The 57,671-nt window shown below is 44.9% G+C and carries 51 protein-coding genes and 4 pseudogenes (1 of these 55 running past the window's edge); 17 read left to right on the top strand and 38 right to left on the bottom strand.

The annotated features are described in order from the left end of the window. The 6 genes in view from AK966_RS10645 to AK966_RS10620 are tightly spaced (at most 19 nt apart) and all read right to left on the bottom strand, a layout consistent with a single transcriptional unit that may run on beyond the window. Nucleotides 1–479 carry the 5' portion of an AI-2E family transporter gene (locus AK966_RS10645; RefSeq protein WP_099079636.1) on the bottom strand. The gene continues 670 nt to the left of window position 1, outside the view, so the window shows 479 of its 1,149 coding nt (coding positions 1–479); its start codon is at nt 477–479; the stop codon falls past the left edge of the window. Continuing rightward, nucleotides 472–1,158 (bottom strand): potassium channel family protein, encoded by a 687-nt coding sequence (locus AK966_RS10640; RefSeq protein ID WP_119464110.1) that lies wholly within the window; start codon nt 1,156–1,158, stop codon nt 472–474. The genes AK966_RS10645 and AK966_RS10640 overlap by 8 nt, the downstream gene beginning before the upstream one ends. 19 nt (nt 1,159–1,177) lie before the next feature. Continuing rightward, nucleotides 1,178–2,065: an HlyD family secretion protein gene (locus AK966_RS10635; protein WP_119464109.1), complete on the bottom strand. Its 888-nt coding sequence runs from the start codon at nt 2,063–2,065 to the stop codon at nt 1,178–1,180. A 12-nt stretch (nt 2,066–2,077) separates the two neighbouring features. Beyond that, nucleotides 2,078–2,281, bottom strand: coding sequence for a DUF1656 domain-containing protein (locus tag AK966_RS10630; RefSeq protein ID WP_119464108.1), 204 nt, complete (start codon nt 2,279–2,281; stop codon nt 2,078–2,080). Further along, nucleotides 2,281–3,930, bottom strand: a complete 1,650-nt coding sequence (locus AK966_RS10625; protein ID WP_119464107.1) for a TolC family protein — start codon at nt 3,928–3,930, stop codon at nt 2,281–2,283. Before AK966_RS10625 ends, AK966_RS10630 begins: the two co-directional genes overlap by 1 nt. A gap of 13 nt (nt 3,931–3,943) precedes the next feature. Continuing rightward, on the bottom strand, nt 3,944–6,109 hold the full coding sequence (locus AK966_RS10620) for an FUSC family protein (protein ID WP_119464106.1): 2,166 nt from the start codon (nt 6,107–6,109) through the stop codon (nt 3,944–3,946). Between the two features lie 563 nt (nt 6,110–6,672). On the opposite strand from AK966_RS10620, the gene AK966_RS10615 reads away from it, so the two are divergent. Further along, nucleotides 6,673–7,131: a GNAT family N-acetyltransferase gene (locus AK966_RS10615; RefSeq protein ID WP_099079642.1), complete on the top strand. Its 459-nt coding sequence runs from the start codon at nt 6,673–6,675 to the stop codon at nt 7,129–7,131. Nucleotides 7,132–7,272: 141 nt separating this feature from the next. On the opposite strand, the gene AK966_RS10610 is transcribed toward AK966_RS10615, so the two are convergent. From AK966_RS10610 to AK966_RS10585, 7 genes and pseudogenes are all read right to left on the bottom strand, one after another. Then, complete coding sequence (locus AK966_RS10610; RefSeq protein ID WP_119464197.1) at nt 7,273–7,701, bottom strand: VF530 family DNA-binding protein; 429 nt, start codon at nt 7,699–7,701, stop codon at nt 7,273–7,275. Between the two features lie 177 nt (nt 7,702–7,878). Then, nucleotides 7,879–9,483 carry an ABC-F family ATPase gene (locus AK966_RS10605; RefSeq protein ID WP_119464105.1) on the bottom strand — a complete coding sequence of 535 codons (1,605 nt, stop codon included), beginning with the start codon at nt 9,481–9,483 and terminating at the stop codon, nt 7,879–7,881. 419 nt (nt 9,484–9,902) lie between these two features. Beyond that, nucleotides 9,903–10,961 carry a hypothetical protein gene (locus tag AK966_RS10600; RefSeq protein ID WP_119464104.1) on the bottom strand — a complete coding sequence of 353 codons (1,059 nt, stop codon included), beginning with the start codon at nt 10,959–10,961 and terminating at the stop codon, nt 9,903–9,905. 673 nt (nt 10,962–11,634) lie between these two features. Then, on the bottom strand, nt 11,635–11,985 hold the full coding sequence (locus AK966_RS10595; protein ID WP_099079645.1) for a rhodanese-like domain-containing protein: 351 nt from the start codon (nt 11,983–11,985) through the stop codon (nt 11,635–11,637). Between the two features lie 68 nt (nt 11,986–12,053). Continuing rightward, entirely contained in the window at nt 12,054–12,215 is a 162-nt protein-coding gene (locus AK966_RS19920) for a hypothetical protein (RefSeq protein WP_172438127.1), read from the bottom strand. A 133-nt stretch (nt 12,216–12,348) separates the two neighbouring features. Then, nucleotides 12,349–12,576: pseudogene (locus AK966_RS10590) on the bottom strand (PTS fructose transporter subunit IIB); the annotation flags it as partial. 338 nt (nt 12,577–12,914) lie between these two features. Continuing rightward, the gene (locus AK966_RS10585) at nt 12,915–13,394 is read right to left on the bottom strand and encodes a peptide-methionine (S)-S-oxide reductase (RefSeq protein ID WP_099079646.1); all 480 of its coding nucleotides are present in this window, start codon (nt 13,392–13,394) and stop codon (nt 12,915–12,917) included. A 193-nt stretch (nt 13,395–13,587) separates the two neighbouring features. Between AK966_RS10585 and AK966_RS10580 the strand changes: the two genes are divergently transcribed. From AK966_RS10580 to sodC, 3 genes and pseudogenes are all read left to right on the top strand, one after another. Beyond that, entirely contained in the window at nt 13,588–13,968 is a 381-nt protein-coding gene (locus tag AK966_RS10580; protein WP_119464103.1) for a VOC family protein, read from the top strand. Continuing rightward, nucleotides 13,964–14,151 (top strand): annotated as a pseudogene (locus AK966_RS20320) (DeoR family transcriptional regulator); the annotation flags it as partial. The gene AK966_RS10580 and the pseudogene AK966_RS20320, both read left to right, overlap by 5 nt. Nucleotides 14,152–14,309: 158 nt before the next feature. Beyond that, on the top strand, nt 14,310–14,822 hold the full coding sequence (sodC, locus tag AK966_RS10570) for a superoxide dismutase family protein (protein WP_099079648.1): 513 nt from the start codon (nt 14,310–14,312) through the stop codon (nt 14,820–14,822). Nucleotides 14,823–14,912: 90 nt separating this feature from the next. Here the strand turns inward: sodC and AK966_RS10565 are convergent, their stop codons facing one another. Both AK966_RS10565 and AK966_RS10560 read right to left on the bottom strand, forming a co-directional pair. After that, nucleotides 14,913–15,566 carry a nicotinamidase gene (locus AK966_RS10565; protein WP_099079649.1) on the bottom strand — a complete coding sequence of 218 codons (654 nt, stop codon included), beginning with the start codon at nt 15,564–15,566 and terminating at the stop codon, nt 14,913–14,915. A gap of 31 nt (nt 15,567–15,597) precedes the next feature. Continuing rightward, nucleotides 15,598–16,323 carry an NUDIX domain-containing protein gene (locus AK966_RS10560; protein WP_099079650.1) on the bottom strand — a complete coding sequence of 242 codons (726 nt, stop codon included), beginning with the start codon at nt 16,321–16,323 and terminating at the stop codon, nt 15,598–15,600. Nucleotides 16,324–16,713: 390 nt separating this feature from the next. Between AK966_RS10560 and pncB the strand changes: the two genes are divergently transcribed. From pncB to AK966_RS10540, 4 genes are all read left to right on the top strand, one after another. Then, nucleotides 16,714–18,024, top strand: a complete 1,311-nt coding sequence (gene pncB / locus AK966_RS10555) for a nicotinate phosphoribosyltransferase (protein ID WP_099079651.1) — start codon at nt 16,714–16,716, stop codon at nt 18,022–18,024. Between the two features lie 123 nt (nt 18,025–18,147). After that, complete coding sequence (locus tag AK966_RS10550; protein WP_099079652.1) at nt 18,148–18,507, top strand: acyl-CoA synthetase; 360 nt, start codon at nt 18,148–18,150, stop codon at nt 18,505–18,507. Nucleotides 18,508–18,511: 4 nt separating this feature from the next. Next, nucleotides 18,512–18,859, top strand: coding sequence for a GlpM family protein (locus AK966_RS10545; RefSeq protein ID WP_099079682.1), 348 nt, complete (start codon nt 18,512–18,514; stop codon nt 18,857–18,859). 223 nt (nt 18,860–19,082) lie between these two features. Beyond that, nucleotides 19,083–19,601 carry a glycine zipper 2TM domain-containing protein gene (locus AK966_RS10540; protein WP_119464102.1) on the top strand — a complete coding sequence of 173 codons (519 nt, stop codon included), beginning with the start codon at nt 19,083–19,085 and terminating at the stop codon, nt 19,599–19,601. Nucleotides 19,602–19,669: 68 nt separating this feature from the next. On the opposite strand, the gene AK966_RS10535 is transcribed toward AK966_RS10540, so the two are convergent. Beyond that, nucleotides 19,670–20,761: a transporter substrate-binding domain-containing protein gene (locus AK966_RS10535; RefSeq protein ID WP_119464196.1), complete on the bottom strand. Its 1,092-nt coding sequence runs from the start codon at nt 20,759–20,761 to the stop codon at nt 19,670–19,672. A 192-nt stretch (nt 20,762–20,953) separates the two neighbouring features. Next, nucleotides 20,954–21,862, bottom strand: a complete 909-nt coding sequence (locus AK966_RS10530; protein WP_119464101.1) for a DMT family transporter — start codon at nt 21,860–21,862, stop codon at nt 20,954–20,956. Between the two features lie 94 nt (nt 21,863–21,956). Here AK966_RS10530 and AK966_RS10525 point away from each other — a divergent pair, with 94 nt between their 5' ends. Together AK966_RS10525 and AK966_RS10520 are read left to right on the top strand one after the other, a co-directional pair. After that, on the top strand, nt 21,957–22,841 hold the full coding sequence (locus tag AK966_RS10525) for a LysR family transcriptional regulator (protein WP_119464100.1): 885 nt from the start codon (nt 21,957–21,959) through the stop codon (nt 22,839–22,841). A 69-nt stretch (nt 22,842–22,910) separates the two neighbouring features. Beyond that, nucleotides 22,911–23,297 carry a universal stress protein gene (locus AK966_RS10520; RefSeq protein ID WP_099079656.1) on the top strand — a complete coding sequence of 129 codons (387 nt, stop codon included), beginning with the start codon at nt 22,911–22,913 and terminating at the stop codon, nt 23,295–23,297. Nucleotides 23,298–23,359: 62 nt separating this feature from the next. On the opposite strand, the gene AK966_RS10515 is transcribed toward AK966_RS10520, so the two are convergent. From AK966_RS10515 to AK966_RS10495, 5 genes are all read right to left on the bottom strand, one after another. Continuing rightward, nucleotides 23,360–24,178, bottom strand: coding sequence for a 5'-methylthioadenosine/S-adenosylhomocysteine nucleosidase (locus tag AK966_RS10515; RefSeq protein ID WP_119464099.1), 819 nt, complete (start codon nt 24,176–24,178; stop codon nt 23,360–23,362). 182 nt (nt 24,179–24,360) lie between these two features. After that, a complete protein-coding gene (locus AK966_RS10510) occupies nt 24,361–24,870 on the bottom strand; it encodes a copper resistance protein NlpE (RefSeq protein WP_119464098.1) in 510 nt (169 codons plus the stop codon). A gap of 211 nt (nt 24,871–25,081) precedes the next feature. Further along, nucleotides 25,082–26,323, bottom strand: coding sequence for a glycine betaine/L-proline ABC transporter ATP-binding protein (locus AK966_RS10505; RefSeq protein ID WP_099079659.1), 1,242 nt, complete (start codon nt 26,321–26,323; stop codon nt 25,082–25,084). Continuing rightward, complete coding sequence (locus AK966_RS10500; RefSeq protein WP_099079660.1) at nt 26,316–27,215, bottom strand: proline/glycine betaine ABC transporter permease; 900 nt, start codon at nt 27,213–27,215, stop codon at nt 26,316–26,318. Before AK966_RS10500 ends, AK966_RS10505 begins: the two co-directional genes overlap by 8 nt. Before the next feature lie 88 nt (nt 27,216–27,303). After that, the gene (locus AK966_RS10495; protein WP_099079661.1) at nt 27,304–28,293 is read right to left on the bottom strand and encodes an ABC transporter substrate-binding protein; all 990 of its coding nucleotides are present in this window, start codon (nt 28,291–28,293) and stop codon (nt 27,304–27,306) included. 422 nt (nt 28,294–28,715) lie between these two features. Here AK966_RS10495 and AK966_RS10490 point away from each other — a divergent pair, with 422 nt between their 5' ends. Beyond that, entirely contained in the window at nt 28,716–28,910 is a 195-nt protein-coding gene (locus tag AK966_RS10490; protein ID WP_099079662.1) for a hypothetical protein, read from the top strand. Nucleotides 28,911–28,993: 83 nt separating this feature from the next. On the opposite strand, the gene fusA is transcribed toward AK966_RS10490, so the two are convergent. Next, nucleotides 28,994–31,018: an elongation factor G gene (gene fusA / locus AK966_RS10485; RefSeq protein WP_099079663.1), complete on the bottom strand. Its 2,025-nt coding sequence runs from the start codon at nt 31,016–31,018 to the stop codon at nt 28,994–28,996. Nucleotides 31,019–31,568: 550 nt separating this feature from the next. Between fusA and soxR the strand changes: the two genes are divergently transcribed. Continuing rightward, nucleotides 31,569–31,997, top strand: coding sequence for a redox-sensitive transcriptional activator SoxR (gene soxR, locus AK966_RS10480; protein WP_099079664.1), 429 nt, complete (start codon nt 31,569–31,571; stop codon nt 31,995–31,997). 5 nt (nt 31,998–32,002) lie between these two features. On the opposite strand, the gene AK966_RS10475 is transcribed toward soxR, so the two are convergent. The 4 genes from AK966_RS10475 to AK966_RS10460 form a co-directional block, all read right to left on the bottom strand. Continuing rightward, nucleotides 32,003–32,398 carry a DUF2391 family protein gene (locus AK966_RS10475; RefSeq protein WP_099079665.1) on the bottom strand — a complete coding sequence of 132 codons (396 nt, stop codon included), beginning with the start codon at nt 32,396–32,398 and terminating at the stop codon, nt 32,003–32,005. Nucleotides 32,399–32,407: 9 nt separating this feature from the next. Continuing rightward, on the bottom strand, nt 32,408–33,259 hold the full coding sequence (locus AK966_RS10470) for a tetratricopeptide repeat protein (protein ID WP_099079666.1): 852 nt from the start codon (nt 33,257–33,259) through the stop codon (nt 32,408–32,410). A 256-nt stretch (nt 33,260–33,515) separates the two neighbouring features. Further along, nucleotides 33,516–34,103, bottom strand: a complete 588-nt coding sequence (locus AK966_RS10465) for a bifunctional 2-polyprenyl-6-hydroxyphenol methylase/3-demethylubiquinol 3-O-methyltransferase UbiG (protein ID WP_119464097.1) — start codon at nt 34,101–34,103, stop codon at nt 33,516–33,518. Nucleotides 34,104–34,216: 113 nt separating this feature from the next. After that, on the bottom strand, nt 34,217–35,734 hold the full coding sequence (locus tag AK966_RS10460; RefSeq protein WP_119464096.1) for a phospholipase D family protein: 1,518 nt from the start codon (nt 35,732–35,734) through the stop codon (nt 34,217–34,219). A gap of 608 nt (nt 35,735–36,342) precedes the next feature. Between AK966_RS10460 and AK966_RS10455 the strand changes: the two genes are divergently transcribed. The 3 genes from AK966_RS10455 to AK966_RS10445 all read left to right on the top strand — a co-directional run bounded on the left by AK966_RS10455 (nt 36,343) and on the right by AK966_RS10445 (nt 41,234). Further along, entirely contained in the window at nt 36,343–37,500 is a 1,158-nt protein-coding gene (locus AK966_RS10455; protein ID WP_099079669.1) for an efflux RND transporter periplasmic adaptor subunit, read from the top strand. Between the two features lie 13 nt (nt 37,501–37,513). Then, nucleotides 37,514–40,672, top strand: a complete 3,159-nt coding sequence (locus AK966_RS10450; protein ID WP_099079670.1) for an efflux RND transporter permease subunit — start codon at nt 37,514–37,516, stop codon at nt 40,670–40,672. Between the two features lie 295 nt (nt 40,673–40,967). Continuing rightward, the gene (locus tag AK966_RS10445; protein ID WP_099079671.1) at nt 40,968–41,234 is read left to right on the top strand and encodes a hypothetical protein; all 267 of its coding nucleotides are present in this window, start codon (nt 40,968–40,970) and stop codon (nt 41,232–41,234) included. Nucleotides 41,235–41,681: 447 nt separating this feature from the next. On the opposite strand, the gene AK966_RS10440 is transcribed toward AK966_RS10445, so the two are convergent. From AK966_RS10440 to AK966_RS10425, 4 genes are all read right to left on the bottom strand, one after another. Then, nucleotides 41,682–44,783, bottom strand: a complete 3,102-nt coding sequence (locus tag AK966_RS10440; RefSeq protein WP_099079672.1) for an efflux RND transporter permease subunit — start codon at nt 44,781–44,783, stop codon at nt 41,682–41,684. Beyond that, complete coding sequence (locus AK966_RS10435) at nt 44,780–46,108, bottom strand: efflux RND transporter periplasmic adaptor subunit (protein WP_119464095.1); 1,329 nt, start codon at nt 46,106–46,108, stop codon at nt 44,780–44,782. Before AK966_RS10435 ends, AK966_RS10440 begins: the two co-directional genes overlap by 4 nt. Further along, nucleotides 46,095–46,751: a TetR/AcrR family transcriptional regulator gene (locus AK966_RS10430; RefSeq protein ID WP_099079674.1), complete on the bottom strand. Its 657-nt coding sequence runs from the start codon at nt 46,749–46,751 to the stop codon at nt 46,095–46,097. The genes AK966_RS10435 and AK966_RS10430 overlap by 14 nt, the downstream gene beginning before the upstream one ends. Nucleotides 46,752–47,071: 320 nt before the next feature. Further along, the gene (locus AK966_RS10425; protein ID WP_182852653.1) at nt 47,072–48,655 is read right to left on the bottom strand and encodes a BCCT family transporter; all 1,584 of its coding nucleotides are present in this window, start codon (nt 48,653–48,655) and stop codon (nt 47,072–47,074) included. A gap of 177 nt (nt 48,656–48,832) precedes the next feature. Between AK966_RS10425 and AK966_RS10420 the strand changes: the two are divergent. Next, nucleotides 48,833–49,626 (top strand): annotated as a pseudogene (locus AK966_RS10420) (glycoside hydrolase family 2 protein); the annotation flags it as partial. On the opposite strand, the gene AK966_RS10415 reads toward AK966_RS10420, so the two are convergent. From AK966_RS10415 to ppsA, 6 genes and pseudogenes are all read right to left on the bottom strand, one after another. Continuing rightward, nucleotides 49,556–49,813: a hypothetical protein gene (locus AK966_RS10415; protein WP_099079675.1), complete on the bottom strand. Its 258-nt coding sequence runs from the start codon at nt 49,811–49,813 to the stop codon at nt 49,556–49,558. The pseudogene AK966_RS10420 and the gene AK966_RS10415 overlap by 71 nt on opposite strands. Before the next feature lie 136 nt (nt 49,814–49,949). Beyond that, a complete protein-coding gene (gene gltS / locus AK966_RS10410) occupies nt 49,950–51,176 on the bottom strand; it encodes a sodium/glutamate symporter (RefSeq protein ID WP_099079676.1) in 1,227 nt (408 codons plus the stop codon). A gap of 279 nt (nt 51,177–51,455) precedes the next feature. Further along, entirely contained in the window at nt 51,456–51,608 is a 153-nt protein-coding gene (locus AK966_RS20440) for a hypothetical protein (protein ID WP_409119919.1), read from the bottom strand. 9 nt (nt 51,609–51,617) lie between these two features. Continuing rightward, nucleotides 51,618–51,974 (bottom strand): annotated as a pseudogene (locus AK966_RS10400) (LuxR family transcriptional regulator); the annotation flags it as partial. A 202-nt stretch (nt 51,975–52,176) separates the two neighbouring features. Continuing rightward, complete coding sequence (locus AK966_RS10395; protein ID WP_099079677.1) at nt 52,177–52,956, bottom strand: hypothetical protein; 780 nt, start codon at nt 52,954–52,956, stop codon at nt 52,177–52,179. A gap of 182 nt (nt 52,957–53,138) precedes the next feature. Continuing rightward, complete coding sequence (ppsA, locus tag AK966_RS10390) at nt 53,139–55,508, bottom strand: phosphoenolpyruvate synthase (RefSeq protein ID WP_119464093.1); 2,370 nt, start codon at nt 55,506–55,508, stop codon at nt 53,139–53,141. A 180-nt stretch (nt 55,509–55,688) separates the two neighbouring features. Here ppsA and AK966_RS10385 point away from each other — a divergent pair, with 180 nt between their 5' ends. Then, on the top strand, nt 55,689–56,522 hold the full coding sequence (locus AK966_RS10385) for a pyruvate, water dikinase regulatory protein (protein ID WP_099079679.1): 834 nt from the start codon (nt 55,689–55,691) through the stop codon (nt 56,520–56,522). Nucleotides 56,523–56,610: 88 nt separating this feature from the next. On the opposite strand, the gene AK966_RS10380 is transcribed toward AK966_RS10385, so the two are convergent. Then, entirely contained in the window at nt 56,611–57,528 is a 918-nt protein-coding gene (locus tag AK966_RS10380) for a DnaJ C-terminal domain-containing protein (protein ID WP_099079680.1), read from the bottom strand. Nucleotides 57,529–57,671 lie beyond the last annotated feature (143 nt).

Below are 57,671 nucleotides of genomic sequence, written 5' to 3'. Positions count from 1 at the left end.
AGTGACGTTAAACCTGATTTGATCTGCGGCATAAACGTTTGGATGGCTTTTTCTAGGTTGGTGGCGAACAAGCTCCATACGTCATAAAGCTTGTCACCGATTAGCGGCCATTCCGCCACGGAAGGTTTCGGTCCCGGAATGTTAATTTCGCCATTTTGCAGCACGTCGAGTGTGTGAGTGGCGCCATCGACAATAGAACCCGACACCATCACCAAAGGAGTAACTAAAAGGGCGATACCGAGCAGCGCAATCGTGGTGGCAGCCAGTCCTCGCTTTCCGCCGTAGACACGTTCAAGTTTTTGGGTAATGGGCATCAATGCGACTGCGATGATAGCCCCCCAAATGACGGGTAAGATGAAGGGTTTAATAATGTCATAGGTAAACATCAGTAAGATCAATATCAAACCAATGCGTATTGCGGATTCCACCATGTTACTGATGAAAACCTTACTTTCATTTTTTTCCGATTGTTTATCCATTTTTGCTTACCTGCTGTTCGATGTTGGAACTGACGAGACTTGAAACAACAATCGCCATATAAAATACGCCTACAATCGCCTCTAGATAGACGATGACTTGCGCTAGAGGTGTAGTAGGACTGATATCGCCATAACCAAGCGTGGTTAGAGTGACGAAACTAAAATATGCTGCATTGGAGAAGTTCTGCCCCCAGGAGATGGCTTCCATTCCTGTAAAAGAGTTAGGGGAGAACTCAAGTAAAATGAGGTAGGCAATTGCCCACATCAAGCCAAGAAGCAAAAATAGAGCAACAGAACCAATCACTTTGTTGGTGTTGATATGTCCAGTGAAGAGAATCTGCCTTGCGATGGACTTGAATGTGCCAAAGAAGAACGCAAAAGTGAGAGCGAGCATTATTACATCCATCTCTTTTATGCCTAAAAGCGCTTGTATGATGATGACAACTACCCAAGTGCCGAGCAAACTATAAAGAAAACGCGACCAGTTTTTATCGAAGCGCAAACTGGCCATACAGACAATGAAGGTTAAAATGGTAAATCCTTGAAGTAGATATTCCATCGTTCCTTCGCCGACAACTTGGACAAATGCACCGCCAATTAACAGCGCTATGAGCGCTAAGGTCAGGTAGAAGAAGTTGTTTTCTTCGTTGATATTTTTGAGTTTTTTGCCAATAGCCATGGTTATTCCTGTTCAATCCTTATTCTTGCTCTTGTGATGACTCTTTCATCACCATGATGGACGCAGAAAGCCCGAATCGAAGATCAATGTCTTCAGGAAGTTCTCGAAGTGAAATTCGCACGGGAATACGTTGTGCCAAACGAATCCATTGGAATACCGGATTCACGTTTGGCAAAAGGTTGTATCCGACGGTGCCATCTTTGGGGGCGATCCCCCACCCAATAGAATCCACCGTGGCATCAATCGGGGTATCTGGATGTGACATTAGAGTGACGCGCGCGTCGTTACCAGGCTGAATTTGAGCGAGTTGATTCTCGCGAAAGAAACCAAATACCCAGAAGCTATTTTTATCTACAAGGGCGACGAGCGGTTGGTTTGCGACTGCTTGAGTGCCGTCACGAATGTCGAGATTGGAAATGAAACCATCTACGGATGCGTAGACCTTGGTGTAGTTTAGATTGAGACGCGCAGCCTTCAGTTTCTCCTTGGCCAATTCAATTTGTAATAACGATTCTTGATAAGCAATTTCACGGCGAATCAGATCTTTATGAGAAACCGCACCATGATCTTTGGCTCGAATGTCCTTCAAACGGTCGTACTCAATCTTTTTCCCGCGAGAGCTAACAATAGATTTTTCTAACGACACATTGGCTTGGGATAGGGCGACTTCATAGGTCGTTGGATCGATTTCGAACAGCAAATCCCCCTTTTGTACAGATTGGTTATCTTGTACCGCAACCTGAACGATAGGGCCAGAGACACGTGGCGCGACCTTGATGACATTAGCGCGCACTTGTCCATCTCGAGTCCACGGGTTATTAAAATACTCTTCGAATTTTTGATAGCCCAGCCATGCCGCGCCACCAAGAATGACCAAATTGAGTGCAATAACGAGTAGTTTTTTCATCTTGCTGGGCACCTAAAACTGTATATATAAATGGTCGATGGCCACCACGTACAACACCATGATGGCAATAAATGTCAGGGACGGAAACGCAATGAAGCGAGACAGACGTGTTTTGTTTAAAATGATCACCGTTATCCATGTTGCCGTGACCGCTAAAAATAGGGCCAATAACAAAGGAGAGAAATACACGTCACCCCAAGAGAGTTCATGTGGCATTATGGCTCCTCCCTATGTTGTTGGGCGCTATCCGTTTTCGCTTTGTCTGATGGTGTATTGAGAAGAAGCGGCGGAAGGAGGCGTTCTTCTTCGTCTAGCAAATCATCCCAATCGCTGCGGTCTTGCATTTGTTTCGCGATGGTTTCTGATAAGAAAGGTTTGCCAGTTTCTGTTTCCCAGCCACCACCTAGCGCTTTGTAAAGCGCGATCACTTGGTTAGCCACATTACCTTTGATGGTTGCGTAACTGTCTTCTGCTCGCGTCATGCTTTCTAAGGACTTAAGTAAGCGCTCAAAGGAGATTTGGCCGTTTTCATACAGCATCATGGAGATATTAAATGCGCGAATTGAGGCGTTTACCGATTGCAGGCGCAATGATTTTTGCTCGAGATACAAATCGTATGCCTCTAGCGCATTAGTCACTTCATTAACGGCTTGTAGGACTTTCTTGTTGTAGTTGGTGAGGGTTTCTTGAAAGCGTGCATCTTCAAAACGAATGTTATTTTTCACTCGGCCATATTGGAATATATTCCAACTGAAACTTGGGCCAACCACCATAGTCAGTGAGTCACTGAAGCTAAAGCTGTTTCCATCAGGGACCGTACTATCAATTCCAATGGATCCAAATAGCGAAAAGCTGGGATATAGTGCTGATTCAGCAACGCCAATTTTCGCACTTTGAGCGCGAGCTTGCATTTCAGATACTTGTAGATCTGGGCGGCGCATAACCAAATTGGCATTAACTTTGTTATCTAAATACGGCGGGCGAGGTACAATAGAGTAGGCATCATTATCGTATTGCGCAGGCTTTCTTCCTGATGATTTAAATTGTTTTTCGTATTCCGCCATGCGTTGGTTAAAATTATCCGACGTCAGTAACGCCTCGACCTCTTCTGGCAATACACCGAGTAATAATGCTAATGCGGTACGGGCTTGCTTCATGGCGATTTCCAAAGCCGGTTGTGCCGCCTTGGTGTTGTACAGCTGGTTTTTTGCTTGTTGAACGTCAAGTTCGGTGACGTTGCCGGAATCAAACTGTATTTGAGTAATACGGGTTACCCGCTCTTGAATCTCAATGTTGCGGCGAGAAAGTAGAATACGCTCTTGGTACGTACGATAGTTGATGTAATTTCTCGCCACTTCAGCCGTGATGGTTATCATGATGTCTTGGTAGGAAGCGATAGATGCATAGTAGCCTGCTTCAGCGGATTCAATCCCACGTGCATACTTTCCCCAAACGTCTATTTCCCACCCAGCATCGAACGAAAAAGCGGCATTGTTTACCCCTTGGTCGTTGATGTATGCCCGAGCTAAGTTGCCGGAAATTGTCTGCACCTGTGGGTATTGCAATCCGGTTGAAATGCCTAAAAGCGAACGAGCTTGTACGATACGTAGCCCGGCAGCTTCTAGGTCGAGGTTTTGTTGATTCGCTATCTCTACTAACTGATTGAGTGTCGGATCATTAAACTGTTGCCACCATTGTTGTAGCTCTCGCTCTGACGGTTGAGTGCTTTGAATGGAGGTTTCTAGTGACCAATTATTAGGCAGAGTGGGTTGTTTTGGGTGTACGTAATCCGGCCCCACCGTGGTACATGCACTGAGCCCAAGTAAAGTGAGTATCGCGAGGGTTGGTTTAGTTATTTCTGGCATCAAATCCTCACTGTTAGAACCGTTTTTGACGTAAGTTCACCCAATCAATGCCCTCATAGGTTTGTTTGCACTGTGTCATTGCTTCGAATACGTTTCGTTTTAGATTCAGTAAGATATAAAAACCGGCTATCTCTGAATAAGCGTAGTCAGATAAATCCAACTCACTAAAGAAATCTTCCAGTTTATTTTCAAAGGATTGGTAAGCTTCACTGTATTGTTCAAACACAGAATCGAGTTCAGTGGTTGTCTTGGGGCTCGCAAGCGCGTTTGCCATCAAAGGTAATATGGTATCTCGGTGTTGATTACGTAATTGTTTGATGAGTCGGTTACTTGTTAGCTTCTGTTCTGTCGCAACCAGAATGTTGATGTGGTTGCTCAATGCATCACACGATTTACTGAAAGCACTAATCGCTTCTGGTGGTGTTTTATTGAATAATTTGTGGTTTATTTTAGATCCCCACGCTTTGAGCTTTTTTGAAGACACATTGAGCGTTATCAGATGCAATGCTCGTTTGCTTTTTTTATAGGTGGATTCTGATTGCTCGTGATAACAGATAAACAACTCCCTCACGTGCCGGAAATAGCGTTCCTTTAAGGTTAAGAATAAATGCTCTGGACGAGAGTTAAACGGGAAGTAGTGAGCGAAAATGATCATGAACACCACCATATAGAACAAGGTCATAATCGTCATTAAAATACCGAAGTGATAGGTCATGTTGTTATCGAGTCCGAGTACAAACAGACCAATCATATAGAAGATGGTGACGGGACCTTTAAATAGGTAGAAGCCGACAAAGGTGTAGAGGAAGATGAACACCCCTAATTCTGCTCCCAGCTCTAATCCCGGTAAAATGAAGACATACGAAGGCACCGCAAATAGGAAGCCAAACGTAAATAATATCAATAGCACCACTGGGTGAACGGGTACGAATGACAGCAGCGACATAAAAATGGTGGAGAAGGTGACAAATGAGTAGCCACCGGGAGGATTGAAATAGATCCAAATGAGACCAGCAATCCAATAGGTGGTCAATGTTTTGACCGCAGTTTTAAAGTTTTCTGCGTCCCACCAAAGAAATTTGCTTTTTTGTTTTGGTAGCGCTTGTTGGAACGAGATGCTGTTGGTAACAGAATCAATACAACTGATGCTTTCCGCTAATCGTGACAAGCTTTGGTGCATCAGATTAATTAAATGGCCAAGAGTTAGGGCTGACCCTTTTTCTAGGTGCGACGCTCTTGCTAGTGCTTCTTCGTTGTAATCGACGTTAAAGGCTTGTGTTCGATAAGCCGGTCCATCGTTGTCCCACATTTCTTGGCATCGTTTAAACAGAGCTTGAATTTCTTCGATGCCGTCATCGAAGTTATTGATAAAATGTCGGTCTTGTTGATGGCTGAAGTGGCGGTGTGCGGCAACGCTCAGTTCTTGAGTGATTTGTTTATTGAAATGAACGGCGAGTTGCCACTCTTTAATATAAGCCGAGACATCACTGCATTCAGCACTGACGGTTGCAAACCGCAATTCCAGTGCATTTTGTGCAGTGAACACTTGGTCTAGAAGCGCTTCGATGGTGGGCTTGGGCTCTTGATCTTTTTCGTTTTGATTCGGTTCTGAAGAGGCTGATTCTTTATCTCCGTCAACACTGTGCAGAATCGCTGAAAATAGGGCATGTTGAGCGTGGTTGAGTTGCTCCATCATCTGGCGTAGATTCTGTTCAGTCTTGGTTGGCCATAAGAAGGTTCCGACCAAGGTGTACACCACAACGCCAAATATCGTCATGTAGGCACGATCAACCCCGTAAAGGAACGCGCCTTCAGCGTCCCCGCCATTAGACATCATTAGTGTCATCACACCGGTCAGCATGAGCAACGTAGGGTCTTTCTGGTACGCATTGCGGAAATAGAAAATAAAGGAGACCACGACAGAAACGCTGAGCATGTACATCAGGCGCTCTTGGGCAAACATGCCTACTAACAGCAAACCGATGACAGCGCCGACTAAAGTCCCGATCACACGCAGTGTCCCTTTTGCCAGAGATTCTCTGCGACTGCCGGTACAAGCTATCAGCATCACGGTGGTGGCGGCAGTAGAGGCTTGCGGCCAACCCAGGGCAAACGGGATCAAATAAGCCAGAGTCAGGCTAAGCGCTACTTTTGTGGCGAATTTGCTTTTATCGTTCATCGTGTCAAAGTTAGCTCTGGGGTATGGTTGTAGTAGATGAATGTAAACAATCAATAATCAGGATTTCGTTCTGAAAAAATCATTGAGGCGGATATTGCGATTGAAAAGAGTTGGCTTGTAAGTCCTTTGCCCAAACCAAATCGAGTAAATGCGCCCAATTATTCACTCTATCCTCGTTACTTATGGCGTGGGGGATAAATGACAAAAACGCTAAACTAGAAAACCTCGTTACGGATTCAGTTTTACAGAAATTACCAATCTAAATTTCTCATCAATATAAGTCGCCAGTTTGTTCGGTATGGTTCACGTCCAAAGTGTTGTGAAAACAAGTGCCTAACAAAAGCATAGATGATGGGAGAGAAGTTGAGAGGAAAGTTTTATTTTTTATTGGTTTGCGGCCGTCTGTCATAACAAGCGCTGTTTATCACGGTGGCCATGTTGGACTTCAGCACATCATGCGACAAGTGATCTAATTAGGGCTTAGTAATAGGTTGTTTCAGCTTAGGTTATGGAATAAATTCAGTGCAGTTGAATGATTAATAAGCGCAACCTAAGGAGGCTATGTGAAGATTGAAGTCGACAATTTAGAAAGATCAGAAGTTATCGCGCTGCTAGAAGAACATTTGCAAGATATGTATGCCACCTCGCCACCAGAAAGTGTGCACGCGTTAGATTTGGACAAACTCAAAACGGCAGAAGTCACGTTTTGGACCGGATGGAAAGATGAAGAGTTACTTGGTTGTGTGGCGATTAAAAAGCTGGACGAACAACATGCTGAACTTAAATCCATGCGTACCACGCCTGCGGCGAGAAACCAAGGCGTGGGGTCCCAGTTGCTGATTCACGTTATCGAGCAAGCAAAGCTAAAAGGAGTAACACGCCTGAGTTTAGAAACCGGTTCGATGGCATTTTTCAGGCCAGCTCGTACCTTGTATGAAAAACATGGCTTTATTTACTGTGAGCCGTTTGCGGATTATGAATTCGACCCCAATAGCCAATTTATGACGTTAGAGTTGAGCTAAGGTAGTACTGATGTATGTAATGCACCATTTGTGATGCTGAAAAAAAGCCAAACAGCAATGTTTGACTTTCTAATTCAATCAATTAAATCACTCTCGAGAGCACGTTATCAGAGCTTTTTTCTGTAAGAATGACTAAAAAAACTATCGGCGACGATGAAAACGGGCGCGTTCAGCACGCTGCTTTGACGCACGTTCTTTATGTGCTGAAGCCGCCTTGGCCTGCGAAGCTAAAATCGATTCTACCGTTAGTTCCATTGGCTCACGTGGCTCTAAACCATGTGGGAAAGTACGAGCACGCGGTGGAAGGTTGTATTCATACTCTGATGCTTTAGGCATGCGTTTAAAGCGGTATAGATAAAAGTTCTCTACACGCTCGCGAGCCCACTCAGTTTTCTTCAGATATTTGACGCTACTAGTAATACTTGGGTTGGTATTGAAACAGTTCATACGCATTGCTGTATCAAGAATTTCCCAGCCATAATGGTCAACCAGTTGCTTCAACATATCTTCTAATTTAAGACCGTGCAGTGGGTTATTCTGCTGTAATTCGATACGTTCTTCTTCAGTCATAAACTCATGGTTCATGAGCAGCTCCTCAGTTTTATCAGTGGTGCTCTTCGGCTTACCACCATACCTTTCTAAGGTATAGATTAATTCATTACGGCGAATAGCCAGCATCTATTTTATGCAATTCGACGTTTAATTCCCGTCTGGTTATTCGCTGTTCTTTGGCGTCGTTGCGTTTCATTACGCAGCGTTAAGCACCTTTTGCTGATGGGCCATGTACTCATCGAACGTACCTTGGAAGCTCACCAATTTTTTATCTTTCACATCAATAACCGAAGTGGCAAGTGATGAGACAAACTCGCGGTCATGGCTGACAAAGATCAACGTGCCTGTATAAGTTTTTAATGCACTGTTTAGTGCTTCGATTGCTTCCATATCCATGTGGTTGGTTGGCTCATCCATTACCAGTACATTGATATCCTGCATCATCAGCTTACCAAATAGTAAGCGGTTCTTCTCACCACCAGAGCAGTTTCTGGCTTTTTTATTGGCATCATCTGCGGTGAACAATAAGCGACCTAAAATACCACGCACCATTAAATCATTGTGCTTCACCGTTCGCCATTGGGAGATCCACTCAAAAATCGTCAGGTCATTATCAAAGTCTGCGCTGCTATCTTGCGGGCAGTAACCAATTGATGCGTTCTCAGACCATTTCACCACGCCTTGGGTTTGCTCTAATTCGTTGACGAGGCAGCGTAGTAAGGTCGTTTTACCGACACCGTTTTCACCGATAATCGCCAGGCGCGTACCTGCTTCCAGCAGTAAATTACCTTTTTCAAACAGCAGTTCGTCGCCAAAGGCATGACCAAGATCTTGCAGCTCAAGCGCTAAGCGATGCAGTTTTTTACCTTCACCAAAATCAATGGATGGGCTGACTCGACTGCTTGATTTCACTTCGTCCAGTTGGATTTTATCCATTCTTTTTGCTCGAGAACTGGCTTGCTTTGCTTTTGAAGCGTTTGCGCCAAATCGGTTTACGAACTCTTGCAGTTCATTAATTTCTGCTGTTTTCTTTGCGTTAGAAGCAAGGAGTTGTTCACGACGTAAGCCTGACGCTTCAAGGAAGTACTCATAGTTTCCTGGATAAATGCGCAGCTCGCCGTAATCGATATCCGCCATGTGAGTACATACCGAGTTTAGGAAGTGGCGATCGTGTGAGATGATGATCATCGTGCACTTTCGCTGGTTTAACTCTTCTGCCAACCAGTTGATGGTATGAATGTCCAAGTTGTTGGTTGGTTCGTCAAGCAGCAAAATGTCTGGGTTTGCAAACAGTGCCTGTGCCAATAACACACGCAGTTTCCAACCAGGTGCAACTTGCTGCATCAGGCCAAAATGCAACTCTTCTTCAATACCCGCTTGCAGCAAAATATCACCGGCGCGGCTCTCTGCGGTGTAGCCATCCATTTCGGCAAATTCGCTTTCAAGCTCTGCCACTTTCATGCCGTCTTCTTCGCTCATCTCTGGTAATGAATAGATGCGGTCACGCTCCTGCTTCACTTCCCATAGTTTACGATCACCCATGATCACGGCGTCAATCACACTGTACTGTTCAAAGGCAAACTGATCTTGGCTCAATACGCCGAGCTTTAATCCCGGGGTAATAGAAACGTTACCTGAACTTGGTGTTAATGCTCCGCTTAGGATTTTCATGAATGTTGATTTACCACAGCCATTCGCGCCGATAAGGCCGTAGCGATTGCCGTTACCGAACTTGGCTGAAATATTTTCAAACAGTGGCTCAGCGCCAAATTGCATGGTGATGTTATTTGTACTTATCATAGCAGTGCCCTCGAAGTAAATTTCTTTTAATAACAAGATCTTAATTCACTTTCGAGATACTGTTAAAAAAGGTCATATTGAATGTGGCCGCCATTCTAGCTCATTCATTCATAAGGTGATATAGCTCACGTTAATATCGCAGGGATTTTTACAACAAAAAGGGAGGAAATGGTTGAGCTTTATAGGCGCTAGGCGGCAAAAATAGCCCTTTATCTACGAAAATTCAGCCAAAGCGTTCAATCTAAACATTGGTGGTGAAATATCGTTCAATGCTGCAAGCTTGCTTCCTATCAAATGGTGAGTGTACATGTCTCTAAGACGAGTTAACACAAGAATTGTAGGCATCGCTATGTTTTAACTGTGGCACAAGTGAATCATGCCTCGCTGCCCTGCGATGACGAAACCATGACAGTGAGACGTTATGGTAAAAGCGTTAGGCTAAATCCTTTCGATACGCTTTGAGCTTGTAGGTAATCGATAGTACTTTGTGAAAGCGTGGCCGAGGAAACGTCGACCTCTTCAAGCTTGTTTAAGTTGTCGATATGAAGATCGTTTAGGCTAAGCGGACCGATAGTTAGGTTGGTAAGTTCGACATTGCTACTGAGATCGATATCGGTCACATTTTCGGTCCATATGACCAAGCGCTCAAGCTTAGTTAAGTTGGCAATATCGATGGAGGTTAATGCTTCACCATACACCCCGAGAGATTTCAGCTCGGAATTGCCACTTAAATCGATGGTGTCGGTCAACGGTGTTAAGGTGAAGGCTCGCGCATTTGGGAAATGACTTAATTCCACATCAATATCGGTATTAAACAAATCTAAAGTATCCAGTTTATTTAATGGCACGGTTTGGAGATCGTTTAACGGTATTGAATCTGCAGATAAATCGAATAGGTTTGGTGTTAATGATAGGTCAAGCGTTCGGATCAGAGTCATATCAATGTCGAGATGAGTCATTGCACTATGATCATCACCCCATGTGATACTACTCAGCTTATTGTTTGCTAATGTTAGCCGCTCTAGATTTGGTGAGCTTGATATATCGATCGTTTGCAATGCGTTTTCTGTCAGTGTTAGGAACTGCAACTGATTTGAGTGTGGCAGCGTGACACTGTAGATTTCATTTTGCTGTGCATCAACGTACCACAACTCAGAGTTTTTACTTAGATCAAGCTGTTGTAGGTTATTGTTAATAAGATCGAGAGAGCTGAGTTCTGTGAGTTGCTCAATGCCATCAATAGTATTGATACCAAGTTCTGAACAGTTAAGTGTGTAGATCTCCTCGGCGTAGGTGAGATCCCGATTCTCGGCTTCCGCCATTACGCATTTATGCAGGTTTTGGTCGGCAAACTCGAGTGAGTTTATGAGTGTTTTGTCGGTCTCATTTCCGTTATTTCCGCCTGTGTTGCTGCTGCTTGAGCTGGATCCTCCACCACATCCTGTGAGGGTGAGTGAGGCTAGGAGTAAGCTGGTCATTTTTATTTTCATTTTTAGTCCTTTATCTAACCGATTGCTGTGCGTTTGCAGGTGTGATTTTGATGAAATGTATCGCTTGATAAAAGCAGAAGGCAATACGAATATTGTAAGGGTGCCTGTATAACCAGTTGTAATATCAGTGTTTTCACTGTATTTGGTTGATCGTATTGACGTGAGAATGTGGTTTAGAGGGATGTGGATATGAGGTGAGCCGCAAATATACAACTTTTGTTTAGTCTTATTGCATTTTTCCGATCTTAACGATGTATCTGGTTTTTAGATGGTAAGTAACGGTATCCAGTAAGAAGGTTAGCTGATAATCCAATCACTCATCGTGATGGTGATATAGAGACTGAATATGAGTAATAACCAACAAGCCGAATTATCCTCTACCCAATAAGCGCTGGAAGAGTTGCGCGAGCGCTTACGCCAAAACCACTGGTCATGCAAAGCTCATCAAAGAAAGCGGATTCCACTTCGCTCATGTCTGGAGTGATGAAAGCCGTGGGGATGTTTGAAAAAAGCTGAGAATTTCTCTCTTTTAAAACTCAAACTGTTCAGGGTTTGTTGATACTTTTTAAGAGAAGAGCACGCAGGTGGTTTGGTATCAATACACAGGCATAAAAAGCACACATTGTAGTGTGCTATTTTTTGTTCAATGAGAGCAATGGCGCTATTTTGCTTCTTGCATTTCAGCGAAGCCACCAGCGTTATGAAGATTGCTGAAACCTCGTGACTTTAGGTGTTGATATGCTTTGCCTGAGCGAGCACCACTTCGGCAGTAAAGCACGATCTGCGTGTCTTTATCGACATTAGCAAAGTGTTTGTCCAACTCCGAAAGTGGGTAATTTACTGCGTTGTCCAGGTGCCCATCGGAAAACTCTTGTGGGGTTCGCACATCGACAATCATCGCACCTTGTTCTATCAGTTGCCAGCCTTGCTCTGCGCGTTCAGAGGCCAGTGCTGTAGTAGGCGGAAATAATGCGGTGCAGAGAATGGATAAAGCGAGAGGGAGGAGCCTCATTAAGTAATCCTTGAGTTAATGGGGAATGCTTCTCTTCTATATCATATAGAGGCGAATTTAGAGACTAACTACTTTTCTTGAAAGTGTGAGTTGTCGGTCGATTCTTGCGGCGGGGCGTTTTCACGCTTCTGCTTTTCGTGCATTGCTTCGATAAGTTGGCGATCTAACTCAGCGAAGAATCGGTCTTCCTCAGCTTTGCCACGCAAACGGAGTTTTTCTGTAAAGTCCATGACCTGCTCCCCTTATACAGCATATTTTAAGTATAGACCTGTATCAGGTGACCGGAGTTTGTTGACCACTACAAACCGCATGATTAAATAGAGCCCTTTAGGGGAAAGGGCTCTTAGGAGAGATGCTTAAGGTTTAAGCTTCAATAAGAGTCGCTGCGTTACGCATCGCTTCTTTGGTTGAACACTCAATAACGTTCGCGTTTGCTACATTTAGGTCAGTGATGCGGTTCTGGATACCGTTTTCACCTTGTGTTTCGACTTTGATTTTCAGACTTGCAGCTGCACCTGCTTTTCCTAATGCTCTCGTTGTCATAAATGTGTGTGCTACGCCAGATGGACAACATGTTACGGCATCGATGTCGGTTAAAAAAGCCTCTTTGCTGCTGATTCGGTTATTTTCTAATAGCATTTGTGCCTGCTGTTGAAAGACTTATTTTTTATTATTTGCTTAAAGGTTGCCTTTAATTAAATTGACGTTTGTTAGTTCTGTAATCATTTTTGACTCATAGGTACTGAAGTATTGAGGTAAATGTAATTAATGTTGCGGTTTTCATTTGGTTAATGATTGATGGATTGCGCAAGCCGACGAGTGATCTCGGACAGTTCCTCCCCTTGATACACATTGGCTAATTTAAGCTCCGAATTTGAAGCCAAGGGGAGATTAGGAGGGGTTGTCACGCTGTAGATTGAGCTGATCCATTAAGACTGATTCTTGTACTTATGCAGCAAATCTAACGGGATATGACAGTAGTCATTTGGGAAGCGCGTAAGTCGGTTTTGGTGCTCATCATCACTTGGCAAGTAATTCGTGAGTGGCAGTACTTCTACAGCGATCTTATTGGTATCTGGTCTTGCTGCGATAAATGCTTTCGCGATGGTTAGGTGTTGTTCATTTTGGCTATAAACACCAGTGCGGTATTTCTCACCTACGTCTTCACCTTGCTTGTTAATGCTGTAAGGATCGATGATCTCAAACAGATATCCCATTAAGGTTTCTACTGAAACTTGCTCAGGATCGAACTGCGTTCTTACGCACTCAGCGTAGCCATCGTATTCGGATTGGGTATTATCCGTTGTTCCGTTTGCGCGTCCAGCTTCGGTGCTGATTACGCCCGGCAGGTGGCGCATAAATTCTTGAACGCCCCAAAGGCAGCCGCCTGCGAAGTAAATTTCTTCCATCATTCTGTCCTGAAAAACTTTGCGCCATTATGGGCATCACTTTCGCTCAAACACAACTCCAACCATAGCGTTAATAACCTATCGAATGAGCAGCTCAGACATAAAATAGGAACCACTCGTTGTGATTTGCTCTCTTTTTTGTGCTGCCTTTCCTCGTTAGATTGAGCGCAGTTAAGAGCTAAGGGGAATCCTAATGAAAATTGAACCTATCGCTATTTGGACAGAACGTTTGGAAGATCTAACAGCTTTCTATGAGAAATACTTTAATGCGGTTTCTAACGATAAAAATCACTACCCAAACAAGCAGTTTTCGTCTTGCCTTCTTTCGTTTGAAAGTGGCGTACGATTGGAGTTGATGTCGATGGAAGGTGTGACCGCCTGTGAGAAACTTCAGGTGATGCAGGTCACAGGGTTAGCGCACTTTGCTTTTGCATTAGGTTCAGAACAGGCTGTGGATCAATTAACCAAAACCTTGGTGGGTGATGGCTATCAATGGATCGACGATCCGAGACAAACAGGCGATGGTTACTACGAAAGCGGCGTATTAGATCCGGATGGTAACCGTCTGAGTTAACGGTATAACGAGTATCAGGCAGGATTTGAACTTCCTTGAGCAGCAAGGCTACCCAAAGCGCATACATGGCGCGACCATCGCCTTGCAAAGTGATGATAACGATACGCGACTTGAAGTGCGTTTCGACATCAAGCAAGCCTTAGCCAGCAAGCTGCGGATTTGGAGTCACCAAACGAAACATTGGGCGACATTTCGTCTGAACTTTCGGAGAGGTAGGTCTAAACTTGAAGCAATTTGCCGCAATTCATGGCGAATATAGCGTGTTGGAGCCCACACAGCACTCCTTACGTGTCACTTATCGTTTGGTACCAATAATTACAACGGAATAGGACGTTCAAGATATGAGAACAAACACTTTACTTGCGGCATTTATGTTTCTCTCGACCTCTGTATTGGCGGAGCCTCTCTCTGTGGAAATGACCGATCTAGGTTCGGGGAAATCGGCTGGTATGGTCACGATCAGTTCGAGTGAATACGGCACGGTATTTACCCCCGATTTAAAAGGTTTGCCTGCCGGTGTGCACGGTTTTCATTTGCATGCGACCGGTTCATGTGAAAGCAGCACCAAAGATGGCAAAACCGTATTGGGTGGTGGTGCTGGTGGTCACTATGATCCAGAAGAAACAGGCAAGCATGGGTTCCCGTGGACGAATGGTAACCATCTAGGTGACTTACCAGCGTTATATGTTAATGCCGATGGTGTGGCGGATCAGCCAGTATTGGCGCCTCGTGTAAAACAGGCGGATGTCAAAGGGCGAGCCTTAATGATTCATGCGGGTGGTGATAATCACTCTGATCATCCGGCTAAACTTGGCGGTGGTGGAGCACGCATTGTATGTGGTGTGATTCAGTGATTTCTCGCTGAGCTTTCCTTAAATATAAAAACGGTCCAGATAAGTTGGACCGATTTTTAATCGCCACAGGGCAAATTGCAGCAAGGAGAACTACGCAAGTTTTTCCACAAGGATTTCGTCAGCGTTGTCGACGAATATCGTCCCTTTTTCTTTCAACTCAGCAATGACCGAATCTACTGTGTCTGGCAGTACTGCACGAGTTGACGCTAGATTGACAATCACGCTAAAGCCTAAGTTGAGCGCTTGAATAACCGATGTCTTGACACAGAAGTCTAACGCCAAGCCGCCGACTACGAGCGTGTCGATGTTGTGAAACTTAAGGTACTCATTCGCTCCGGTCGTTTTGGTGTCGGCCGCATCATGGAAGAAAATCCCGTAAGGGTGTGCGTCTGGCTCCATGCCTTTGTTCACTTGGAAATCGTATTCAAGCACGGGTGGTAAACCATCAAGCAGTTCTACACCTGTTGTGCCAAGCACACAGTGGCGGTTCCACTTAATGTCCACGTTTGGTAGGCCTACAGGCTCAAGCATATTGGCTGGCGTTTCTGCATCCCACGCTGCTTTGGGCGGGTGTAAGTCTCGGCTGACTAATTTTAAGCGCCCCTTCGTGTGGTTCTTTTGCAGTTCTGGAACGATTTCTAATGCGCCTGTTACTGGCAGTTCGTCAGGGCAAAGTTCGGTGAACCCTTTCTCAGGATCCACGTCGATCACAGCGGTGGTTTGGTAGTTTACTCGAACTGTCATGGCAGACTCCTTGTCTGGCTCTATGTTTGCGTTAGCCACGCAAGCAGTTTTGGAAAAAAGTCACTTCGTCGCTTGCAAGGGTGTACACCATGGCAGGCTTACCGCCTTTACCTTTGTTGGTGGACGCGACTTTGTTGGTTGGTTTGAGTACGCCAGAGTCAACCAAGCGGCGTTTGATCGTCATTCGACTGATATCAATACCAAACTCTTGGTAAGCGGCAATGATATCGGCGACCAAAAACTCTTTGTCGAGTGCAAACAATAAGACAGAGGTGTACTCGATAGAGGCCCGTAACTTCTGCCATGCTTTCTCAATCATGTTCTGGTGGTCAAATGCAAGGCTTTCCTCTCCATCGAGAATTGCTCGTAGTGAAAACCACTTGAGGTGACATTCTGCTACGCCAGCGTTGCTGATCTGTTCGATATTATTGCCGTCGACTAGCGCATAGTGGGTGATATTCAAACTCCAGTCTTCTGGATCGCGTTTTGGGTCCCCGTCAATGAAGGCTTCGCTGAAGTGACGTGGATAGGTGTGAATTTTCTCGCGGCAGATACGACGGCGAGCCGCTTCGAAGTTTTCATCTGCTGGGCGGCCACCTGCTTGGGTCATATCTTTATCAAAAACGAATCCACCAGGCAAAGCCCATACGCCATGGTAAGGGCGATCAGGGTTCGAACGCTTGATAAGCAATACTTCCAGTCCTTTATCAGCGCGGCCTGATAACCTAAATGGAATGATATCGACGGTGACTATCATGATGGTGTCCTGAGATTGATTTGTGAGTAATCTAGCGCATAACAAGCAGTCGATCAATGGGTAAGTAACTTATTGTTAGAAACGTTTTTTGCAAGCATTTATTATCATTATCAAACATAACGATATTTGAATGGTTAAGTTATCCACAGTAACTGAAGGATGGTTGCGCATAAAAAAACCATAAAAATAAGTGGTTAGTAACAAAGGTTGACAAACCTTAAGTGGGTGTTTATTGTTTACGCAATTCAGTTAGTAACAATAAGTTATATACCTAAGTGTGCCTTGTTGAGAACGTTTTTAGAACTTAATTGGGAAAACAATAAGATACGGCTTGCACCATGCTGATGGTACTTGGGTATAAACGAAAAAGGGCGTGTAGAAGGGCTCAGAATGACCACCAATTTATTTTCGTCTCGTATCATTCAAAGTGCGTTAGATTTCGACGTATACAAAGTGAATATGATGAGCGCCGTAGCGGTGTTATATCCAGATGCGATGGTGTCCTACAAGTTCATTGTGCGCAGTAATGAGGAGCTATCTGAATTATTGCCAGAAGTAAAAGCGGAAGTACTTAAGCTGCAAGACGTCTGCTTTACCAGCGAAGAAATTCAGTACATGAAGCGCGTCGCGCCTTACCTTTCTCCAGAATTTCTCGATGGTCTGCATGCATTTCGTTTTAATCCTCAGCGTGATGTTGCTTTCAATATCAAGAGCATGGCCGATGGCTCAAGCCAATTACGTATCACCATCAATGGTCTATGGAGAGAAACCATTCTCTACGAAACGATCATCATGAGTATTGTTTCTGAAGTGCGCAGCCGTGTACGTTGGTCAGACATTCCAGTCGAGCAGTTCCAAGCCGTTCTTGCAGAGAAAGTTAGTCATCTCAAAACTGAACTGAAACGTCGTAATATCACTAATTTCAAATTTGCGGATATGTCGACGCGTCGTCGCTTTTCATTTCAAGCTCAGCGTTTGATGTTAGCGTACTTGAGCAAAGAGTTGCCTAATTGCCTAACTGGAACCAGTAATTACCACTTGGCTAAAGAGCTCGATCTCACGCCGATTGGCACGGTGGCACACGAATGGTTCATGGGACACCAAGCGTTAGTGAATGTACGTGACTCTCAGAAAGTGGCGTTGCAACGCTGGCAAGAGATGTTTAAGGGCGCGTTAGGTATTGCTCTTACTGATACCATTGGTATTAATGCCTTTTTGAAGGACTTCGATGAAGAACTGAGTAAGGCTTACGTTGGTGTACGCCATGACAGTGGTTGTCCGTACACGTGGGGTGAGAAGATGATTGAGCACTACCAGTCTCTTGGTATCGACCCGATGACCAAAACTTTAGTGTTTACGGATGGCCTTAACTTCGAACAAGCCCTCGATATCTGCGAGTACTTTCAAGACCGTGTGCAAGTAAGCTTCGGTATTGGTACATCGCTTGCCAATGACATGGGTGATTATGTGAATGCCCAGAGAATTCCCTACAAACCGCTGTCGATCGTGATCAAAATGGTGTCATGCAATGGTTCTCCTGTGGCGAAGATCAGTGATGAGCCAGAAAAAGCGATGTGTGAAGACATCTTCTTTTTAATGAACCTAAAGCGTCGTTTTGATCTGTCACTTGACCTTGATGAGTGCCGAACTTTACTTGACCGGCTTGAAAAAGAAGGTGATAACTATCTGATTGATGCATAGATAAAAAGTTTCTAATTCAGTTCGAATTTAATCATCACCCTCTATGGTTTCGATAAATTTATATCGGCAACCTTAGAGGGTAATTTGGTTATAGTACAAACAAAGACGAATCAGGAAAGAATGATGAACTTGGTTGTACACTTGCAGAAAAAAACGATAAGAAAACACGGTTACGAACTGGCAACGCGTCAAGCGTGGAAGTGTGGTATCAAAGCGAATCTTGTCAAACGTGTTGTGGGTATCTTCAAAGGGCAAATCGTTTGTGTGGTTGAAGGTTGCCGAGCAGAGTTGTCTACCCCGCTTAATAATCCTTTGCACGATGATGATAATCAGGGACGCTATGTGTTTGTCGGTGGCATCTTTTGGGAACCAAATAGAATCATCGCGCCAGGCTTTCCTGACTTTATGTTTATGCATCTGCGTAATTTGAGCCACCGTCATAAGTACCTAACAGACGATGAGCTGTTTTTAAGTTTGGCGTAAAATGATGACCAGTTTATTTCTTAAATCTTTGCTAGGCGCAGCGGCAGTAATGCTGATTGCGCTGCTTTCAAAATCAAAAAGCTTCTATATCGCGGGCTTGATTCCGCTTTTCCCTACGTTTGCTTTAATTGCACATTTTATTGTAGGGACAGAGCGTGACATGGAAGCGCTACGCGAAACGGCACTGTTTGGGATCTATTCATTGATTCCATATAGTGCTTATTTGATTTCGGTGTTCTACTTTAGCTATCGCTTGAGCTTAGTTGGTACGTTAACCTCGGCCACTTTAGTTTGGGTTTTGTGTGCATCGATGTTGTTGGCGTTTTGGACTCGTTGGATGGTGCCTGCGTAGTTAGCATTATTCATTAGTGGATGACTTTCCTCTTAGTACAGCTATTGAACTCAGTGATACGAAGGCAGATAGGCTGACAGTCTTCGTATCAACTTCTGACCAATTTTTTATAACATGCGGTTTTTTACTTGTTAATGACATAGGCCTTGTCGTCTCCTGATGCGGATTTAAATTTTCGATTTACCATACTGAAAAATAGAGAAAACCATATTGGATGGGAATCATGAATATTAAATCTATTGCAATTGCAGCGGTGGTTGTTGCTGTCTTAGTTGGTTGTAAAGACAAAATGCCACCAATGCCGACGGAAGCAAATATCACGATGGTTGATGCAGTGACGGAAACGGTAAAAAAACCGCGCCAAGTGTGTAAAGACGTGGTGGTGACGCATCAGGTTCAACCAAAAGATGAAAACAAGTTACTGGGTACCGTAGGGGGTGCAGCAGCAGGAGCGGCGCTTGGTAATCAGATTGGCGGTGGTTCAGGTAAAGTGATTGCGACAGCTGCCGGTACGATTGCTGGCGCATTAGCTGGTCGTGAGATCCAAGATAATGTACAAAAAGGTGATGTCGTTACGAGCACCGAAAAGAAATGTCACACAGAATACACCGCATCTGAAAAGGTTGTGGGTTACAATGTAACGTATGAGGTGACTGGTACGCCAACGACAGTGCGTTTGCAAAGTAAGCCTGCGGGGAAAACCTTCCCAATCCAAGATGGCAAAGTGATTCTCCCACAATAATTGCTGACATGATTGAATTCAAAAAGCTTTTTGTTTTGATTAACAAAGGGCTTTTTGATATCTATGACCTACTTCTCAATAAAGTAATCGACTAAGGTTTTTCGCCACTCTCTCGATTCTCTAATCTGTAATAATGCGCGATTAATTTCTTCTTCATGTTGATTGTTTTCGGTGATGATGAAGCCATAGTTTTGTTTTTCTAATTGATAAGGTAATACTTCTAGTTTTTCGAACTGTCCACTTACTCTTCCATTGCCGATCATGTATTTAAGTATCACATCATCCCCGACAATGGCTTCAACTTCTCCCCTTTCTAAGGCTTGAAGCAATTCTGGCATATCATCGTAGCGCTTATGGCGAATGCCAAAGCTAGTAAGTAACAGTGAAGAGGTGGTTGCATCTTTAGCCCCAACTTGCACGTTGGCGAGGTCGTTTATTCCTTTTATTTGTGAATACCCCTGGCTGAGGGTGAGTTTACTGGCTAATACGGCAGTAATGCTGGCGATAAAGAGCATACTAAATACGCCAATGAGCACGGTAACAATACGTCCGGTTAAGCTCTTAAATTCAAAGTAATTGAATGGTCCACGCGTGATGAAGAGCAAGCCCAAAATAAAACTCTCTATCCAACGGCCTACTCTACTCTTCATCGAATACAGTTTTTCGTTCTTTCCTTTCTCCAATATGTAGAAAAATGCGCCAACCACCCCTGCGGTGATGACAATGGCTCCGATGATTAACCACAACGCGGGGTTTAAAAAAATCGATTGCAAGGTATGCAGGTAGCTTTGCTTCTTCACGGCGATAGCAAGGTGGGTTTCATAAAAGGAGTGAGAAAAGTCGGCGAATAACTCACGCTCTGGTGTGATCGAAATGCACGAAACGCCGATGTCGACTTGCTTGTTTTCGATCGCATGAAGGAGTTCATCGAGTTGAAGGATTTCGAAACTGAATTCAACCTCCATGCTTTTCGCAATGCGTTCCCACAGTTCAATACTCAGTCCACTCAGTTGGGTATCGGAAGAAGCAAGTACAAAGGGAGGGCAGGGATAAGTACCTACTTTAATAGGAGAGGCCAAAGAAACGCTACTGAATAAGGAAAGAAGAAAAAGTACTGAAATGACTGTGTGTTGAAGTGTAGATTTAAATACGTTTTGCATGCACAAGACCTCGATAAGAGGCAGGAAATGAACTGCATCAAGGGCGAACGAACGCCCAATAAGCATTAGAAGAACAAAGGTTGATGGGATGATGACGAATTCATGCTGCCCTAGTTTTATTTTTTACAGATTTAACTATAGCAGTTGGTGTCAGTTTTAAGGGGCAAAGCTGTTCCTTATCTGAGCTGAGGTTTATGCCGTAGGCACTTGGTGATGTTCTTGCTCTTCAGCTAATTTGGCTACTTGAGCCTGTTTCTGTTTACGTCGCTCGCGTTTTGACAGCCAAATCAGTGGAACCACAATCATAACAGTGCCAATTGCCATAAAGACATCAGGTACTTCGCCAAACCAAATCAAACCCACAATCACGGCGCCAATCAAACCGCTGTATTCTGCGCTAGCAATCTTGTTACTGTCGATAGAGCGATAAGCCAGTACACAAGTTGCGGCATAAATCATGATGAACAAGCTTGAGCCCGCCGCAACAGGAAAGGAGTGCCAATCCCACGTTTCGCCTTCAATAAACACTAATAACAGCGACACAGGTATGCCGGCTAGGTTGGTCATCAGTAGCGTATGTGGCACCGATTGATTTTTTGGTAGCTTACGGATCAGTAGGTTGTTGATAGCGAGTGTTACCGCAACGACCAATGCAGACAGCGCTGCCCAATCAATTTGGTCTGGACGAATAATCACAATCACTCCGGCAAAGCCCATCACAGCCGCAGCAATAGATTGCGCGGAAAGCTTCTCCCCAAAGAATATGGCAGCCAGTGGCAGCATGATCAACGGCGCGGTATAGAAGATCGCATTAGCGGTTGCGAGTGGCATCGACGAGATGGCTAAAACCATGAAAATCGCCCCCGATAACCAGACATGTGCCCGTACCGCATGCCACTTAAAGCCTTCCATTAATGGTGTTTGCTTGGTCAGTAGATACACTGGCAATAACATCATTACAGCAGATAGCTGTCGGTAAAACACGAACTGAAAAACCGGCACCTCATTACCGACACTTTTGATCAAAGCGTCTGAGAGTACCGCAACTAGGTTACCAACAATTAATAGCAGCATCGCTACGCCGACAGATGTGACTTTCACTTTATTCTTCTCCGGTTTCTTTGCCAAAGAGTAGGGGATGTCATAGGATGAAGTGAAATGATATTTATTAGATTAAGTATGAGATTTTTAGATAATGAAGTTGCCACCTTTAAGAGCGGTACATTGTTTTGAATCGGCTGCTCGTCATCTGAGCTTTTCTCTCGCCGCAGAAGAACTCAACGTGACCCAAAGTGCAGTGAGTCATCAGATTCGATTGCTTGAAGATTATCTCGGGGAGGCCTTGTTCATACGCCAGGGGCGTAAGTTATCACTCTCGGAAACGGGGGCTTGTTACCTTGAAGACATTAGTCCTGCCATCAATTCAATCGCAATGGCAAGCCAAAAGGTGCGTGAAGGCGACAAAGGCAGTCTGCGATTGGCGATCTATAGTTCATTGGCCGTGAAATGGTTGATACCACGCCTTGCTGACTTTAAACGATTACATCCTGATATCGAGCTTACTTTGAATATGGTAGCAGGCGATCCAGAGCAAACCGACAGTGTGGGCGATTGTTTTATTACGGTACAAAAGCCAAAGCGTAACTACATGGCAGTGCGTTTGTATGATGAGACTTTATATCCGGTTTGCAGTCTCAACCTTTGGAAGGAAATCCAAGATCAACCACTGCCAGAGGCGCTTTGGCAATATCCTATTCTGTCTACCGATTCAATCTATCGTGAGCGTGGCAAAGATTGGACTGAGTGGTGCAAAGTTGGTGGGTATGAGTTGCCGAAGGATGTGGATATGCAGCATTTTAGTCACATGCTACTTGCTATCGAAGCCGCACGTTACGACCAAGGCATCACGTTCGCCAATGATTTCATGTTGAATGAGCGAGATAAGGCTCAGGACTTGGTGTACATCCCTTCCCATGGTTTGGACACGGGAGACAGCTTTTACTTTGTGCATAAAAAGAATCGTGCTCGTCAGCCAGAAATCATGAAGTTAACCAATTGGCTCAAGCAGCAGTGTTTGTAGCGTATGGGGGGGCTGTTAGCTTCCCCTGTAGTGCTAGACTTAACTTAGATAAATCAGTGGGAGAATATCATGAGCTATGCGCACATATTGGTGGCAGTAGATTTATCGGATTCAAGTCGAGCGGTGATAGATAAAGCTATCTCGATTGCAAAAGATGCAAACAGTAAACTTTCTTTTGTTTTTGTCGATCACGACAGAGTCGCGTTGGAATCGAAGGACGAACGGAAGCTAATGCAAGAGCTTCAATCTTTAGCCGAGCAAAGTGACTATCCGGTTGCCGAGACCATGGTTGTCATCGGGGATTTGCATATCAAGCTTGCCGGTATCGCGAAGGAACATAACATCGACCTAGTGGTTTGTGGGCATCATCATAAGTTCATGAGTCGTCTGTTTTCCTCAATACCAACTTTAGCCAATGCGATTGAGGCAGATTTATTGGTTGTGTATTTGGACTGAAACGCCACTCAACGAACAAACGCAATGGGAGACTCTGCTGAGCCTCCCTTCTTGATGCTTAGTTAGAATGATTGTTTTTTGATCAGCGCTTTGATTACGTCAATGGCATATAGTTGACAATCAACCGCCGTTTGCGGATCGAAGTCTTGCTTGTGTTGGTCAGTGTTTGACAAGATACGAATCCCAACAAATGGCACTTGGTAAGCTTGAGCAACCAGTGCGGCAGAAGAGGTTTCCATCTCTTCTACGGACGTACCAAAAGTCTCGTGGAACCAGTTGATACGGTCTACTTCGCGGTTCCATTCGTCAGCGGAGCCAATCAACCCTTTAACCACTTTACCTTTTTTATATTGCTCAGAGAGTAAGAACGACGTTTCTACAAGCTCAGGGTCCGCCTTGAACTGTTTGTATTCAACAAAATCCCCGTTTTCACGCAGACGCATGGTTACGTCAAAGTTCTGCCATTTGGTTGGGTCGATGCCTTTGTCTTTCTCGGTGAACTGTGACTTGTATGCGCCCATGTTGAAGCTCGCTTCGCCTACCACGATGTCACCACGGTAAAGTTTAGGGTCATGGCCACCGGACGTGCCTTGGTTGATGATGTACTTTGGTTTGAAGTATTCGATACCAATGGTTGTTGATGCGGCAGCGTTAGCGAGGCCAACTTCAGTACGAGATACGACGACTGGATAGCCATCGATTTTACCTTCCCAGAATGTCCAAGAGCCAACGATGGTTTCTTTCTTTTCATCAAGTGCTTCCACTAAGGTGCTTGTTTCGATATCCATAGCGCCTTGAACAAGAATAGGTTGGGTTTGTGCGAAAATAGAGAAGGAAAGAACAGCAGGAATAAGTGCTGTAAAATGTTTAATGATTTGCATAGAACATACTTACGACAGAAAAAGTGGGCGCAATCTACCAACAGCAAACGTTTGCGTCAATTGACAAACCCATTCATTTTCTTAAACGATGAAAAATCTTGAACACTATTCAGAGGTGGGAGACAGAAATCCGAGCGCAAGGCTCGGATTGTGTGGTTAAGACGTGAAGAAAAGTGAACGTCTTATTGTTGCTTGCTTAGGTTATAGGACGACGCAAGATCGCCCGTGGCTTTTTCCCCATTCATATCTAATTTCATTAGTATGTTCTCGCCAACGAAATATTGGTTTGGCGCCTCTTCGTCGACTAGAGTGACGGTATTACCGGCTTGATTCCAAGTAAATTGACCATCAGAGTTAAATTGATTGCCTTCTTTGCCTTTATATACTTGTACTAGCGTGTAGCTGCCATCTGGATTTAGGGTCAAGGTCGTTTCAATGCCTTCGCAATCGGCACAAGGCAGTATTCCTTGGTAAGTGCCATCCCAATCTAAGGCGTTTTGTGCATTGTGTGCCGAATCTACCAATGTTTCTTCGGCGATCACTTGCTCTTCTTCGATCGGTGTTGCGTTAAGGGTGGTTTCAGTTTCTGTTGCTTGAGGGACATCAACGGTAGTGGTGTCTGCTGGTTTTTCGTCCTGACAACCGGCCAAAATAAATACCGCACAGCTTAATGCTAACAATGTCTTTTTCATTTTAATCCTCTATGAATCAATTAGGGCATGATTTTAATAATAGAACGGTATAAGAAACCTGCGTCAGAATTACGCAAGCTATTGATCCAATTATGTCAAAGCAGAGCATCAGTCGTAAAAATGCAACAAAATAGATGAGGCCGCTGGTGGATGATGAGAACGTGTAAGTCAATCGAAAAAGGCTCATCAATGATGAGCCTTTCGTCAGGGGTTAGGATGCTTTATCCATTCTTGGTGGCTTTTTTGCTTCTTTTTTCTGTGCATGTTGACTTACGTCATCAGTAAAGATTTCCGCGACGGCACTTCGTTCTAGCTCACCTTGTAGGTTACCCTCATTATCGACCACAGGCAGTGAGTAGTCACAAGACATGGTCTCTGGTAACACGTGCTCTATAACGGAGTCCGGTGAGATCACGGGAACGTGTTCGTAAATCTCTTTATCAATTTCTTGAGTTGTGCTGTCCTTCGCAGCGTCCAATAAGCTCTCTTTGGTCACAACACCTTGATAGCCATCGTCAGTGACATGGTAAGCATAATCTTGCTTCACACGCTTCATTTCGACTAACGCTTCTTCAATCGTTGTTGCAGTAATGCGGTAGGCAGGAGGCTGCATGACGGTCTCAACAGTAAGAGCACGGGCGCGGTTTACATCTTTAACGAATGCCTCTACGTACTCGTCAGCAGGATGGAGCAGAATCTCATCAGGAGAGCCTTGCTGAACAAGCTCACCATCTTTCAGGATGGCGATTTGGTCGCCTAGACGCAGTGCTTCATCAAGGTCATGCGTAATGAAGATGATGGTTTTGTGCAGCTTTTCCTGGAGTTCAATCAATTGATCTTGCATTTCACTACGGATTAACGGATCGAGCGCTGAGAACGCTTCATCCATTAACAGAATTTCAGCATCAGTTGCCAGTGCTCGAGCTAAGCCCACACGTTGCTGTTGACCACCAGAAAGCTGTGCAGGGTATTGATTTCCGTAACCCGTCAAACCAACCGTTTCTAGCCATTCATTGGCTTTTGCTAAGCGCTCTTCCTTTTTAAAACCTTGAATTTCAAGACCGTAGGCAACGTTATCAATGACGGTACGATGCGGAAGCAGCCCAAAACGCTGAAATACCATCGACATTTTATTGCGGCGGAACTCTTCAAGCTCAGCGGTGGAAAGCTGCATTACATCGACGCCTTCAACTAAAATTTGCCCCATAGTCGGGTCAATCAGACGGTTGAAGTGACGAATCATGGTGGATTTTCCAGAACCTGATAATCCCATAATGACGAAAATTTCGCCTTTGTTGATTTTCAGATTGATGTCTTTTAAGCCAACGGTGTGCCCTGTTTCTGCTAATATTTGATCTTTACTTTGACCAGATTTTACTCTCTCCACGACAGAGTTTGGTTTTGGACCGAAGATCTTGTACAGGCCGCTGATTTCAATAAGTGGCTTAGTCATGTTTGAGATCTCCTAAGTGAGCTTGAGTTCTTTTAGCATAGGCTTGAGAGGCGCGATCAAACAAGATCGCCAATGCTACGATGGCCAAACCGTTAAGTAGACCGAGAGTGAAGTACTGATTAGTGATGGACTTCAATACTGGTTGCCCTAAGCCTTTTACACCGATCATAGATGCAATCACAACCATAGAAAGCGCCATCATGATAGTCTGGTTGATACCGGCCATGATGGTTGGCATTGCCAATGGGAGTTGTACGCCCATAAGGCGCTGCTTTTTACTTGCACCAAAAGCGGTCGCGGCTTCGAGTACTTCTTTATCAACTAGGCGAATACCTAGATTGGTTAATCGAATTACGGGTGGAATTGCATAAATAACCACAGCAATCAAGCCTGGAATTTTCCCGATGCCTAGCAGCATAACCACAGGAATCAGGTATACGAAAGCAGGCATGGTTTGCATTACGTCCAATAGCGGCGTGACAATAGATTGAATTCGATTCGAGCGTGCCATCGCGATGCCGATCGGTATTCCGAGTACAATGGCGAGCATGGTACAGACGGTAATGATACTAAGGGTTCGCATGGTGTCTTCCCACATGCCGAAATAGCCAATCAGTAGTAATGAACCAAAACAGGCGACAGCGAGCTTCCAAGAACGACTTGCGGCATACACTAACGCTACGCAGACGCCAAGAGTGATAACCCATGGTGTGGAAATCAGGAGTTTTTCGAACCAAACAAGAAATGAGAGAAGAGGGTCGAAGAGTGATTCAATTAGGTCGCCGTATTCGCGAGAAAAATCGCGGTAGGCACCATCTAAAGTTTTACGGATGGCTCTGAGATCTGAGCGTTCCATTTCTGGAAATTCGCTAAGCCAATTCGAGTCAGACATGTTTACTTCCTTTTCTTACCGAGGTTCACCTGAACCTCGGTATACAACAAATACGGTATTCCAGTACCGTTTACGTAACGTCTAAGTCTTACAGTGCGCTTTGCACTTGTTTCGCGACATCTTGTGGTACCCATGCCGTCCAGATTTGTGGGTAATTTTCTAGGAAATGGAACATGGTTTCTTCACCGTCTGCTTGGTTGTCTTCCATCCAAGCCAATAGCTCGTTCATGTCCGCGTTAGTGAAACCTCGTTTAGTGAAGTAGTTGTAAGCAGCAGGAGAGCGTGAAGCAAACTCTTCAGTTGTGATCGTATGAACTGGTGAAGGTGGGTACATGGTTGGTTTTGGGGAGTCACATTCCGCTTGAGTGGTGCAGTTTACGAACTCATCTAAGTTAACACCGCTACCAAAGTCGACTTTCACCATGTTGTATTTGCCGAGAACCGCTGTCGGTGCCCAGTAGTAACCAAACCAAGCTTGCTCACGCTCGTAAGCTTTCGCTATCGAACCAGAAAGCCCCGCACTTGAGCCTGGATCAATGATGTCAAAGCCCGATTTTTCCAGATCCATTGCTTTGAATAGGTTGCCTGCACTGATTTGACAGTTCCAACCAGCAGGGCAGCTGTAAAACGCAGATTTGTCTTTGTCTTCTGGATGAGAAAATAGTTTCGCGTGTTTTTTTACGCCCTCAATGGTTTTGATTTCTGGGTATTGTTTTACTAGATAGGCTGGTACCCAAAAACCTTCTTCGCCGCCATCAACCAACGCTTTACCAGCGTAGCGAAGGCGTTTTTCTGCAACACCTTTGTCGAGCGCGTCTTTGAGACTATTACTCCACAGTTCTGGAGCGACATCGGGCTGACCCTTTTCAATCATTGAAGTGCCGGTTGGCATGGTGTCGCCTGGGATAAGTTCAGCATCACAGCCGTAGCCGTGTTCTAGAATAAAGCGGTCTACATTGGCAATCAGAGTTGCCGAGTTCCAGTTCATATCTGCAATTGTGACCGTTCCACACTCGCTTGCATTTGCGTTGGTCGCCAGTGCACCAACCGCTAATAGTAAGGGTGTTTTGTAATTCATTTTGAGTTTCCTTCTCTAATTGTCTTAATAATATTAACGAATTAATCATTAGTGTTCAAATTAATAACCTCTACGTAAGAGATCTGATTTTGTTAGGTAATATGAACAGTAGTGTAAAATTGCGACATTAATTACTAATGAAAATGGAATTTCTCATGTTTTTGTTTTGACTCATAGCATGGCAATTTGATGTTAGTGTGGTTGGCATGGTTTGAAGTCTAATCAATGTGTGGTTGGTTCGCTTTTTTTGCAAGCTAAGTTATTGGCATGAGACTCAGATAGAAAGATGTGTATGTGCTATTCGACGTGAGAGCTCAAGTGAGATGAAAACTGTCGATAATCTCTAATTATGAATAACAACGTTTTGCATATTCTTGGACGACTTCTACGCTTTAAATTCGTTTTAGCAAAGGAGAGCCAAAATGGCTGTATTGAAACAGGACATCCCAAATCGAGTAACGGTTTATCATGATAATGCAGAGCAAGAAATTGAGCTAAAGAATGCGATGCTACCTGAAAAGCCGCGTTACTTTAATGGTTCACCGACTTACCAAGCGGATAGTATTGAAGCATTTGAAAATAAGGTCAGTCAGATTGGATTATCGCTAGATAAGTAACACTCAATATGATGTCTTTTGGACTCAGTAGAAACCAAACGCCCTCATGTCGAGGGCGCATTTTTTAGGTTTATCAAGACGTTCTAGTTTTGTTGAGTGGTTCCCTGACAAACTTGCTTTTGTATTGCCGGAGGAGCCGGTTCGTAATGACTCAGTATCATATTGAAACTGCCTTCCCCACCAGTAATCGAACGCAAGCGGCGAGCGTAATCTTGAAGCTCATTGGCCGGAGATTTAGCCCTTAACATGGTGAAGTTATTATCAATCGGCTCTGTTCCTTCAATGAGTCCTCGATTGCCAGATAGGTCACCGGATACGTCACCAACATTGGAGGTTGGAATATGCAGTTCCATCTGAACAATAGGCTCAAGCACGATAGGAGCGGCATTATTGATGGCATCTAAAAACGCTTTTTTGCCTGCGATGACAAATGCAATCTCTTTGGAGTCAACGGAATGGTACTTACCATCATAAACGGTGACCTCTACATCTTTGATAGGATTTCCTGAGATCGCTCCCTCTTCTAGAGCTTGGACAATGCCTTTTTCAACCGCAGGGATCAGAGAGGTTGGAATCGACCCTCCAACGACTTTATTGATGAACTGAAAGCCTGCCCCACGCTCTAACGGACGAACTCGTAATTGAACCTCACCAAACTGACCAGCGCCGCCACTCTGTTTCTTGTGTCGGTAATGGCCTTCAGCGGGCTTGGTGATGGTTTCGAAGTATTCTACGCTTGGCTGACTGGTTTCGACTTCCAACTTATAGACGCTGGACATTTTCTCAAGCGCTACTTTGAGGTGGAATTCACCTTGTCCACTGATGATGGTTTCATTAGTACGTGCACGATGTTCGATACGCAATGATGGGTCTTCACTGGCGATTTTATTCAGCACGTCACCGAGTTTCTGTTCATCACCACGTTTCACCGGTTTAAGGCACAATGAGTACATCGAATCTGGGAAATTTAATGTCTTAAGCTTGACACCGTCTTCTTCATGGGAGTCATGTACAATGGCATCGAACTCAAGTTCATCCACTTTTGCGAGTACGCAAAAGTCCCCCGCGAGAGCTCTAGGAATTTCTGTACGGTCTTTGCCTTGCAATTGGTACAAATGGCCAACTTTAAACGCTTTGTTGTTTTCACCTATGTACAGTTGGCTGCCTGTATTAATCTCCCCTTGGTAAACGCGCAGATAGGCGAGTTTACCCATGTATGGGTCAACGGTGATCTTGTAGACGTGTGCCACGCTATGCTCGAGAGTGTCGCAGTTTACCTTGACCTTCTGACCGTTTTTTTCTAATAGTGGCGGGTTACCTTCATTTGGCATTGGCATGATTTCGGCTAAGGTTCTTAACAAAAGCTCTACGCCTGCGCCTGTCTCAGCCGATACAAAACAGATCGGTACTACGTGTCCCGTTCTGAGTGCTTCTTCAAAGGGATCGTGTAGCTGTTCTGGCGTGAGTTCGGATCCTTGCTCAAGGTACAATTCCATCAATTCTTCATCGACTTCGATAACTTGGTCTATCAACGTCTCGTGCGTGTCTGCCACACTCGCAAGCAGCGTTTCACGTTCAACTTCTGGTTCAAAGTAGCAATCGACGACGGACTGGCCATCAGCGGATGGTAAGTTAATTGGTAGGCAATTATCACCAAAATGGCCAAGGATACTATCCATCAGGGCTTCAAGTTGGTTGCCATGATTATCGAGCTTGTTGATGATGATCATTTGACACTTTTTCTGCTCTTTGGCGAAAGCAAATAAACGGTCAGAGGTTTGGTTGATAGGCGCTTGTGGATCGATGATCAATGCGGAGGTTTCAACGGCCGGGTAAATACTGATCGTTCGTCCAAGTAATTCACTCTGTCCTGGAGTATCGATAATATTGAGACGGTGTTTATTCCAACTTAGGCTGACGGGAGTGGCTTCGATACTGTGTTGATATTGGATAGACTGTGGGTCGAAGTCGGTGACTGTGTCGCCGTTTTCCACGCTCCCGAGGTGATTGGTGGCTTGACAGGTATAGAGTAGTTTTTCGATCAGTGTCGTTTTACCGGTACCAGTTTGACCGACAAAGGCGATGTTGCGGATTTTATTGATAGGCATAGAGCCTCCTTGCAAATAACGTACAGAACCGAGCGATTCAAAGATTAACCTGTGAGCAGGTCACGAACTGCATTGGAGTAGGCGGGTTTACCGCCTGTTCGTCTTCCACGTCATTTTGCGAATGACTCTGTGCATGCCACCACCTTGCTGAAAATAGCATTGAGAGGTTTCTTGACTATTAGTATGTCGCAATAACCACAGAAATTGTGTGATTTATTTCATGCTGAAAGCGATCGTTTTTTAATCTAGGTCATGAAATTGTTGATGTCACGTCGATTTGTGCCTTTGAGCTATCGAAAGAGTCTTGAACGTGGAAGAAGGGAGATTGATTTTATCATCAATCGATTAGAAGACGTGTAAGCCAAAGTGACTCTGCATGAACAGGCTGCGCACCCTGATCTGATTTTCGTTGCTAAGTATTGCAACTTTCGATGAAGCTTTCCTTTGAACGGATTAGCGCATTTTTATTGTACGAAAATATGTTAAGTTGATTTTTCTTTCACCCTTAAGGCAATTTGAGGGTATTTGTCTAATAAGCAAGGAGTGAGCGATGGACATCAGTGTGGGCGAGGTAGCTAAGCGATCAGGAGTGAAGGTATCGGCACTGCACTTTTATGAGCAAAGAGGGCTGATTTCAAGTTGGCGCAATCAAGGTAACCAGCGTCGTTATCATCGCAGTGTGTTACGGCGCGTGGCGGTGATCAAAGCGGCGCAACAAGTAGGCTTGTCGTTGGAAGAGATCAAGCAAGCGTTGGAAGAACTACCTAAGCACCAAGCTCCGAACAAGGCGCAATGGGAAACCATGGCAAGCCAATGGCACGCTCAACTGGAACAAAAAATTCAAAAGTTGAAGGCGTTACAAAATGATTTGGGCAGTTGCATTGGATGCGGTTGCTTGTCACTGGAGACTTGCGCGTTACGAAATCCGGAAGATGTACTGGGGAACGAGCAGTCTGGGTCGAGTCTCAATTTAACCTGAGGTCGTTACTCTTTATCAAAACTATCGACCACTATTGCCCCCATCGATGCGGGCATAGTGATGACTATCACACGTTTAAATGCAGTGAATGGATCAGTGATAAACGGCAATTTGTTGATGCAAAATAGCACTAGTGCGACGACGACCGCTGCGATGACATAAGCGATGACGACACGGAAAATGAATACTGAAATGCGAGTTCTGATGTTACTTTGAAATACACTTTGGTAGGCAAAAAATCCTAGAAATAGCACCGAAAGGCTAAACAGCATGAGTAGGTTAAACATCGGCAGGTTTTCGCCCAGTCGCCATGCTTCTTCTGAGAATGAGATTGGTACGGCGAGAGTAAAAGCACCAACAAGTACTTGGCTGGCGTCTTCTAGATTGAAATGGCTACTCATGCTGGATTTTCACTGCTCGGGTAGATTGTTATTTAATAGCTGGTCGAAGCGATCATTACCGTGAAGTAGTTCAAGATCTTGTTCATCAGGTAATAGATCTCGGATTGATGGGCTCGCTTCTATCGCACGTTCCAGATCTTCTATTGCCTGCTCTTCAATACCGAGACGGGAATACGCACAGGCTCGTTGGTAAAGCGCTGGCCCATTGGTGTTGTCCACTTCAAGAACTCGGTTACATAAGCTTAATGCCCAGCGGTATTCTTTAATTTCCATCGCAGCATCGGCTTTATAGGTTAGCGCTTCTAAATCGCCAGGGCGAATCAGTAAGATATCATCGTAAATATCAATGCGCTGCTCTGGAGTTTGAGAGCTTTGTGCTCGTAGCCATAAGTTGTGGATTTCATTAATTTTTTCAATCTCTTTATTATTTTCACTGATGATACGAGTCTTACGTTTTAAATCACGTTCAAGTGCCAAGAATTTTTTCTCGTATTCTTGGGCGATCTTTTCTAAGCGCTTATCGGCCATTTCAGTGGTATTGTTTTTGAATTCACGGAGTGATTGCCAACCGACAAACGCAATTAAAGAGGCGACACCGGCAATGATGTAAAAGAAATACGTCACGGTCACATTCGCATAGTTTAATGACTTGTCGGCGACGGTTAACTCGCGGTCAGTGATTTCGACAATCATTCTCCGCTCTAAATCTTGTTGCTCCTGACGCAACGATTTGAGTTCATCGAGTATGTAACGTTCCATAAGCGGTCGGTCTAATAATTCAGACTCGGAATATTGCTCTTCTGACGCGAAAGTTTGGAAAGAGAGGAGGGCGGCGAAAAAAATGGCGATAGCTGTGCGCATAAAACGTCCTTTTGCGTCGGATTTGAGGATGAATCCTTGAAACCATAGCAAATCGAGATGTGGTTTAGCAAAAATCTCTCAAAAATTATTGTGTTATAAAGTATTGTGACTTATCCATGCCTTGTTCTTAGTTATGTGAATATGCTCTATTTACCTCAAGATGCATGGTTCAGCGAGCATAGACTTCCTTACCCGGAGTTCAGGGTATAAAAGCATCGGTATCATGGATACCCAATGCCTTTACTGAGGTCGATAATCAGCGTTTGACAGCAGTAACGCTAAAGACATGCCAATGCTTGTTGCTTCCTACGGCAGTGGTGCCGTCTTCATCTCGTTCATGAAACGTGGCAACGTCATAGTTCTCAAACAAGGTTTCGATTTGTTGTCTACTCAGGGCCGTTAAATTGGGATGCTGCTGTGAATCGACCCAAGAGTCTTTGATGCCAAGAAAATCACCACAAAATACCCCTCCGGGTTGTAATGAGGCGTCTATTTTTTTCCAGACCTGTGTGAAGTGTTCTTGTGGGCAGAAGAATAGGCTCGCACTGGCGATAAATAGCGTGCAGGATGGGTAGTCAAATTCAGCAAACTCCACCTGCTTAAACGTGTATTTCCTTATGCCTTCGAAGCGTTTTAAGCAAGCTTCAACGGCATTCGGGTGGGGATCGAAGGCGAAGACATCGAAACCTTGGCTAAGTAAAAAATGGGAATCTCTGCCAATGCCACAGCCTGCGTCAACGGCGATTTTGTCCGATAGTGAATGATGCTTTAGAGATTGCTCAACTTGCGGTCGGTGTGGTTGGGTCGCGATTTTTTTGTAGTATTCATTCCATTCGGCGGACATTGCGTTTCCTTTCTTGTTACGGCGAGTACGACGGATGTGTGAGTCGCTGTTTGTCGTTAGCCTAAACAATTTTGGATTTGAATGTCTGGTGTTTTAATCACAATGTGACCGAGTTAAAGCTGATCCTCAATGGGTAATATGCCAGAAAACCATGCGCCCATTTTTCGCCAAACACTCGCTTCAGGCTCGGAATGAAGTGTTTCACCCGTTGTGACATCTAGCCAAGCAATGTCACCATCCCTAAGTATTATCTGATAAGCGTTTGCTCTAAGTTGCTGTGGCAGTTGATGTAATGACTCTTGCACGTACTCAGGTTGTTCAATCACTACGGCCATTTCGGTGTTCAGTTCTGCTGAGCGGGGATCCCAGTTCATTGAACCGACAAACAAGGTATGCTCATCGATGAGCATGGCTTTGGCGTGCAAACTTGATCGGCTACTGCCTGTAAGACTCCATTTGTTTTTTATGCTTGCGCTGGCTTTGACTTCCCACAGCTGAATACCAGCTTCAACCAAATCTTTACGGTATTTTGCGTACCAGCCATGCACCGCAAAAACATCATTCGAAGCGAGGCTGTTGGTTATAATCGTGATATTGACACCTCGTTTCGCGGCTTCAGCTAGCGCTTTAGTGCCGGATTCGGTCGGGACAAAGTAAGGGGAAATCAGCACAAAGGAGTGCTCAATGCTTGCCAAAAGCTCGCTGAGATTGTCCACCAATTGGCTCTCTTGGGTTGCGATTTTATCTGGTAGATCAAACCAGACTCGGCCACGTCCCCAGTACAGCTTTAGTGTGCCTTGTTGCAATTTTTGGTAGAGCGTTAATTCTTTAAAGTTATAGGTGCCGGTTGAGAACTTTTCTTTTAATTGCAGTTTTTTTACTTGTGCTTGGATTATTTCATCGCTGACTTTTTCTGACCCAGGGACAATCCACTCCATTGGTATGGCATAGAGGCTGTTCCAGTATAAATCGAACTGATCAGCTGTTTGCTGAACGGTCTCTCCATAAAGCATTAAATCAAAGTCACCAAATTCAACGTTGGACTCAAAAGAAAAGTACTCATTACCAATGTTTCTGCCTCCAACAATGGCTGACACGCTATCGGCAATCAGAGCCTTATTGTGCATCCGGCGGTTTAAGCGTTCGAAGTCATTGGCAAAGGCAAACAGACGAGCGTCACGATATTGGTGCGGGTTGAACAGCCTGATTTCTATATTTGGGTGCGCGTTAAGTTCGGCCATACCAGCATCATTGCGTTTTTGCATATCATCTAATAAAAGGCGAATACGTACGCCACGTTGGGCGGCTTCGTATAGGCGCCATGTGATCAGTTGGCTCGTTTCGTCATTGCGGTAGATGTAGTACTGCAAATCCAAACTTTTCCCGGCGGATTCAATTAATGCAATTCGAGCAAGTAAGGCATCATGACCTTGATTAAGTGGGTAAAATCCCGTATTTGTCTTTGGTTCTCTATTGTCGCTTCCGAAAAATTTAGCGAGAGACGAGTCTTCTTGATAGCCGTATTGAAAGCTGGTGGATTTTTCACTTGGATCTCTCGGTTGAATGGATGAGCAAGCGGAGAACAGTATCAGCATAGAACCAAATAGCGCTTTCGAGAGAGAACGTAGCAATGCACACTTCCTTGTTGAAATGCAGTCTTACCTTTTGATTATATACTTAAAGTCACTTGGTGAGATATCAAGATGTCATTTTGGTAACAAGCGGAGGTGTGACTGAATTGGAGTTTTGACGTGAGTGAGCAAGAGCCCAAAAGTGGTCTTTGGATCGAGTATTGGTTTATTTTCAGACGGACAATATCATTTTTTTTAGTTATGTATCACGTAGGAGTGGTCAATATCACTAATAATTGGCGGTAATTACTAATAGTGAACTGCAATAAATTCAGTTATCGTTCTAAGTTGCTGAATTTAAATAAATAAGCTATTGGCATACCCCTTGCGTATAAAGTCTGAGTGTAATTGAGAGTTACTTGCGCAGATGGTTAATTATTTGTTAATTTTACAGGTTATCTACTGTTCATCGTTTTGTGATTGAAGTTCACAAACTAAGTGTCAGTGCGGCTCTCTTATAAAATTGTCTATTTCAGATGCAGCTATCTCACCGATTGTTCACGGGGATGAGTGGTCAAGTTTTTGAGCGGAACGCTCTTTGACAAGGTTGAACGCTTAATCACAATGTGGGACAGGTAGGTGAATACAACAATAAAAAAGGATTTTTGATGTTAACAAAACCAGTATTACGTTGGCTTTTACCCCTCGTCGTCGTTGGTGGCTCTTATGCGGGTTACGCGGCGATCGCGGCGACGGCCCCAGAAAAAGAGTCGATGAAAACCCCAGTCACTGAGCCAATGGTGCAAACTTCTTCTCTTTTCCCAACTGACCATAAGGTTGTCATCACGAGTCACGGCGAGATGGTTCCTTTCGAAAAAACGCACCTTGCAGCGCAAGTCAGCGGTGAGGTGGTCAGTTGGCACCCCAACTTTGTCACGGGCGGAATCGTTAAACGCGGCGAAGTGTTGTTCACGATAGAAAGTGACAATTATGAGGCTGCGGTATTACAAGCTGAAGCCGGGTTAGCAAGTGCTCGTGCGAAGTTAATTGAAGAGCAAGCGAAAGCTGAAGTTGCTAAGCGACAAGCAAAAAAACTCAGCGACAAACAGGTGACGGACCTTTATTTACGTGAGCCCCAAGTGCTGAGTGCACAAGCTCAGGTCAAATCAGCACAAGCAGCACTTAAGCGTGCTAATCGTGACTTAGACAATTGTGAAGTGATCGCTCCATACGATGCGTTAGTCGTAGAGCGTGAAATTGGTGTTGGTCAATATGTGTCTTCAGGAACGCGCGTCGCAACGCTGAATAATATCGAAGTGGCGGAAATTCATGTGCCGATTGCGGGTTTCGATAGCGCCTTTCTGCCAGAAGCCATCGATGATCTTGATGCTACGGTTACTCAGCAAGGGATTTTATCCACGACACGTGAAGGTAAAGTTGTTCGTGATTTGGGCATGATCGACAGCGCAACGCGTATGATCAATATGGTGATTCAAGTTCAAGATCCTTACGGTTTGAATAACAGCCAAGCACCGATTAAATTTGGCTCTTACGTCGAGGTTAGGTTTACGGGTAAAGAGCTCAAACATATCTATCGCCTTCCTCAAGAGTTGGTGAAAAACCGCACGGTGTGGGTGGTTAACGGTGAAAATGAGCTTCAGCCTCGTGTGGTCAATGTACTTCGTGCTGAAGGGGAGTTTCTGCTCGTTGGTGAAGGTTTAGAGCAATCTGATAAGTTGGTTCTGACACTGCCAGAGTACCCACAGAAAGGTATGGTTGTCCAAGTCGCAAAAAAGAATAACGACTCCGAAACCGTCGTGCAGTAAGTAGGAGTCAATCATGGAAGAGACTAAACAAAAGGGCATCATTGCCTACTTTGCCAATAACTCTGTGGCAGCGAACTTGTTGATGATGTTCATTATCATTATGGGCATTGTGAGTTTCATATTCATCCAGCGCCAGATGTTTCCGAATATCGAAATTAACTACATCAACGTGCGTGCGGCTTATCCGGGGGCTTCTCCTCAAGAGATCGAAGAGAGCATTTTGGTAAAAGTCGAGGAGTCGATCAAAGATGTTACGGGTATCAAAAAGACCGTTGCGCGTGCTTCTCGAGGTAGTGCTCATGTGTCGATTGAAGTTGACGTGAATGCAGACATTAAAGACGTTCTTGATGACATAAAACAACGTATCGACACCATTTCTAACTTGCCAGCAGGCATGGAACCGATGAACGTCTACCAAGCGGAATGGCGTCAGGAAGTGATAGAAATGAGTTTGGTGGGAGATAGACCACTTGAAGAACTCAAGCCGATCGCTAAGCAAGTTGAAGATGAGCTATTGCAACTGAACAACGTCATGCTAGTGGAGTTAAGCGCACCGGAAGAAGAGATTGCTATTGAGGTCGATCCTTTGATCTTACGTAAGTATGACCTCACGCTAAATGACATCAGTAATGCGATTCGTCGCTATTCGGCTAACTTTTCTGCGGGTGAGGTAAAAACGAATTCAGGTATGATCGCGGTTCGTATTGAAAACCAGTACTACCGTGGCGATGAGTTCCGTAACATTCCCGTTAAGTTAGGCGCGAATGGTGCGAAGGTGTTGCTGCAAGATATTGCAACGATCAAGGACGGTTTTACTGAAGAGCAGCGTTACTTTGAGTATTCCGGGCAAAACGCGGTTTACATGGCAGTGAAAGCGACCCGAGATCAAAATATTATCCCAGTGGCGGAATCGGTTCATCACTATATTGAGGCGAAGAATAAAACACTCCCAGATGACATGCAGCTCAAAATTCTTGTTGATATGACCTATTACCTTAATGGTCGCCTCGACATGATGTTGAAGAACCTATTGCAAGGTGCTGCATTGGTAGCGATCATGCTGTCTATCTTCTTGCGTTTCCGTTTGGCGATGTGGGTCATGGTCGGTCTCCCTGTGTGTTTCCTTGGTGCGGTTATGCTGATGCCTGCGCTCGGAATTACGGTGAACATCATTTCGTTGTTTGCTTTTATTATGGTGCTTGGCATTGTCGTTGATGATGCGATCGTTACTGGTGAAAGTGCTTACAGTGAAATTGAGGAAAAAGGTGGTGGTGTTGATAATGTGGTTCGCGGCGTTAAACGAGTGGCAACCCCGGCGACGTTTGGTGTTTTAACCACTATTGCGGTATTCGCACCATTTTTGCTTTCAAGCGGCATTGATGGCGCCTTCTTTTACGGCATCGCTGGCGTCGTGATTCTGTGTTTGATCTTCAGCTTAATTGAATCGAAATTGATTCTGCCTGCCCACCTAGCACATACCAACTTTCAACCCATTCAACCTGGCAGTTGGCGTGAGCGCTTCAACCAGCGTTTCTTTGGTTTCGTCAATGGTCCTTATCGTCGTTTTGTGACGCTTTGTACGCACTGGCGTTGGACGGTATTTGCGGTCTTTTGTGGTTTGTTGCTCGTCAGTGCAGCGTTGGTAAATTCTAACCATGTTCGTGTTATCCCAAATCCAAAAGTACCAACGGATTTCCCGGCGATAACGATCGAAATGAACGATACGGTATCAAGTGAACAGACCATCAGTGCGCTAAAAACCATTGAGGGAGTGATGCAAGATATTGAGGCTCAGACCATCAATGAACACGGCCAAGGGATGATTCGGGATGTGCTTTCTTACAATCGTAGTCGCACTGAAGGTCGAATTCTTGTCCCGTTAGTCGATGAGGAACTGCGTCCATTCAATACCTTTGAACTTGCAAGGCGCTGGCGAGAAGCAATGCCAGTGATCCCGGGGATGAAGAGCTTCAAAATCCGTGAGCAAAGTGGTGGTGGCGGTGATCGTGATGAATTTGGTTACTTGTTGTTTGGCTCAGATATTAGTGAGCTCAACGAAGCGGGTCGCTATTTGATTGATCGCTTACAGCAAGAAGAAGGTCTGTACGATGTCTCCTCTTCTATTGATTCTGGCAGCAAAGAAGTTCTACTTTCCCTTGCGCCCGTCGCGTACGATCTTGGTTTGGATCTCACAATAATTGCAGAGCAAGTGGGTGGGAGCTTCTATGGTGGCGAAGCGCAGCGAATTATTCGTGACGGCGAAGAGGTCAAAGTGATGGTTCGTTATCCACAACTGACTCGAGAAGCATATTCATCGTTGCGTTATGCGGTGATCACCACACCCGCAGGCAAGAAAGTAATGCTTGGTGATGTGGTTAACATCAGTGAACAACCCGGTGTGAGTACCATTCGTCGTGAAGGCGGTTATCAGACAGTTTATGTTTATGGCTCGATTGATGAAGCGTTGGTTGAACCGCAAGAAGTGGTTAAGATCATCGATAAGAATATCTTGCCAGACCTTCAGAAAGTGTACCCAAACGTAAAAACGGAATTAGGTGGTGATATTGAAGAGCAGGCCGCCCAGCGTAATGAACAGATCATATTCTTTATCGCCGGCATGATCATTGTGTACATCTTGTTAGCGGTACCATTGAAGAGTTACACCCAACCGTTGATTGTCATGTCCGTCATTCCATTTAGTTTAACGGGTGCGATTTGGGGGCACTTCTGGTTGGACATGGATATCAGTATGATGTCGACTTTTGGCCTGATAGCCGCCGCAGGCGTTGTTATTAATGATTCATTGGTCATGACTGATTACGTCAATCAAGTTCGAGAAAAGGGCATGAGCATCAAACAAGCAGTCGTAGAAGCGGGGTGTGCGCGTTTTCGTGCGATCACACTAACGTCTATTACCACTTTTGCTGGTGTATTGCCTATTATGTTCGAAACCAGTTTGCAAGCTCGCTTTGTTATCCCGATGGCGGTCGCACTAGGCTTCGCGGTGTTGTTTGCAACCGTACTTACTTTGATTTTGGTACCGTGTTTGTATTTGATGTTGGAAGACATAAAAAATATTTTCCGCGCGACCAAGCGCTTCTTTTCGCGAATTATCAAAAAGCTTGGGAAAGAAGAATCGGATGCTATTGGCAAAGAAAGCATACAAAACTAGCCGCTAGCTCCTTACAGAGTTACCCAGTTTTCCAAAGCAGCCTTTAGGCTGCTTTTTTATTGGTGGTAAGCGAGTCAGTAAAGACGGTCTATACTATAAGCGGTATGAATGGATAGTTATTCATGAATTTCGCTGGTTAATTTAACGCCTATAGTGTGAAATTCGCCATCAAGGATGTTGGCAAAAATCACTGATAAAGGTAAATTATTGATATTTAAGGGGTAAAAAAGTTGGCACTCTATGTGCAAAGTATAAAGTGCAACCCAATGAACTGCTAACCCTTAAGGAGCTTACTATGCAAAGCGTATTTCTTTCTACTCTAGGTCTTATTGCTGTAATGTCATCACCAATCGCTACTGCTAACACTCTAGACAGAGATGAGTGGAGTGCAGATTTGCGTCAAGAATTCAAAACGATGAAGCATGAGGCCGTTGCGGACATTCAACAAATGAACATGGATGCTATCGATGAGCGTGACGAGCGTATTGTTAAGCATATTAAAGAACAGCAAGCACAATTGGCAAAGATCAAGTGCCAAGAGGCAGAGGCGAGTAAGTCGTAACCTCTGAAGAATGCGTTTCTGATTTGGTTGCAAGGAAGAGTGACCAATGAGGACGTATCCGATACGAGTTCAACTTTAGATAGCAGTAAACGTTGACCTTGTTGCTCTGTTTGCCAGCCGAATTGGGGCTGGCTTTTTTGTGCGCCACTTGGGGTGTAGCCAGAAAAAGCCCGTGAAGCACAACCTTCACGGGCGAAAAAGGGCACCATATCCGGTGTCTATTCATTTTTGGTGGTGTTCGTTCTTATTTTTATAATGCAATCGCTAATGATTCTGTTGGCATAAATGCATTGGTTATATAACTTTTAACACCTGCATTTTTTTCATATTTCTGTATAGGCCAACACAGCCCTTGCCTAATGGTTAATTAATCGTGTTTAACCTTAACTCTAAACAACATAGAGCGACGGAAACGACGCTGTTTAGATAAGGGCGCTTGTGCTACGGCTAGATTTCTTCGTGCTTATGAACTAATCCAAAATCCGCCAGGATGGCGTAAGCGGCCGGGATCATAAATAATACAAGTAGTGTTGATGCAAAAATACCAAATACGATCGATATAACTAGGGGCTGGATCACTTGTGCCTGTAAGCTAGTTTCCGTCAGCAGAGGTAACAAGCCTGCCGCCGTTGTCATTGAGGTTAGAAATACGGCTCTAAAACGTTCACGGCTCGCTTTTACTACGGAGTCATGAACGCTATCGCCTTCATCTATGTGGTGCCGAATGTACTGCACCAACAGAATAGAATCATTAACCACAATACCTGCTAGGGAAACAAAGCCCATCATGCTTGGCATACTGAGCGAGTGTCCGAGTAGTATGTGCCCCCACACCACGCCAATGAAAGCCAATGGGATCGCAAGCATGACAACAAAAGGTTCGAGGTAGCTACGGAACTGATAACTTAGTATCGCGAAGACACCAAACAAACCGAGCAAAAAACCTTTACCCATCGAGGTCCCAGTTTCTGCAGTATCTTTTGCTTCACCCTCGAAATCAAAACGTAACCCAGGGTATTTTTGCATTAACTTCGGTGCTTCTTGTTGCTGGAATTGGCGAATGATGGCGGTAGAGTTGACTTTAGTATTGTCGGTATCCCCAAAAACGCTGATGGTACGAAGGCCATCAATGCGTTGAATACGAACATAATTACGCTGGAAATCTAGCGTGGCGATGGTCGCTAATGGAATCTGGCTCCCATCTGATAAGAAAATGGGGAAGTTTGCCAATTGCTGTAAATCGCCGGCTTGAATCTTATCAAGACGGACCTCGATTGATATATTTTCGACCCCAACTTGTATTTCATCTGCGGTTTGGCCAAAGAACGCTGCCCGAAGTTGGTTGGCAATCAATTGGCCATTGATCCCATATGTTTCTGCTCCCGGGCGTAATTTAACTAATACTTCTTCTTTACCCATACGCATGTCATCCAAAATGCCGTGCACACCTTCAAACTCATTCAGGTATTGTTGAATATCAATGGACGCGGCTTTCAGCGATTCTAGATCATCATGTTTCGCGCGGATCTCTATTGCTCTTCCTCCAGGCCCCATTGTGGGTTGCTTGAATACCAGAGAAATAGGATCGGCAAGTTCACCGATGTCTTCGCGCCATGCCGTAATGAAATCATCGATGAGAGTGTTACGGCTTTCTGCTCCTAACAAGTCGAGGCGTACTGTCGCAATGTGTGGGCCTGACTCATTGGCGTCGGCATTGGTGTTAAACTGACGGGTAATGTGTAAAACCAGTGGAGTGCCATTTTCGACGTTCTGCGTCCACTCTTTGTCCAGTTTTTGCGCGGATGCGACTATCTTATCTACCACAGCCTCGGTTTGAGATAGTGAGGAGCCCGGGGGAAGAATAATACGCGCCTCTGCGATATCACCATCAAGCTCAGGAAACGGTTGGAACTTGAGCATGCCACCAATTAACGTTGAGGCTGAAATCAATAATAAAGTGATGACACCGCCCATAAAGCCATAGCGATATACAATTACTTTGTCGACAGCATTTACTAAGGTTGTATTACGGAAGTTCTCAAAACGTTCCAGCAGTTTTTGCTTAAATTTAGCGGTCGATTTGTCTTGCTTTTGTTTGTGTAGTGAGTGTGAAAGGTGATTTGGCAGAATCAAAAACGCTTCAATCAAGCTAAGCGTTAATACCAATATCAACACTTGCGGCACAGCCTTGAGTACGGCGCCCATCTCGCCGTCTAAGAACAGTAAACTGCCAAAGATACATACCGTGGTTAAAAAAGAGGACATTACACCGGGGAGTACCTTTTTCACCCCGTTAATGACCGCATTGTCTATGTCATCCCCACGGTCAAGGTGGGAGGCAATGGATTCCGCTATCACAATGGCGTCATCCATCATAATACCGATCGCCATAAGAAGACCGACCAAGGACATAATATTAATGGATAGTCCTAGCTGCGCCATTAAGAATAAGCCTCCCAAAAAGGCAACGGGTAATCCTGCGGCAACCCAGAAGGAATAGCGAAAGCTGAAGAATAGCCACATAGTGGCAAACACTAATACAATACCCTGCCAACCATTCTTCACCATCATGGTTAGGCGATCCCAAAGAACGGAAGAGAGATCGTTGGTGAGTTGTAGCGTAACACCATCAGGGGCAATGGCTTGTTGTTCCTCGACAAATTGAACCACGCGCGCTTTGATTCTAAGCGCGTCATCTTCTTTGTTTTTACTCACTTTAAGTAGTGCGGAAGGATGACCATCAAAGAGGATCTTTTGTTCATCTAACTCAAAACGGTCAGTAATGGTTGCGATATCTCGTAGGCGAATGATGGAACCATTTGGCCCAGAGCCGACGACAATCGTTTCCAGTGCTTCGGGGGTAATACGCCGTTCATCAAAACGGATCAGAAAGTTCTTGTCCGGCGTTTCAACATTACCACTAGGGAGTTTGACGTTTTGACGCCCAATTTGCGTCGCAATATCACCCACACTTAGCCCTAGTTGACGAATGGCTTGTGTATCCAGTTCTATGCGATATTGGTGATCGGAAAAGCCTGCAACGTCAACAAGGGAAACGTCATAATCACGCTTTAACGTCCGTTTAAGCTGCTCGGCGTAGTCTTTCAGCTCCGGCCAAGTGGTATTTGCGGTAATCGCGACATCAACGACAGGCTCATTCCAATCCAACTCCTGCACCATGGGGGATTCAATCTCCTGAGGAAAGTCATTAATTGAATTGATTTGAGTTTGCACATCGACCAGCATGCGTCCGATATCGGCTTTCTCATTTAACTTTAAGATCAAACGAGCGGAGCCTTCAATGGCCTCACATTGCGTTTCTTCAATATTGGCCAACCCGTCGACGGCATCTTCCATGCGCACACAGATACTTTCTTCTACTTCTTGCGGGGATGCGCCAGGGTAGACCACGCCAGCCATGATATAAGGTGGGTCAAATTCCGGAAAGGTTTCTCGCTTGATGGTAGAGAGAGAAGAGATACCCAAGACCAGCAGCGTCAACATCAACAAGTTTGCGGCAGTAGGGTGTTTGACGAAGAATCGAATCATAAATCAGACTCCTCGATAACCGCTTCAGACTGCTGTGGCGCTTCTTTCAATAACATGCCGTTGATCGCAGGCAATAAGTCATTAATGATCAACTTTTGCCCTTGCTCTAGTTCACCATCAATCACGACTTGGTTGTCACGACGATAAAGTATTTCAACGGTAACGACTTGCAGTCGGTTATCTTCGCCCATGAGATAAATCTTATCACCATGAAGCGCACGCTCTGGGATCACCCAACTTGGGTTTTCCTGACCTTCAATACGCGCTTGAACAAACATGCCATTGACGAGAGGCGGTGCAGAAGTCGGGGTCAGCGATCGATAATCTTGCTGGATTTCTAAGATGACGCCTGCAGTGGCTTGACTGGGATCGACGGTTTCACTGATTCGTGCCACTTTGGCTGGCCAGTGAGCGGAGAGATTACCGCTGTTGAGTTCAATAAACGCATGGATAGATTCGGTATCCGGTTGTGGTATGCCTGATTCATCACGGGTAAACTCGCCAATGCTAGCGGCCAGAGTTTGCATATCATGGATCGAAAGCTGTGCTTCCACTTCCATGATATCGATGCCATGAGCTATCACCATAATCTGTTGTAAATTAACAACTTGATTTTGCTCGATATCGACTTCTGCGATACGCAAATCGTATGGCAAGTGAATGAGGGTTTTATCCAACGAGCGCTTTGCTTCATCGACTTTGGATGCGTTTACTTTTACGAGGGCTTGGGCGACTTTTTTCTCATCTGGCATTAGGCCAATTTGATTCTCAATATCCAAAACCAACTTGCGTTGTGATAGTGCGATTTGCTGTTGTTGATCGACATCCGATTGAGATGTTAGCCCTTTCTTACGTAAATTCTGCTTACGCTCGAGTTCCTTATTTGCGATTTTGAGTCGATTAGCTTCAATCTTTAATGTTGCTTTAAGGTTGGCTTCTTCCTGATTCAACTTTGCGAGGGAGGTTTGCGCCGATTTGAGATCGGCTTGCGCTTGAACTAGCTTGAGTTCGTAATCAAGAGGGTCGATACGAAGGATTTCAGTACCAGATTGCAGTACTTGACCTTTTTCTAAGCGTGGGTGACGGTAAACCACTTTTCCCGTGACTTCCGCGATGGCTTTCCATTCGACTTTTGGTGCTACTTTGCCAAATCCGATCGCAACGGGGGCAATGGCTTGGAGTTCCAACGGAATGGTTTCCACCAACCTTGCTCTGTCTCTAGTAGGTTTTACTGGCAGATCTGGCTTGAGGTTAATAGCGAGAAACAGAATGATGATCCCGACCCCAAGAGCAGGAAAGAACAGCAGCTTTTTATTCATTTTCATAGCGGTCGCCCGAGTCTAGAAATCCGTGTTTCATCAGTTGTATGTTGTGCTCAAACAATCGGTTGAGAAAGTCCTCGTTAAGTTCAATACCGTGGATAGCAAGCAGTGCGGGTGGTGCCATAAATGGGAACACCATTAAGCTAATGTAAGAGACACGACAGAGTTTTGGATCGGCGTCTTTACGCAGTACGCCACTATCAACCAATTTGTCGAACAGGATCCCTTGCATCGGCTGGCTAATGTCAGCAAACACTTTCTCTAATAGCTTACGTTGAGTGTCTGAAGGAGGCATATGCATGACTTGAGAAATCAAGCGTGGGAACTGTGGCACCTTGATCATTTCGCGATAGTAGGTGCGCATCAAGTCGAGGAAGTTTTTTTCGCTGCTATCGGATACCAAAGCCTGCATTTGCTTTTGCATCGGCGATAGCGTCTCACGCAACATGGTTTCGAACAGCCCTTCTTTGTTGCCAAAGTAATATCGAATCATAGCGACATTGACTCCGGCTTTTTTCGCGACAAGTCGCGTGGAGACCTTATCATAAGCCATGATAGTGAACAGTTCCCTGGCGTGATAAATGAGCTTCTCACGTGCATCGATTTGGTTGGTGGGTCTACCTGCCCGCCGATACGCTTGTGTCACTGCTGATCCTCAAGATATTAAACGTATGATTAATTATAAGACGCTGATTTTCTATACGACATGCGAAAAATTAATCATTATTTAATCAAGTGATTAATTTTGTGACACCAATGAAAAGCGTAGTGAAGTCACGCACTTTATTTTGAATTTATGCGTTGTAACCCACTTTGGTTGGAGTAACCAAAGATTCCCGATCGCACGCTTTCGTCGTGACCACGAATGGTACCAATAGTGTCAGAGATCGTTCAAATAGGCATTTTGGGGATGTTTGAGGGGATATAACAAGAGCCCAATCAAGGGCTCTTGTTCGTTTGAGTGGGTTAAATCAAACCTTGCTCTTTCGCCATGTGATTTGCGATGCTCGGCGCTTTCCAGATGCTAGGCAGCAAAATGAAAGACACCGGAACTGCGGTAATCACGATAAAAGATTGCAACGCAGATATACCGCCAGAACCCATTGAAATCAGAGCAATAGCGACAACCCCCATCATGATTCCCCAGAAGGAGCGAATCACCGCATCTGGCTCTGTTGAACCCGTCATCACCACACTGATAGTGTAGGTCATTGAGTCACCGGTGGTGACGATGAACGTGGTGGTTAGGACCAAGAACAAGATAGAGATGATCATTGGGAATGGTAGCTCAGAGGTAATGGCGAGCAGAACCGCAGGTAGGTTAAAGCCTTCGAATGCTGAAGAGATTAATCCTGGATTCTCCAATTCAAATGCTAAACCGCTACCACCCACAATGCTAAACCAGAAACAAGTGATGAGCGGTGCTGCGATACTAATTGACAGGATCATTTGTCGGATTGTGCGACCACGTGAGATGCGTGCGATAAAAATCGCCATCATTGGACCATAGCCGATAAACCAGCCCCAGAAAAACACAGTCCACCAACTTAACCAACCAGTGTCACCACGATAGAGCGCCATCGGGAAGAAGTTGTCTACCATGCGACCCACACCTTGAACATAACCATCTACGATGAAGCTGGTTGGGCCGAAAAATAGAATGTAGCCAATTAAAGCAACTGAAAGAACGATGTTGTAACGGCTTATTATTTGGATACCTTTACTAACACCACTTAATGCAGAGAGGGTATACATAAGAATCGCCACGGTAATAACGAAACTTTGAGTTGTGAAGCTGTCGGGTAAGCCAAACAGAGAGTTAAGTGCGTAACTGATTTGAAGCCCTAAGAAACCAATTGGACCTATTGTTCCCGCAGCGACAGCGATGATGCTACAGGCGTCGGCGACATCACCAATCCAGCCTTTGATCGCTCTGTCACCAAAAATTGGGTAAAGCAAGGTGCGAGGTTTGAGCGGCAAGCCTTTATCATAATGCAGGTGCATCAATACCACCGAAGAAAGGCAACCTAGGATTGCCCATGCTAAAAAGCCCCAATGCATGAAAGATTGAGAAAGCGCATTAATTGCGGCCGTTTTAGGAGAAGCTTCACCAAACAGTGGTGGAGCAGAAACAAAGTGGGCAATAGGCTCAGCGGCCGCCCAGAAAACACCACCGCCAGCAAGTAGCGTGCAGAGCACGATCGATAACCACTTAAAAGTGTCGATTTCTGGTCTCGCTAAACCACCCAAACGCACGTAACCAGTACGACCGAGAGCGATAGCCAAACCAATAAGAAAGTTGAGAAGAAGGAGAACTTGCCAAAAGGCACCGAAATATTGAGTGGCGTAACTAAAGCCAGCGTTGACCATTTCAGTCAGAGATTGCGCGTTTATAAGTGCGAGTAAGACAAACAAACAGAGGAAGCTTCCACTTAACCAAAATACAGGGTTAGTGAGTTCAAGACGTTTTACGAGGGATGGGGGATGAATGGCAGAATAGTCTGCTTCCTGAATAGGAGCATGAGAGGCGGTATTCGTCATATTTGACATAATTACTTCGCTTTTTAGGGCTCGGAAGCCGTGCATTTCCCTCACACTATTTACATTAAAAAGTGTGAGGATGTTCAAAAAGCCGCTGATGGTAACATGAAACTGATACATATATAACCGCCGTTTCACGATTCACCTCTGATTGTCAGGCAAGTGATTGATTTAACAAAGAGACTTTTCCTCCGTTTCCCTGCGGGGTTTGAGCCGATGCTGTATTTGAGCCAAGTGCAACAAGTGATGGCAATAAAAACCGCGTTCGACCATTGGCGTACGATTTATCCTGTATGCCGTGGCATGTTGTATTGGCAGCTCAACGATAACTGGTCAGTGAGTTCGTGGTCGAGCTTGGAATACAGTGGCCGTTGAAAGCCGCTTCATTACCATGCTAAACGCTTTTTTGCTCCGCAGTATTTGGTGTGCTCAGAACGCACAGGCGTACTGAGCTTACATCCTCTGAATGACGCCAAGGTGGCAGTGAGTGTAGATGCGAAGCTGCAATGGGTTAGCTGGCAAGGTGAAGTGAAACAGTCTTGGCAGTTAGAACAAACGGTCTTTCCGGATAGTAATACTATTGTTTGGCAACTGGATGAAGATGTTGATGCGCATGAACTGAAAACTTTACCACTGGAGAAGGCTCATATTGAAGTGAGTAGCGAGGGAAGCCAAATTACATTGATGGCAGATAAGCCTGCTTTCTTTGTCCATTTAGGATGTGATGCCGATGGTAATTCAATGATTCTAGTTTCACTTTGTTGACGAACAAGCCTGTGACAATGGAGTTTTTGGTTTGTGAGGTTACTGAGATGGCAGCCTCTCTTCGAGTTGCAGTAACGGCGACAATCAAAAAAGGGAGCAATCATGGCTCCCTTTGTTATCTCATTTTTTCCAAGTTTCGCAAATTTAGTGCTTCAACTTGTTGTGTATTCGGTAACCTAGCACGTAGCCAAGGTAGAACAGTGCAACAAGCGTAATGATGGCTGCAACATAAGCAAGGATATGATTCAGCCCGAGCCCAAATGCAAGAGTGAAGGCAATGCCGTTTATCGCCTCCATTGGAATGTTATACCAAGCAGAATGTACCGTTGAACCGAATAAAATCAAAGTGCTCAATAAAACGATTGTGCCGCCAAGCAAACCTGCCCATCTGCTGCTGTTCATGTTTATCTCTACCGTTACCAACTACGTAACAAAATATTTCAGGGGGAGTATTATACTACTTACATTGGGGTAAAGTGTTAGCACTATTTTAATAATTTATATTCAAGTATTTTTACTATGCTTAGGTATTTTCATTTTAACTTATCAAACTAATAAAGTACGGGATGATAAGTGCGTTAGCTAAATCTATGAAGAAGGCGCATACCAAAGGAACAATAATGAAGGCTTGATGCGAGTTACCGTATTTTTTTGCCACAGCAGACATGTTCGCCATCGCCGTTGGTGTCGAACCTAATGAAATCCCGCCAAAGCCAGAGCACACAACAGCAGCATCGTAGTTCTTTCCCATGAGTGGGAAAACAACGAAAATCGCAGTGCATATCGCGACCAAAAATTGCGCGCCGAGAATGATGAAAATTGGCCCTGCCAAATCGACCAATGCCCACAACTGCATGCTCATTAATGACATTGCTAGAAAAGCGCCGAGCGCCATGTCGGCGATCAGGGCAACGGCCGGTTTTCTAGCGGGCCAGCGTGTACCCGTTATGCGCGGATAAGAAGTAGGAACGATATTGGACATTAGAATACCCGCAAACAGACAGGTCACAAAGAGTGGCAGCTCTAGACCTAGGCTACTTACCCCTTCATTTAATATGGCACCTAGAATAATACAAACGTGAATGGCTAACATTGCATCTAGGAAGTCATAGGCGTTAATGGCAACTTGTGATTCATCTTGTCCAGTCCCCACATCCATTTCTTCCACTTGCTCAGGTTTGAGGTTGTGCTTATTAATTAGATGCTTGGCGATAGGTCCACCCATAAAACTGGCAAGAATCAACCCAAAGGTCGCACTTGCGATACCGATTTCCATCGCAGTGTTAAGATCGAAGATCTCTGCAATTCTTGGTGACCACGCGATCGCCGTTCCGTGCCCGCCAATTAAAGAAACTGTGCCGCTTAATAGTCCAACAGCTTCAGGCTGATCTAACATAGTCGCAATACCGATACCGGTAAGGTTTTGCACCAGCATGTAGCCGATGGTCACAGCCAGCAGGATGAGTAGAGGCTTCCCACCTTTGAATAAGTCTTGCAGGCTTGCATTGATACCAATAGTGGTAAAGAAGTACACCAGTAAAAGATCACGAGTTGCGAGGTTAAACTGTACATCGATTTGGGCAACATAGTGGAGAATAGTAAAAAGGACGGACACCAGTATTCCGCCAGAAACGGGCTCAGGAATACTGAACTCTCTCAAGAAGTTACTGGCCTGAGTCAGACGTTTACCGAGGAATAATACGATGATCCCCAAAGTAACCGCCAAGAAAGACTCGACTTGTAACACGCCATCAATGAAATCCATACTTACTCCTGTTATGGGTGATGTGCAGAGTTTGTGCACTTATTTATTAACCATAGTAACTTGTTTGTACAGCATCCAATTGCGTTTTGATGAATTTGAACTAAGTCGGGTTGTGGGTAAAAATTTGACGGGTAGTGGGTAGTGGGTAGTGGGTAGCGGCTAGATTTGAGGTTTGCTATGAATATTCGGCCCGGTTCCCAAAAAGGTTAGCGCGCTGTGCTTGCGGTTTGCCTTTACTCTCTTTGTCTTGTGCTTCAATCACTGCAATCTCATCGCAGCTTAAGAAGGAGTAATAACGCAAGAAGTGGTGAACATCGGCATTTCCGCAGACAACCAGAATTGGTAGAAGGCGTAAGGTGAGGTTTTACTTGGATCCAACCAGACTGCACCATCTTCAGTTTTGCCAAACTTAGTGCCATCAGATTTGGTAATGAGTGGTCAGGTTAGTCCGAAGAACGGCTCGCAGTAGGCTTGGTAATCGAGATCGTTACGCGTGACGTTTTTGCCCATCACATCTTTGAGCGTAAAGAGGCCTTGTTCTTTTTTGGTGTTAAGCTTCTGATAAAACGGGTCGTTTTGAAAAGAGGTGGTGAGATAACGTTGGAACAGTAGCTCGCGCTCATTCTCAATCGAATCATACAGATAGATAGGGTGTTTACCTACACGATAACCAAGGATCACTGCGCAATCAAAACTCAATATGGAACCAATGACACGCATCAGTTTCGGCGTGAAGCTTGGTGAGTTAAGGGCAAAAATTGTCTCTGCAAGCTGAGTGTTGAACGCGTCGTTAGGCATGGTGATTCGAGAGTTCGATAAAGGTTGGGGTAAGCATAACGCGATTGGCTATTGTCCCAAAGTAATCCGCAATTTCGTTGCTAAAGCAACATGGTGAGTATGGTGGCGTACTGTATGAGATTCCTAGTCTCACTTAGGTTCGTGGAATGACGGTAAAAGGGAGCGTATCGCTCCCCATAAATAAACCATTGTGTCCGAAAAGTTACTGTGAATCGGTCAGCTCTTTATTGACCCAGTATTTTGAGCCAGAAAAGTTTGCATCAACCAACAATCCTGTGGTGTTGAGTTGATAGACTGCAACGCCGCTGTTGAATTGCGCTGTCATTTCTTCGCCGTCCGCGCCAGCAACTAAAGAGGCTTCGCTCGATGCTTCCCAGCCTTCTTCAACAAAGGTGTTGAAGTCTTTTTCTTTCTCAAACAGCACCACTTGTTGGTAGAACTTACCACCAACGCCAAACGCAACACCAGCACCAAACATGTTCATGTAAGTGCGTTTGTCGGTCAATTTGTTAACCGCAACTCCGGAGCCTGAATTCGTGTGAAACATCAGCGACAGTTTGCGAGAATCAAACACCGCATAGCCGTAAGCTTTGTCGTAAAGCATTTTGGCTTCAGGTTTCTCGTTAAACAGTTTGAGTAGAGTGCTATCCGCCATGAGGTCAATCGCTTGGCGAGCCTCTTCTGGTGTGTCGCCCTCCATCAGTTCATCGATTTTTTTGTCTGCGGCATCTATCCATTCTTTACTGGTTTCGATGCTGGCATCGGTCCATTCACCTGCGGTATTAATCGCTTCTTCAGACCAATTGGTGAAATCTTGCCAAGCCTGTTTGGAGAACTCTTTGGTGCTATCCCAAGTCTCTTTTGCAGTATCAGATACGGCATCTCCTAGGTCTGAGAGGCTGTTCGAGATGTCATCCCAGTCAGCATAAGCCGGAGAAGTGAGCAAAGTTAAGGCAGTGATAAGAGCAAGAGACTTTTTCATATATCCGTTCTTTTATGAAATAGGATTGTTTTTATTTTAGGTGAAAAAGCGAAAGGGGGAGTACGAAAGGAAGGCATAGCTTGGGATTCAGTCACGAACTCACATTACTTTGACATGGAGAACAAAGAAAAAGCCCTCAAACCGGAGCTTGAGGGCTATGTCATTGACTAGGGAAGAGTGGCTTATTTACACACGTTGCCTAGCTTTAACCACGTATCGATAACCGTATCTGGGTTTAGGGAAACAGAGCTGATACCTTGTTCCATCAACCATTCGGCTAGGTCATCGTGGTCTGATGGGCCTTGACCACAGATACCCACGTATTTACCTGCTTTGGTTGCCGCATCAATGGCCATTTGTAGCATGGCTTTTACCGCAGGGTTACGTTCGTCGAATAGGTGGGCAACATCACCTGAGTCTCGGTCAAGACCAAGGGTTAGCTGAGTCATGTCGTTTGAGCCGATAGAGAAGCCGTCGAAGTACTTCAAGAACTCATCTGCCAGAACCGCATTGGATGGCAGTTCGCACATCATGATCACTTTTAGGCCGTCATCGCCACGTCGTAGGTCGAACTTCGCCAACAAGTCGATAACCGATGCTGCTTCGCTTGGCGTACGTACGAATGGAATCATGATTTCAACGTTTTTCAGACCCATCTCATTACGAACGCGTTTGATTGCCTGGGTTTCTAACTCGAAACAGTCTTCAAACACTGGAGAAATGTAGCGAGACGCACCACGGAAGCCCAGCATTGGGTTCTCCTCATGGGGTTCGTAACCTTTACCGCCAACCAAGTTGCTGTACTCGTTCGATTTGAAATCAGACATGCGAACGATGACGCGTTTTGGCCAGAATGCAGACGCAATCGTCGCGATGCCTTCTGTTAGCTTGCTGACGTAGAAATCGATTGGGCCTTTGTAACCACGGATACGCTCTGTGATTTCTGCTTTTAACTCATCGCGTTGCGCATCAAAGTTCAGCAGTGCTTTAGGGTGAATACCAATCATCTTGTTGATGATGAATTCAAGACGAGCAAGACCCACACCTTCGTTTGGAATCTGAGCGAAGTCGAATGCTCGGTCTGGATTACCCACGTTCATCATGACTTTGGTTGGTAGCATTGGCAGTTCATCAACGGCAGAGCGTTTCACTTCGAACTCCAACTCACCTTGGTAAACGCAGCCTGTTTCGCCTTCAGCACACGACACCGTAACCGTCTCACCGTCCGTCAGCTTGCTAGTGGCATTGCTACAACCGACGATTGCTGGAATACCAAGTTCACGAGCGATAATGGCAGCGTGACAAGTCCGCCCCCCACGGTTCGTGACGATTGCCGAAGCCTTCTTCATCACGGGTTCCCAATCAGGGTCAGTCATGTCAGTTACCAGCACATCGCCTTCTTGCACTAATGACATTTGGTCTAGAGAGTCAACCAAGCGAACAGGACCTCTCCCGATACGCTGACCAATCGCACGACCTTCGACCAGTACGTCCGCTTTGTTGCTTAGCTCGTAACGTTCAATCACGTTTTGCTCGCTTTGAGAACATACTGTCTCTGGACGTGCTTGCACGATGTAAAGCTTGCCGTCGATGCCGTCTTTTGCCCACTCAATGTCCATTGGACGCTGGTAGTGCTTCTCGATGATCATCGCTTGTTTGGCGAGCTCTTTGATCTCTTCGTCATTGAGTGAGAATGCATTGCGCTCATCTGCTGATGTATCAATGATGTCTACTTGCTTGCCGATCTCTTGGCTGTTTGAGTAGATCATCTTGATCTGTTTAGATCCGAAGGTCTTCTTAACGATTGGGTGTTGACCCGCCTCTAGCATTGGCTTGTGAACGTAAAATTCATCAGGGTTAACCGCGCCCTGAACCACCATTTCACCCAAGCCCCAAGAAGAGGTGATGAATACGACTTGGTCGAAACCAGATTCCGTATCTAGGGTGAACATAACACCAGAAGAGGCTTTGTCCGAGCGCACCATGCGCTGAATACCCGCCGATAGCGAGATGCCACGGTGGTTAAAGCCTTGGTGTACACGGTATGAAATTGCACGGTCATTGAACAGAGAAGCGTAAACGTGCTTAGTTGCTTCTAATACTGCATCAATGCCTTTTACGTTTAGAAACGTCTCTTGCTGACCAGCAAATGAGGCGTCCGGTAGATCCTCTGCGGTTGCTGACGAGCGCACTGCAACAGAAATCTCAGGGTGGCCTTCAGTCAGCTCTCGGTAATTGTCACGGATATCTTGCTCTAGATTGGCAGGGAATGGGGCATCTAATACCCATTGTCGGATATTGGCACCTGTCTTACGCAGCGCTTCTACATCTCCAACATCCAGTTCATCAAGCAGTTGATGAATGCGCTTATCTAACCCTTCGTGATCGAGGAATTGATTAAACGCATAGGAGGTAGTGGCAAAACCGTTGGGAACAGAAACACCAACATTGGCTAGGTTAGAAACCATCTCACCAAGTGAAGCGTTTTTACCGCCGACTTTGTCGACATCATCCATGGATAGACCATTGAACCAGAGGGTGTTCTTTTGCATGTTTTTTCTCCAGAAACATTGCAGCTTTTGTAGGGGGACTTAAAGGCAAACGTTTACGCTCTGGTTGAAAAAAATGTGAAATAAATTTCAAACCTGTGGTGAACGTAATTGAAAGTTGAACTTATTTGTTAATATTATATTGATTATCCTAGTCAAGTGGTTTTGAAAATCTAAATACAAATGCAAATTAATAACCAAAGTCGTGATGTATTCTATGTTTCTGACGGAACAGCCATAACATGTGAAACGCTTGGGCATGTTGTTTTGGGCCAGTTTCCTTTCATCCCTAACGAAAAAGCCTTCCCATTTGTAGAAAGCGCAGACAAAGTGGCCGATGTAGTCAAAGAAATAGAAACTTCCTACCAGCGCAATGGTGTTAAACCATTAGTGTTTTTCTCAATAGTGCTGCCTGATGTTCGTGAAATACTTCGAACAGCCCCTGCCTATTGCTATGACGTACTGGAGAGTATCGTACAAAAAGTTCAGGACGATACTCAAATGGAGCCTCAACCTAAATTACAGCGCTCCCGTAGCGTAGGGAAAGATTCTGACACCTACTTTGATCGTATTGCTGCTATCGAATATACACTGGCACATGATGATGGGATTACTCTAAAAGGATTAGAAGACGCAGATATTATTCTGCTTGGCGTGTCGCGTAGTGGCAAGACGCCAACCAGTTTGTATATGGCGATGCAGTTTGGCTTGCGAGTGGTCAACTACCCGTTTATTGCGGAAGACATCAAGTTGATGCGGTTGTTACCAGAGTTTGAAATTCATCGTCACAAATTGTTTGGTTTGACGATTAATCCTGAGCGTTTAACTGAGATTCGAGAGAATCGCATGTCGGGCAGTGAGTACGCCAGCACTGAGCAATGTAAGCTTGAACTTGATACGGTCGAAGCCCTGTTTAGGCGAGAGGCGATCCCTTACATCAACACTTCGTCTTTGTCGGTAGAAGAAATTACCACGCGGATCATGGAAAGGGCGGGAATGAAGCGTCGTTTGTTCTAGTCTGTCAGTTCCGATGTCACGAGTTACAAGATAAATCGTGACATCGAGACGGGCAACTAGGTTCGCAAGTTTTGTGGGTGAACCTCGCTTAAAGTGTCGCCTTGAACTGTTCTAGCAGATCTTTTTGTGTGACAGTAAGGTTGGTTGGGGTATCAACATGCAGCGTTACGATTAAGTCGCCAGTGACACCTTTACGGTTTTTCACGCCTTTGCCCGTCATTTTAAATTTACGACCACTTTGAGACCCGGCAGGGACTTTGAGTTTGTAGCGGCTATCTAAGACTTGGATTTCGACTTCGCCACCTAGTGCAGCATTGACCATGTCAATATGAGCGGTACACAACAGGTTATCTTTTTCTCGTTTTAGAAAAGCATGATCACGAGTATTGATAACTAGTAGCAGATCACCGTTTGGTCCTCCATTGATGCCAGGAGCCCCTTTGTTAGAGAAACGGATTTTTTCACCATCTCGAATGCCTGGTGGGATCTTAACATTGATTTTTTTCTGTTCGCCATTAACTGGCAACTCAACGATTTTCTCCGTACCTTGAATGGCATCGACAAAATCAACCGTTAAGGTGAATTCGTGATCCTGCCCTTTGCTTGGTTGAGATCGTCCACCTCTAGTTTGAGAGAAAATATCATCAAAGCCGCCAAAGCCACCGGAGCTTCGGCCAAACCCACCAAAGCCTTGACGGCCGAACGCACCACCAAAGATATCTTCAAATCCACCAGACTGATAATGCCCGCGACCATCGTGGTGACCTTTGTCACTCGAGCCTTGAAAAGCGGCGTGGCCAAATCGATCATATTGCTGACGTTTCTCGTCGTCAGTTAAGATTTCGTAGGCTTCTTTTATCTCTTTGAACTTTTCTTCTGCTGTTTTATCTCCCGGGTTTTTATCGGGATGGTATTTCATTGCGAGTTTTTTATAGGCTTTCTTGATGTCTTTGGTTGACGTATCTTTAGGAATACCCAAAACCTCGTAATAATCTCGTTTGGACATATTCACCGCTTATTCTAATTTTGTTTTGATCGAAAAGAGGGCGTAAGAGTTACCCCAAACGCCCGCATATACAAGTCTTATCGACACTAGGCGACCTAGACAGCCTAGTTAACAAGGTTTATTTCTTGTCGTCTTTAACTTCT

The sequence above is a fragment of the Vibrio sp. PID23_8 genome, from assembly GCF_003584965.1.
GTDB lineage: Bacteria > Pseudomonadota > Gammaproteobacteria > Enterobacterales > Vibrionaceae > Vibrio.
The sequence above is the reverse complement of the archived record's forward strand: the minus strand, read 5'-3'. Positions and strand labels throughout refer to the sequence as shown.

Excerpts from the sequence above, each read along its gene's own strand:
- AK966_RS10610 (WP_119464197.1), bottom strand. The coding sequence starts at position 7,701 with ATGACTGAAGAAGAACGTATCGAATTACAGCAGAATAACCCACTGCAC.
- AK966_RS10620 (WP_119464106.1), bottom strand. The coding sequence starts at position 6,109 with ATGAACGATAAAAGCAAATTCGCCACAAAAGTAGCGCTTAGCCTGACT.
- sodC (WP_099079648.1), top strand. The coding sequence starts at position 14,310 with ATGAGAACAAACACTTTACTTGCGGCATTTATGTTTCTCTCGACCTCT.
- AK966_RS10600 (WP_119464104.1), bottom strand. The coding sequence starts at position 10,961 with ATGACCAGCTTACTCCTAGCCTCACTCACCCTCACAGGATGTGGTGGA.
- AK966_RS10425 (WP_182852653.1), bottom strand. The coding sequence starts at position 48,655 with ATGTCAAATATGACGAATACCGCCTCTCATGCTCCTATTCAGGAAGCA.
- AK966_RS10415 (WP_099079675.1), bottom strand. The coding sequence starts at position 49,813 with ATGAACAGCAGCAGATGGGCAGGTTTGCTTGGCGGCACAATCGTTTTA.
- AK966_RS10640 (WP_119464110.1), bottom strand. The coding sequence starts at position 1,158 with ATGGCTATTGGCAAAAAACTCAAAAATATCAACGAAGAAAACAACTTC.
- AK966_RS19920 (WP_172438127.1), bottom strand. The coding sequence starts at position 12,215 with ATGGACTTTACAGAAAAACTCCGTTTGCGTGGCAAAGCTGAGGAAGAC.
- AK966_RS10445 (WP_099079671.1), top strand. The coding sequence starts at position 40,968 with ATGCAAAGCGTATTTCTTTCTACTCTAGGTCTTATTGCTGTAATGTCA.
- ppsA (WP_119464093.1), bottom strand. The coding sequence starts at position 55,508 with ATGCAAAAGAACACCCTCTGGTTCAATGGTCTATCCATGGATGATGTC.
- AK966_RS10550 (WP_099079652.1), top strand. The coding sequence starts at position 18,148 with ATGAACTTGGTTGTACACTTGCAGAAAAAAACGATAAGAAAACACGGT.
- AK966_RS10465 (WP_119464097.1), bottom strand. The coding sequence starts at position 34,103 with ATGTCCGCCGAATGGAATGAATACTACAAAAAAATCGCGACCCAACCA.
- AK966_RS10380 (WP_099079680.1), bottom strand. The coding sequence starts at position 57,528 with ATGTCCAAACGAGATTATTACGAGGTTTTGGGTATTCCTAAAGATACG.
- AK966_RS10585 (WP_099079646.1), bottom strand. The coding sequence starts at position 13,394 with ATGGAAGAAATTTACTTCGCAGGCGGCTGCCTTTGGGGCGTTCAAGAA.
- AK966_RS10440 (WP_099079672.1), bottom strand. The coding sequence starts at position 44,783 with ATGATTCGATTCTTCGTCAAACACCCTACTGCCGCAAACTTGTTGATG.
- AK966_RS10560 (WP_099079650.1), bottom strand. The coding sequence starts at position 16,323 with ATGATAGTCACCGTCGATATCATTCCATTTAGGTTATCAGGCCGCGCT.
- AK966_RS10595 (WP_099079645.1), bottom strand. The coding sequence starts at position 11,985 with ATGAGGCTCCTCCCTCTCGCTTTATCCATTCTCTGCACCGCATTATTT.
- AK966_RS10505 (WP_099079659.1), bottom strand. The coding sequence starts at position 26,323 with ATGACTAAGCCACTTATTGAAATCAGCGGCCTGTACAAGATCTTCGGT.
- pncB (WP_099079651.1), top strand. The coding sequence starts at position 16,714 with ATGACCACCAATTTATTTTCGTCTCGTATCATTCAAAGTGCGTTAGAT.
- AK966_RS10395 (WP_099079677.1), bottom strand. The coding sequence starts at position 52,956 with ATGAAAAAGTCTCTTGCTCTTATCACTGCCTTAACTTTGCTCACTTCT.
- AK966_RS10435 (WP_119464095.1), bottom strand. The coding sequence starts at position 46,108 with ATGAAAATGAATAAAAAGCTGCTGTTCTTTCCTGCTCTTGGGGTCGGG.
- AK966_RS10535 (WP_119464196.1), bottom strand. The coding sequence starts at position 20,761 with ATGCAAAACGTATTTAAATCTACACTTCAACACACAGTCATTTCAGTA.
- AK966_RS10385 (WP_099079679.1), top strand. The coding sequence starts at position 55,689 with ATGCAAATTAATAACCAAAGTCGTGATGTATTCTATGTTTCTGACGGA.
- AK966_RS10605 (WP_119464105.1), bottom strand. The coding sequence starts at position 9,483 with ATGATAAGTACAAATAACATCACCATGCAATTTGGCGCTGAGCCACTG.
- AK966_RS10515 (WP_119464099.1), bottom strand. The coding sequence starts at position 24,178 with ATGCAAATCATTAAACATTTTACAGCACTTATTCCTGCTGTTCTTTCC.
- fusA (WP_099079663.1), bottom strand. The coding sequence starts at position 31,018 with ATGCCTATCAATAAAATCCGCAACATCGCCTTTGTCGGTCAAACTGGT.
- AK966_RS10510 (WP_119464098.1), bottom strand. The coding sequence starts at position 24,870 with ATGAAAAAGACATTGTTAGCATTAAGCTGTGCGGTATTTATTTTGGCC.
- AK966_RS10475 (WP_099079665.1), bottom strand. The coding sequence starts at position 32,398 with ATGAGTAGCCATTTCAATCTAGAAGACGCCAGCCAAGTACTTGTTGGT.
- AK966_RS10630 (WP_119464108.1), bottom strand. The coding sequence starts at position 2,281 with ATGCCACATGAACTCTCTTGGGGTGACGTGTATTTCTCTCCTTTGTTA.
- gltS (WP_099079676.1), bottom strand. The coding sequence starts at position 51,176 with ATGGATTTCATTGATGGCGTGTTACAAGTCGAGTCTTTCTTGGCGGTT.
- AK966_RS10525 (WP_119464100.1), top strand. The coding sequence starts at position 21,957 with ATGAAGTTGCCACCTTTAAGAGCGGTACATTGTTTTGAATCGGCTGCT.
- AK966_RS10545 (WP_099079682.1), top strand. The coding sequence starts at position 18,512 with ATGACCAGTTTATTTCTTAAATCTTTGCTAGGCGCAGCGGCAGTAATG.
- AK966_RS10520 (WP_099079656.1), top strand. The coding sequence starts at position 22,911 with ATGAGCTATGCGCACATATTGGTGGCAGTAGATTTATCGGATTCAAGT.
- AK966_RS10490 (WP_099079662.1), top strand. The coding sequence starts at position 28,716 with ATGGCTGTATTGAAACAGGACATCCCAAATCGAGTAACGGTTTATCAT.
- AK966_RS10455 (WP_099079669.1), top strand. The coding sequence starts at position 36,343 with ATGTTAACAAAACCAGTATTACGTTGGCTTTTACCCCTCGTCGTCGTT.
- AK966_RS10495 (WP_099079661.1), bottom strand. The coding sequence starts at position 28,293 with ATGAATTACAAAACACCCTTACTATTAGCGGTTGGTGCACTGGCGACC.
- AK966_RS10580 (WP_119464103.1), top strand. The coding sequence starts at position 13,588 with ATGAAAATTGAACCTATCGCTATTTGGACAGAACGTTTGGAAGATCTA.
- AK966_RS10470 (WP_099079666.1), bottom strand. The coding sequence starts at position 33,259 with ATGCGCACAGCTATCGCCATTTTTTTCGCCGCCCTCCTCTCTTTCCAA.
- AK966_RS10500 (WP_099079660.1), bottom strand. The coding sequence starts at position 27,215 with ATGTCTGACTCGAATTGGCTTAGCGAATTTCCAGAAATGGAACGCTCA.
- AK966_RS10635 (WP_119464109.1), bottom strand. The coding sequence starts at position 2,065 with ATGAAAAAACTACTCGTTATTGCACTCAATTTGGTCATTCTTGGTGGC.
- AK966_RS10625 (WP_119464107.1), bottom strand. The coding sequence starts at position 3,930 with ATGCCAGAAATAACTAAACCAACCCTCGCGATACTCACTTTACTTGGG.
- AK966_RS10565 (WP_099079649.1), bottom strand. The coding sequence starts at position 15,566 with ATGACAGTTCGAGTAAACTACCAAACCACCGCTGTGATCGACGTGGAT.
- AK966_RS10540 (WP_119464102.1), top strand. The coding sequence starts at position 19,083 with ATGAATATTAAATCTATTGCAATTGCAGCGGTGGTTGTTGCTGTCTTA.
- soxR (WP_099079664.1), top strand. The coding sequence starts at position 31,569 with ATGGACATCAGTGTGGGCGAGGTAGCTAAGCGATCAGGAGTGAAGGTA.
- AK966_RS10450 (WP_099079670.1), top strand. The coding sequence starts at position 37,514 with ATGGAAGAGACTAAACAAAAGGGCATCATTGCCTACTTTGCCAATAAC.